This is a genomic window from Streptomyces sp. NPDC047085 (assembly GCF_040643735.1).
Classification (GTDB): domain Bacteria; phylum Actinomycetota; class Actinomycetes; order Streptomycetales; family Streptomycetaceae; genus Streptomyces.
In genome coordinates this window covers 112,129-169,799 of sequence record NZ_JBEYUW010000012.1, presented here as the reverse complement: position 1 = coordinate 169,799, position 57,671 = coordinate 112,129, and the positions used below count along the sequence as shown (strand labels likewise).

The 57,671-nt window shown below is 71.9% G+C and carries 48 protein-coding genes and 1 pseudogene (2 of these 49 only partly in view); 29 read left to right on the top strand and 20 right to left on the bottom strand.

What is annotated here, in order from left to right; translation table 11 throughout:
• The 15 genes from ABZ865_RS32795 to ABZ865_RS32725 form a co-directional block, all read left to right on the top strand.
• Positions 1-905, top strand: the 3' portion of a protein-coding gene (locus ABZ865_RS32795; RefSeq protein WP_361238509.1) for an ABC transporter permease. It extends 115 nt beyond the left edge of the window; only the last 905 of its 1,020 coding nucleotides appear in the window; the start codon falls outside the window, past its left edge; the stop codon is at positions 903-905.
• Between the two features lie 17 nt (positions 906-922).
• Positions 923-1,963, top strand: coding sequence for a substrate-binding domain-containing protein (locus ABZ865_RS32790; protein ID WP_361238506.1), 1,041 nt, complete (start codon positions 923-925; stop codon positions 1,961-1,963).
• Positions 1,964-2,204: 241 nt separating this feature from the next.
• Positions 2,205-3,506: a Gfo/Idh/MocA family oxidoreductase gene (locus ABZ865_RS32785; protein ID WP_361238503.1), complete on the top strand. Its 1,302-nt coding sequence runs from the start codon at positions 2,205-2,207 to the stop codon at positions 3,504-3,506.
• A gap of 12 nt (positions 3,507-3,518) precedes the next feature.
• Complete coding sequence (locus ABZ865_RS32780) at positions 3,519-4,517, top strand: sugar phosphate isomerase/epimerase family protein (RefSeq protein ID WP_361238500.1); 999 nt, start codon at positions 3,519-3,521, stop codon at positions 4,515-4,517.
• A gap of 95 nt (positions 4,518-4,612) precedes the next feature.
• Positions 4,613-7,096 carry a PQQ-dependent sugar dehydrogenase gene (locus ABZ865_RS32775; protein ID WP_361238497.1) on the top strand — a complete coding sequence of 828 codons (2,484 nt, stop codon included), beginning with the start codon at positions 4,613-4,615 and terminating at the stop codon, positions 7,094-7,096.
• A 14-nt stretch (positions 7,097-7,110) separates the two neighbouring features.
• On the top strand, positions 7,111-8,457 hold the full coding sequence (locus ABZ865_RS32770) for a ThuA domain-containing protein (protein ID WP_361238495.1): 1,347 nt from the start codon (positions 7,111-7,113) through the stop codon (positions 8,455-8,457).
• 127 nt (positions 8,458-8,584) lie between these two features.
• Complete coding sequence (locus ABZ865_RS32765; RefSeq protein ID WP_361238492.1) at positions 8,585-9,709, top strand: inositol-3-phosphate synthase; 1,125 nt, start codon at positions 8,585-8,587, stop codon at positions 9,707-9,709.
• Positions 9,706-10,557, top strand: coding sequence for an SCO3242 family prenyltransferase (locus ABZ865_RS32760; RefSeq protein WP_361238489.1), 852 nt, complete (start codon positions 9,706-9,708; stop codon positions 10,555-10,557). Before ABZ865_RS32765 ends, ABZ865_RS32760 begins: the two co-directional genes overlap by 4 nt.
• 50 nt (positions 10,558-10,607) lie before the next feature.
• Positions 10,608-11,543, top strand: coding sequence for a sugar phosphate isomerase/epimerase family protein (locus ABZ865_RS32755; RefSeq protein WP_361238841.1), 936 nt, complete (start codon positions 10,608-10,610; stop codon positions 11,541-11,543).
• Positions 11,540-12,190 carry an EboA domain-containing protein gene (locus ABZ865_RS32750; protein WP_361238486.1) on the top strand — a complete coding sequence of 217 codons (651 nt, stop codon included), beginning with the start codon at positions 11,540-11,542 and terminating at the stop codon, positions 12,188-12,190. Before ABZ865_RS32755 ends, ABZ865_RS32750 begins: the two co-directional genes overlap by 4 nt.
• A complete protein-coding gene (locus tag ABZ865_RS32745) occupies positions 12,190-13,038 on the top strand; it encodes a TatD family hydrolase (protein WP_361238483.1) in 849 nt (282 codons plus the stop codon). The genes ABZ865_RS32750 and ABZ865_RS32745 overlap by 1 nt, the downstream gene beginning before the upstream one ends.
• Positions 13,039-13,041: 3 nt before the next feature.
• A complete protein-coding gene (eboE, locus tag ABZ865_RS32740; protein ID WP_361238480.1) occupies positions 13,042-14,238 on the top strand; it encodes a metabolite traffic protein EboE in 1,197 nt (398 codons plus the stop codon).
• On the top strand, positions 14,235-15,665 hold the full coding sequence (locus tag ABZ865_RS32735; RefSeq protein ID WP_361238477.1) for a nucleotide pyrophosphatase/phosphodiesterase family protein: 1,431 nt from the start codon (positions 14,235-14,237) through the stop codon (positions 15,663-15,665). Before eboE ends, ABZ865_RS32735 begins: the two co-directional genes overlap by 4 nt.
• Positions 15,649-16,797 carry a sugar phosphate isomerase/epimerase family protein gene (locus tag ABZ865_RS32730; RefSeq protein WP_361238474.1) on the top strand — a complete coding sequence of 383 codons (1,149 nt, stop codon included), beginning with the start codon at positions 15,649-15,651 and terminating at the stop codon, positions 16,795-16,797. Before ABZ865_RS32735 ends, ABZ865_RS32730 begins: the two co-directional genes overlap by 17 nt.
• Before the next feature lie 145 nt (positions 16,798-16,942).
• A complete protein-coding gene (locus ABZ865_RS32725) occupies positions 16,943-18,505 on the top strand; it encodes a hypothetical protein (RefSeq protein WP_361238472.1) in 1,563 nt (520 codons plus the stop codon).
• Between the two features lie 398 nt (positions 18,506-18,903).
• Here the strand turns inward: ABZ865_RS32725 and ABZ865_RS32720 are convergent, their stop codons facing one another.
• The 7 genes from ABZ865_RS32720 to ABZ865_RS32690 form a co-directional block, all read right to left on the bottom strand.
• Complete coding sequence (locus ABZ865_RS32720) at positions 18,904-20,901, bottom strand: hypothetical protein (protein ID WP_361238470.1); 1,998 nt, start codon at positions 20,899-20,901, stop codon at positions 18,904-18,906.
• 102 nt (positions 20,902-21,003) lie between these two features.
• Positions 21,004-21,861, bottom strand: coding sequence for an alpha/beta hydrolase (locus ABZ865_RS32715; protein ID WP_361238468.1), 858 nt, complete (start codon positions 21,859-21,861; stop codon positions 21,004-21,006).
• Positions 21,862-21,942: 81 nt separating this feature from the next.
• Positions 21,943-22,794: a DMT family transporter gene (locus ABZ865_RS32710; protein ID WP_361238465.1), complete on the bottom strand. Its 852-nt coding sequence runs from the start codon at positions 22,792-22,794 to the stop codon at positions 21,943-21,945.
• Between the two features lie 140 nt (positions 22,795-22,934).
• Entirely contained in the window at positions 22,935-23,750 is an 816-nt protein-coding gene (locus ABZ865_RS32705) for an ABC transporter permease (protein WP_361238462.1), read from the bottom strand.
• Positions 23,751-23,762: 12 nt separating this feature from the next.
• Positions 23,763-24,656, bottom strand: coding sequence for an ABC transporter permease (locus ABZ865_RS32700; protein WP_361238459.1), 894 nt, complete (start codon positions 24,654-24,656; stop codon positions 23,763-23,765).
• 3 nt (positions 24,657-24,659) lie between these two features.
• Complete coding sequence (locus ABZ865_RS32695) at positions 24,660-25,856, bottom strand: ABC transporter substrate-binding protein (protein ID WP_361238456.1); 1,197 nt, start codon at positions 25,854-25,856, stop codon at positions 24,660-24,662.
• 86 nt (positions 25,857-25,942) lie between these two features.
• Positions 25,943-26,974, bottom strand: a complete 1,032-nt coding sequence (locus ABZ865_RS32690) for an ABC transporter ATP-binding protein (protein ID WP_361238453.1) — start codon at positions 26,972-26,974, stop codon at positions 25,943-25,945.
• A 111-nt stretch (positions 26,975-27,085) separates the two neighbouring features.
• On the opposite strand from ABZ865_RS32690, the gene ABZ865_RS32685 reads away from it, so the two are divergent.
• The 3 genes and pseudogenes from ABZ865_RS32685 to ABZ865_RS32675 all read left to right on the top strand — a co-directional run.
• Positions 27,086-27,826: a GntR family transcriptional regulator gene (locus ABZ865_RS32685; protein WP_361238450.1), complete on the top strand. Its 741-nt coding sequence runs from the start codon at positions 27,086-27,088 to the stop codon at positions 27,824-27,826.
• A gap of 103 nt (positions 27,827-27,929) precedes the next feature.
• Positions 27,930-28,646, top strand: a complete 717-nt coding sequence (locus tag ABZ865_RS32680; RefSeq protein ID WP_361238447.1) for a cache domain-containing protein — start codon at positions 27,930-27,932, stop codon at positions 28,644-28,646.
• 231 nt (positions 28,647-28,877) lie between these two features.
• Positions 28,878-28,991, top strand: a pseudogene (locus ABZ865_RS32675) (beta-glucanase); the annotation flags it as partial.
• Between the two features lie 58 nt (positions 28,992-29,049).
• On the opposite strand, the gene ABZ865_RS32670 reads toward ABZ865_RS32675, so the two are convergent.
• The 3 genes from ABZ865_RS32670 to ABZ865_RS32660 form a co-directional block, all read right to left on the bottom strand.
• Positions 29,050-29,736, bottom strand: coding sequence for a DUF6215 domain-containing protein (locus ABZ865_RS32670; protein ID WP_361238444.1), 687 nt, complete (start codon positions 29,734-29,736; stop codon positions 29,050-29,052).
• Between the two features lie 132 nt (positions 29,737-29,868).
• Positions 29,869-31,347, bottom strand: a complete 1,479-nt coding sequence (locus ABZ865_RS32665) for a glutamate-cysteine ligase family protein (protein ID WP_361238441.1) — start codon at positions 31,345-31,347, stop codon at positions 29,869-29,871.
• Between the two features lie 174 nt (positions 31,348-31,521).
• Positions 31,522-33,543 (bottom strand): SpoIIE family protein phosphatase, encoded by a 2,022-nt coding sequence (locus tag ABZ865_RS32660; protein WP_361238838.1) that lies wholly within the window; start codon positions 33,541-33,543, stop codon positions 31,522-31,524.
• 339 nt (positions 33,544-33,882) lie between these two features.
• Here ABZ865_RS32660 and ABZ865_RS32655 point away from each other — a divergent pair, with 339 nt between their 5' ends.
• Entirely contained in the window at positions 33,883-36,345 is a 2,463-nt protein-coding gene (locus ABZ865_RS32655) for a SpoIIE family protein phosphatase (protein ID WP_361238438.1), read from the top strand.
• A gap of 11 nt (positions 36,346-36,356) precedes the next feature.
• On the opposite strand, the gene ABZ865_RS32650 is transcribed toward ABZ865_RS32655, so the two are convergent.
• Both ABZ865_RS32650 and ABZ865_RS32645 read right to left on the bottom strand, forming a co-directional pair.
• Positions 36,357-37,154, bottom strand: coding sequence for a ribonuclease BN (locus tag ABZ865_RS32650; protein WP_361238435.1), 798 nt, complete (start codon positions 37,152-37,154; stop codon positions 36,357-36,359).
• A gap of 191 nt (positions 37,155-37,345) precedes the next feature.
• Complete coding sequence (locus tag ABZ865_RS32645) at positions 37,346-37,939, bottom strand: NAD(P)H-dependent oxidoreductase (RefSeq protein WP_361238432.1); 594 nt, start codon at positions 37,937-37,939, stop codon at positions 37,346-37,348.
• A gap of 113 nt (positions 37,940-38,052) precedes the next feature.
• Here ABZ865_RS32645 and ABZ865_RS32640 point away from each other — a divergent pair, with 113 nt between their 5' ends.
• Both ABZ865_RS32640 and ABZ865_RS32635 read left to right on the top strand, forming a co-directional pair.
• On the top strand, positions 38,053-38,889 hold the full coding sequence (locus tag ABZ865_RS32640; protein ID WP_361238429.1) for a helix-turn-helix transcriptional regulator: 837 nt from the start codon (positions 38,053-38,055) through the stop codon (positions 38,887-38,889).
• 308 nt (positions 38,890-39,197) lie between these two features.
• The gene (locus ABZ865_RS32635; RefSeq protein WP_361238426.1) at positions 39,198-41,846 is read left to right on the top strand and encodes a SpoIIE family protein phosphatase; all 2,649 of its coding nucleotides are present in this window, start codon (positions 39,198-39,200) and stop codon (positions 41,844-41,846) included.
• Between the two features lie 56 nt (positions 41,847-41,902).
• Here ABZ865_RS32635 and ABZ865_RS32630 read toward each other — a convergent pair whose 3' ends face one another.
• Positions 41,903-42,457, bottom strand: coding sequence for a DoxX family membrane protein (locus ABZ865_RS32630; protein ID WP_361238423.1), 555 nt, complete (start codon positions 42,455-42,457; stop codon positions 41,903-41,905).
• Between the two features lie 144 nt (positions 42,458-42,601).
• Positions 42,602-43,147 (bottom strand): alpha/beta hydrolase, encoded by a 546-nt coding sequence (locus tag ABZ865_RS32625; RefSeq protein ID WP_361238420.1) that lies wholly within the window; start codon positions 43,145-43,147, stop codon positions 42,602-42,604.
• 123 nt (positions 43,148-43,270) lie between these two features.
• Here ABZ865_RS32625 and ABZ865_RS32620 point away from each other — a divergent pair, with 123 nt between their 5' ends.
• The 3 genes from ABZ865_RS32620 (at position 43,271) to ABZ865_RS32610 (ending at position 45,407) form a co-directional block, all read left to right on the top strand.
• Complete coding sequence (locus tag ABZ865_RS32620; RefSeq protein ID WP_361238417.1) at positions 43,271-43,726, top strand: Lrp/AsnC family transcriptional regulator; 456 nt, start codon at positions 43,271-43,273, stop codon at positions 43,724-43,726.
• Positions 43,727-43,857: 131 nt separating this feature from the next.
• Positions 43,858-44,634 (top strand): hypothetical protein, encoded by a 777-nt coding sequence (locus ABZ865_RS32615; RefSeq protein WP_361238414.1) that lies wholly within the window; start codon positions 43,858-43,860, stop codon positions 44,632-44,634.
• A 236-nt stretch (positions 44,635-44,870) separates the two neighbouring features.
• Positions 44,871-45,407: a 2'-5' RNA ligase family protein gene (locus tag ABZ865_RS32610; RefSeq protein ID WP_361238411.1), complete on the top strand. Its 537-nt coding sequence runs from the start codon at positions 44,871-44,873 to the stop codon at positions 45,405-45,407.
• A gap of 16 nt (positions 45,408-45,423) precedes the next feature.
• On the opposite strand, the gene ABZ865_RS32605 is transcribed toward ABZ865_RS32610, so the two are convergent.
• Positions 45,424-47,031, bottom strand: coding sequence for a hypothetical protein (locus ABZ865_RS32605; protein WP_361238408.1), 1,608 nt, complete (start codon positions 47,029-47,031; stop codon positions 45,424-45,426).
• A 171-nt stretch (positions 47,032-47,202) separates the two neighbouring features.
• On the opposite strand from ABZ865_RS32605, the gene ABZ865_RS32600 reads away from it, so the two are divergent.
• The gene (locus ABZ865_RS32600; RefSeq protein ID WP_361238405.1) at positions 47,203-47,565 is read left to right on the top strand and encodes a hypothetical protein; all 363 of its coding nucleotides are present in this window, start codon (positions 47,203-47,205) and stop codon (positions 47,563-47,565) included.
• Between the two features lie 38 nt (positions 47,566-47,603).
• Here ABZ865_RS32600 and ABZ865_RS32595 read toward each other — a convergent pair whose 3' ends face one another.
• Positions 47,604-48,791: a PP2C family protein-serine/threonine phosphatase gene (locus tag ABZ865_RS32595; protein WP_361238402.1), complete on the bottom strand. Its 1,188-nt coding sequence runs from the start codon at positions 48,789-48,791 to the stop codon at positions 47,604-47,606.
• A 366-nt stretch (positions 48,792-49,157) separates the two neighbouring features.
• On the opposite strand from ABZ865_RS32595, the gene ABZ865_RS32590 reads away from it, so the two are divergent.
• The gene (locus ABZ865_RS32590; RefSeq protein WP_361238399.1) at positions 49,158-49,895 is read left to right on the top strand and encodes an NAD(P)H-binding protein; all 738 of its coding nucleotides are present in this window, start codon (positions 49,158-49,160) and stop codon (positions 49,893-49,895) included.
• Between the two features lie 69 nt (positions 49,896-49,964).
• Here the strand turns inward: ABZ865_RS32590 and sigJ are convergent, their stop codons facing one another.
• From sigJ to ABZ865_RS32575, 3 genes are all read right to left on the bottom strand, one after another.
• Positions 49,965-50,879, bottom strand: coding sequence for an RNA polymerase sigma factor SigJ (gene sigJ / locus ABZ865_RS32585; protein ID WP_361238396.1), 915 nt, complete (start codon positions 50,877-50,879; stop codon positions 49,965-49,967).
• Positions 50,880-50,961: 82 nt separating this feature from the next.
• Positions 50,962-52,083, bottom strand: coding sequence for a histidine kinase (locus ABZ865_RS32580; protein WP_361238393.1), 1,122 nt, complete (start codon positions 52,081-52,083; stop codon positions 50,962-50,964).
• Positions 52,080-52,745 carry a response regulator transcription factor gene (locus ABZ865_RS32575; protein WP_361238390.1) on the bottom strand — a complete coding sequence of 222 codons (666 nt, stop codon included), beginning with the start codon at positions 52,743-52,745 and terminating at the stop codon, positions 52,080-52,082. The genes ABZ865_RS32580 and ABZ865_RS32575 overlap by 4 nt, the downstream gene beginning before the upstream one ends.
• A 290-nt stretch (positions 52,746-53,035) precedes the next feature.
• Here ABZ865_RS32575 and ABZ865_RS32570 point away from each other — a divergent pair, with 290 nt between their 5' ends.
• The 3 genes from ABZ865_RS32570 to ABZ865_RS32560 all read left to right on the top strand — a co-directional run bounded on the left by ABZ865_RS32570 (position 53,036) and on the right by ABZ865_RS32560 (position 57,384).
• A complete protein-coding gene (locus tag ABZ865_RS32570) occupies positions 53,036-54,424 on the top strand; it encodes a DUF418 domain-containing protein (protein ID WP_361238387.1) in 1,389 nt (462 codons plus the stop codon).
• A gap of 148 nt (positions 54,425-54,572) precedes the next feature.
• Positions 54,573-56,897, top strand: coding sequence for a molybdopterin cofactor-binding domain-containing protein (locus ABZ865_RS32565; RefSeq protein ID WP_361238835.1), 2,325 nt, complete (start codon positions 54,573-54,575; stop codon positions 56,895-56,897).
• 10 nt (positions 56,898-56,907) lie between these two features.
• Entirely contained in the window at positions 56,908-57,384 is a 477-nt protein-coding gene (locus ABZ865_RS32560) for a (2Fe-2S)-binding protein (protein WP_361238385.1), read from the top strand.
• A gap of 70 nt (positions 57,385-57,454) precedes the next feature.
• On the opposite strand, the gene ABZ865_RS32555 is transcribed toward ABZ865_RS32560, so the two are convergent.
• Positions 57,455-57,671: the 3' end of a pyridine nucleotide-disulfide oxidoreductase gene (locus tag ABZ865_RS32555; RefSeq protein WP_361238832.1), read on the bottom strand. Its footprint extends 1,271 nt past the window's final position; 217 of the gene's 1,488 nt are visible here — the last part of the coding sequence; the start codon falls outside the window, past its right edge; its stop codon occupies positions 57,455-57,457.

Below are 57,671 nucleotides of genomic sequence, written 5' to 3'. Positions count from 1 at the left end.
TCGGCGTGCTCGCCGCGCTCGTCGTCGTCGGCGGCGTCACCAAGCCGGACGAGTTCCTCGACACCCGCAACCTCCAGCTCGTCCTCACCCAGGCCTCGGTGATCGGCGTCGTCACGGTCGGCATGACCTTCGTCATCACCTCCGGCGGCATCGACCTGTCGGTGGGCGCGATCGTCGCCCTCGCCTCGGTGTGGGCGACCACGGTGGCCACCCAGGAATACGGATTCGCGGGCATCCTGTTCACCGCGGTGATCGTCGGCGTGGGCTGCGGACTCGTCAACGGACTGCTCATCGCGTACGGCGGCATGGTGCCGTTCATCGCCACGCTCGCCATGCTGGCCTCGGCGCGCGGCCTCGCCCTCCAGATCACCGACGGCAGGACGCAGATCGTCACCGTCGACGGAATCCTGAACCTCGGCGAGCGCGATTCGTACGTGCTCGGCGTCCCGCCGCTCGTGCTGGTCTTCGCGGTCGTGACGATCATCGGCTGGCTCGTCCTCAACCGCACCACCTTCGGCCGGCGCACCGTCGCCGTCGGCGGCAACGCGGAGGCGGCCCGGCTGGCCGGCATCGACGTACGCCGCCAGCGCCTGTACCTCTACCTGCTGTCCGGGCTGTGCTGCGGGATCGCGGCCTTCCTGCTGATCGTCCTCTCGGGCTCGGGCCAGAACACCAACGGCAATCTGTACGAACTCGACGCCATCGCCGCCGCGATCATCGGCGGCACCCTGCTCAGCGGGGGCCGCGGCACCATCACCGGCTCCGTGCTCGGTGTCCTGATCTTCACCACCATCACCAACATCTTCGCCCTGAACAACCTGCAGAGCGACGTCCAGCAGATCGCCAAGGGCGCGATCATCGTCGCCGCCGTGCTGGTCCAGCGCCGTACCGCGAGCACGACCTGAGGAAAGGGTTCACCGCCATGCCGCACGTCACCAGTCGCAGAGGACTGCTCTTCGGGACCGCCGCCGTCTCGGCGGGTGCCTTCCTCGCGGGTTGCACGAGCAATGACACCCAGGACGAGAAGCCCGCCGCGAACAACGAGCCGGCCGCCGCCGACAAGCCTGGCAAGCACGTCACCATCGGCTTCGCGGGGCCCCAGGCCGACCATGGCTGGCTCAACGCCATCAACGACAACGCGAAGAGCCGGGCGAAGAAGTACTCGGACGTCACCCTGGAGATCACCGAGGGCTCCAACGACACCGCCGCGCAGATCGGCCAGATCGAGACGCTGATCAACAAGAAGGTCGACGTGCTGGTCGTGCTGCCCGCCGACGGCAAGGCGCTCACCCAGGTCGGTCTCAAGGCGATGCGCGCCGGCATCCCGGTCATCAACCTGGACCGGATCTTCAACTCGCCCCAGGCCTACCGGTGCTGGATCGGCGGCGACAACTACGGCATGGGCTTCAACGCCGGCACCTACATCGGCGAGCGGCTCAAGGGCAAGTCCGGCGCCCGCGTCATCGAACTGGCCGGGATCGACAACCTGGAGCTGACCAGGCAGCGCACCCAGGGCTTCGACGACGCGCTCAAGAACTACCCGAACATCAGGAAGGTCGCCCGCCAGGCGGCCGACTTCACGGTCGAGTCCGGGCAGGCCAAGATGGCCCAGCTGCTGCAGGCCCAGCCGAAGTTCGACGCCCTGTGGAACCACGACGACGACCAGGGCGTGGGCGCCCTGCGCGCCATCGAGCAGGCCGGGCGCGACGACTTTCTGATGGTCGGCGGCGCCGGCGCGCTGTCCGCCATGCAGGCCATCAAGCAGGACAAGGGCGTGCTCAAGGCGACCGTGCTCTACCCGCCGACCATGGCGGCCTCCGCCATCGACCTGGCCCGCGCCCTCGGCCAGGGCAAGGGCATCGGCGGTCTCGCCGAGTTCGAGATCCCGACGTCGCTCACGCTCTACTCGGCGGTCGTCGACAAGACCAACGTCGACCAGTACATGCCCACCGGCTTCCGGTGAGCAGGGGGGTGTCTTCTGGATCAGGTTGGCCGAAAAGAACGGTGCCTGACCAGCCGACCCGAGCGGGGTCTGGTGCGTGCAGCTGCAAGGCGGAGGAGGGAGTCGACGCGGAGCGTCGGCGAGTGACGACAACGCGGCAGATGTGCGTGCCAGGCCTCGCGACGCCGATCTGATCCAGAAGAGACCCCCTGGGTACCGCCCGCACCCCCCACCGCGCCACCACGAAGAGGAGGACGAGCGCATGCAACAGCCGCAGCAGTCACCCGAACCGGAGCCGGAGGCACCGGCGGAGCCACCGGCCGAGGCATCGGCCGAGGCACCGGCGGAGACGTCGGCCGAGGCACCTGCCGAGGCCCCGTCGTGGGCAGGGAAACCCCCGCTGCGCGTCGGCATGGTCGGATACGCCTTCATGGGCGCCGCCCACTCCCAGGGCTGGCGCACCGCGGGCCGCGTGTTCGATCTGCCCCGGCAGCCGGTCCTGGCGGTGATCTGCGGCCGTGACGAGCGTGCCGTACGGGCGGCGGCCGACCGGCACGGCTGGGCGGCCACCGAGACCGACTGGCGGGCGCTGATCGCCCGGGACGACGTCGACCTGGTCGACATCTGCACCCCCGGCGACAGCCACGCCGAGATCGCCCTCGCCGCGCTGGCCGCCGGAAAGCACGTCCTGTGCGAGAAGCCCCTCGCGAACACCGTCGCCGAGGCCGAGACCATGACCCGGGCGGCCGAAGAGGCGTACACACGCGGCCAGGTGGCGATGGTCGGCTTCAACTACCGCCGGCTGCCCGCCACCGCGCTCGCCCGGCGGATGGTCGCCGACGGCCGGCTCGGCACCCTGCGCCACGTCCGGGTGACCTACCTCCAGGACTGGCTCGTGGACCCGGACTTCCCGCTGACCTGGCGGCTGCGCAAGGAGTCGGCCGGGTCCGGCTCGCTCGGCGACCTGGGCGCGCACATCGTGGACCTCGCCCAGCACCTGGCGGGGGAGCGGCTGGCCGGGGTGTCCGCCCTGACCGAGACCTTCGTACGGGAACGGCCGCTGCCCACCGGCCCCACCAGCGGGCTGAGCGGCGCGTCCGCGCGGGGCGGCACCGGAACGGTCACCGTGGACGACGCCGCCCTGTTCACCGGCCGCTTCGCCTGCGGCGCCCTCGCCTCCTTCGAGGCCACCCGCTACGCCACCGGCCGCAAGAACGCCCTGCGCATCGAACTCAACGGCGAGCGCGGCTCGCTGGCCTTCGACCTGGAACGCCTGAACGAGCTGTGGTTCCACGACGCCACCGAACCGGGTGCCGAGGCCGGCTTCCGCCGCATCCTCGTCACCGAACCCGACCACCCCTACCTGGACGCCTGGTGGCCCCCGGGCCACGGACTCGGCTACGAGCACACCTTCGTCCACCAGGCCCGCGACCTCGTCCACGCCATTGCCGAGGGGCGCCGCCCCGAACCCTCCTTCGCCGACGGACTCCAGGTGCAGCGCGTCCTGGCCGCCGTCGAGGAGAGCGCCGAGAAGAACGCCGTCTACACCCCCGTCGGGGACTGAGGAGGCCCGCCCATGCCGCGCCCGTTCACCCTGTTCACCGGACAGTGGGCCGACCTGCCCCTGGAGGAGGTCTGCCGCCTCGCCCGCGACTTCGGCTACGACGGCCTCGAACTCGCCTGCTGGGGCGACCACTTCGAGGTCGACAAGGCCCTCACCGACCCGGGATACGTCGCCTCCCGCCACCAGCTCCTCGACAAGTACGGCCTGAAGTGCTGGGCCGTCTCCAACCACCTCGTCGGACAGGCCGTGTGCGACGCCATCATCGACGAGCGCCACCAAGCGATCCTGCCGGGCGAGGTGTGGGGCGACGGCGACCCGGAAGGGGTGCGGCAGCGGGCGGCCGCGCGCATGAAGGACACCGCCCGCGCGGCGGCCGCCTTCGGCGTCGACACCGTCATCGGCTTCACCGGCTCCGCGATCTGGCACCTGGTCGCGATGTTCCCGCCCGCGCCCGAGCCGATGATCGACCGCGGCTACGAGGACTTCGCCGAGCGCTGGAACCCCATCCTCGACGTGTTCGACGCGGAGGGCGTGCGCTTCGCCCACGAGGTCCACCCCAGCGAGATCGCCTACGACTACTGGACCACCCACCGCGCCCTGGAGGCGATCGGCCACCGCCCGGCCTTCGGCCTGAACTTCGATCCCTCCCATTTCGTGTGGCAGGACCTCGACCCGGTCGGCTTCCTGTGGGACTTCCGCGACCGGATCTACCACGTGGACTGCAAGGAGGCCCGCAGGCGCCTCGACGGCCGCAACGGCCGCCTCGGCTCCCACCTGCCCTGGGGCGACCCGCGCCGCGGCTGGGACTTCGTCTCCGCGGGCCACGGCGACGTCCCCTGGGAGGACGTCTTCCGGATGCTCCGCTCCATCGACTACCGGGGCCCGATCTCCGTGGAGTGGGAGGACGCCGGCATGGACCGGCTCCAGGGTGCCCCCGAGGCCCTCACCCGCCTCAAGGCCTACGACTTCGAGCCGCCGTCGGCATCCTTCGACGCGGCCTTCTCCAACTGACCGCACTCACAGGTCAGTTGTCACCGCTCCGGGATGACGGCGCATCCCGGCGTTCGCACCCGCCCGTACAACCAGCCCCATTCTGGAGGCCATTCGTGCACGGGAACGACCGCACCACCCGCTCCGCGACCCACAGACCACGCCTGCGCAGGGCGCTCGCGCTGATCGGCGGCGCACTCCTCGCGGGCGCCTCCCTGACCCTCACCACCCCCCAGGCCGGCGCAGCCGTCACCGACCAGGGTGCCGCGGCGGCCGAGGACTTCCAGCAGGTCACCCTCGCCAAGGGCGCGGCGGAGGTCGGCGAGCCCATGTCGCTCGCCGTCCTCCCGGACCGCTCCGTCCTGCACACCTCCCGCGACGGCACGCTGCGGCTGACCGACGCCGACGGCAACACCAAGATCGCGGGAACGCTCGCCGTCTACAACCACGACGAGGAGGGCCTCCAAGGCATCGGCGTCGACCCGGACTTCAGCGACAACCGGTACATCTACCTCTACTACGCGCCCCCGCTGAACACCCCGGCGGGAGACGCCCCCGAGACCGGCACCGCCGCCGACTTCGCCCCCTTCGACGGCTACAACCGGCTGTCCCGCTTCGTGCTGAAGCAGGACGGCACCCTCGACGCCGCCAGCGAGAAGGAGATCCTCCAGGTCAAGACCTCGCGCGGCATCTGCTGCCACGTCGGCGGGGACATCGACTTCGACGCGGCGGGCAACCTGTACCTGTCGACGGGCGACGACAGCAACCCGTTCCAGTCGGACGGGTACACGCCCATCGACGAGCGCTCCGACCGCAACCCGGCCTTCGACGCCCAGCGCTCGGCCGGCAACACCAACGACCTGCGCGGCAAGATCCTGCGCATCAAGGTGAACACCGACGGCTCCTACTCCATCCCGGACGGCAACCTCTTCGCGCCCGGCACGCCCAAGACCCGGCCCGAGATCTACGCCATGGGCTTCCGCAACCCGTTCCGCTTCAGCGTCGACAAGAAGACCGGCATCGTCTACGTCGGGGACTACGGCCCCGACGCGGGCGCCGCGGACCCGAAGCGCGGGCCCGGCGGTCAGGTGGAGTTCGCCCGGGTCACCGGCCCCGGCAACTTCGGCTGGCCGTACTGCACCGGCAAGAACGACGCCTACGTGGACTACGACTTCGGGACCAAGGCCTCCGGCGCCACCTTCGACTGCAGCGCACCGAAGAACGACTCGCCCAACAACACCGGCCTGACCGACCTGCCCCCGGCACAGCCCGCCTGGATCCCCTACGACGGCGGCTCCGTCCCCGAGTTCGGCACCGGCTCGGAGTCCCCGATGGGCGGACCCGTCTACCACTACGACGCCACGCTCGACTCGCCGGTGAAGTTCCCCGAGTCCTACGACGGCAACTTCTTCGCCGGTGAGTTCGGCCGCCGCTGGATCAAGCGCATCGTCAGCGACGACGCCGGCACCGTCCAGTCGATCAACCCGTTCCCGTGGACCGGCACCCAGATCATGGACATGGCCTTCGGGCCCGACGGCGCCCTGTACGTCCTGGACTACGGCACCAGCTGGTTCGGCGGCGACGACAACTCGGGCCTGTACCGCATCGAGAACGTGACCGGACGCCACTCGCCGGTGGCGCAGGCCACGGCCGACCGGACCTCCGGTCAGGCGCCCATGAAGGTGAGCTTCTCCTCCGCCGGGACGACCGACAAGGACGGCGACGCGCTCACCTACAGCTGGGACTTCGGCGACGGCTCGACGTCGACGGCGGCCAACCCGTCGCACAAGTACCGGACGAACGGCACCTACACGGCCACCCTCACCGTGAAGGACACCACCGACCGCACCGGCACCGCGAGCGTCCAGATCGTCGTCGGCAACACCGCCCCCACGGTCAGCCTCGAACTGCCCCAGGACGGGCAGCTGTTCACCTTCGGTGACGCCGTCCCGTTCAAGGTGAAGGTGACCGACCCCGAGGACGGCAGGGCCACCGACTGCTCCAAGGTCACCGTCAACTTCATCCTCGGCCACGATACCCACGGCCACCCGCTGACCTCCGCCAACGGCTGCTCCGGCACCATCCAGACCACCGCCGACGGCGGCCACGACCAGGACGCCAACATCTTCGGGGTCTTCGACGCGCAGTACACGGACGGCGGAGGCGGCGGGCAGGCCCCGCTCACCACGCACGACCGGCACGTCACCCAGCCCAAGCACCGCCAGGCCGAGCACTTCGGCGACTCCTCCGGCATCACGGTCTACGACAAGGCGACCGCGCACGGCGGCAGGACGGTGGGCGACGTCGACAACGGCGACTGGATCTCCTTCAAGCCGTACGTCCTGAGCAACGCCACCTCGATCACCGCCCGGATCGCCTCCGGCGGCGCGGGCGGCACCCTCGAGGTCCGCGCGGGCTCGCCCACGGGCACCCTGCTCGGCGCGGCCACCGTGCCGGTCACCGGCGGCTGGGAGAACTTCCAGGACGTCAGCGCCGACCTGTCCCGTGCGCCGCGCGGCACCACCACGCTCTACCTGGTCTTCAAGGGAGGCGCCGGCGCCCTGTTCGACGTCGACGACTTCACCTTCACGACGAGCTGACGGGAGGGCACGCCATGCGCTCAACGAGCAGAATCACCACCGGAGTTCTGGGCGCCGCCCTGCTCCTCGGCGGTATGACGGCACCCGCCGTGTCCGCCTCGGCCGACGCCAAGACCGACGCCAAGCGGGTCCTGGTCTTCTCCAAGACCGCCGGTTTCCGGCACGACTCGATCCCCGACGGCATCGCGACGATCAAGCAGCTCGGTGCGGCCAACGGCTTCACGGTCGACGCCACCGAGGACGCCGGTGCCTTCACGGGCGCGAACCTGCGCCGCTACGACGCCGTCGTCTTCATGTCGACGACCGGTGACGTCCTCGACGACACCCAACAGGCGGCGTTCGAGGGGTACATCCGCCACGGCGGAGCCTACGTGGGCGTCCATTCGGCCGCCGACACCGAGTACGACTGGGCGTTCTACGGCGGGCTCGCGGGCGCGTACTTCCAGAACCACCCCGCGATCCAGGCGGCCAGGGTCACCGTGGAGGACCGCGGCAACCCGTCGACCTCGCACCTGGCGGAGACCTGGAACCGCACGGACGAGTGGTACAACTACCGCTCCAACCCGCGCGAACGCGCCCACGTCCTCACCTCCCTGGACGAGACGTCGTACACCGGCGGCACCATGAACGGCGACCACCCCATCGCCTGGTGCCAGAACTACCAGGGCGGCCGCGCCTTCTACACCGGGGGCGGCCACACCAGGGAGTCCTACACCGACCCCGCCTTCCGGCAGCACCTGCTGGGCGGCATCCGCTGGGCCATCGGCGACGCCCAGGCCGACTGCCGCCCCGAGAACGGCTACCGGCCGCTCTTCGACGGCACGGCCGCCTCGCTGGACAACTGGCGGCAGGCGGGCCCGGGCGGCTTCACCCTGTCCGCCGACGGCACACTGACGTCGCAGGGCGGCCTGGGGATGCTCTGGTACACCCCGTCCGACTTCGGCTCGTACTCGCTGAAGCTCGACTGGAAGGTCGCCGGCGACGACAACTCGGGTGTGTTCGTGGGCTTCCCGCCCTCGGACGACCCCTGGTCGGCCGTGAACAACGGCTATGAGGTCCAGATCGACGCCACCGACGTACCCGAGAAGACCACCGGGTCCGTCTACGGTTTCCAGTCCGCCGACCTGAAGAAGCGCGACCGCGCGCTGAACCCGCCGGGGGAGTGGAACACCTACGAGATCCGCGTGGAGGGCGAACGCCTCCGCGTCTGGCTCAACGGCGTGAAGATCAACGACTTCACCAACACCGATCCGGCCCGGAGCCTCACCGACGGACACATCGGCATCCAGAACCACGGAACCGGTGACGACGTGTCCTTCCGCGACATCCGGATCAAGGAACTGCCCGCCAAGGGCGACTGAACGGCGGCGGGCGGGATTCGCCGGACTCCCGCCCGCCGTCCCCCACCCCCCGGCTTCCCCCAATCCGCCTCTTCCCCATTCCTCCCCTTCCCTCCGGGAGTTCGCGCCCGGGACAAGGAGGCTGCCCATGTCCGCGTCCCCCGCCCGCCCCCCGCGCGTCGGGGTCTGGCTGGTCGGAGCCCGGGGCTCCGTCGCCACCACCGTCGTCGCCGGGTGCGCCGCCGTCACCGCGGGCCTGCGCCCGCCGACCGGCCTGGTCACCGAGACGCCCGCCTTCGCCGGCAGCGGCCTGCCCGCCCTGTCCTCCCTCGTCTTCGGCGGCCACGACACCACGGACTGCCCCCTGCCCAAACGCGCCGAACAGCTCGCCGACGGAGGCGTCCTCCCGCCCGGCCTGCCCGCTGCCGTGGCGGCCGAACTCACCACCGCCGACCAGGAGATCAGGACCGGCGGCCCGCTCCCCGGCGACACCCGGGACGAGGAACAGCTGATCGCCGCCTTCGCCGCCGACATCCAGGACTTCGTACGACGGCACGGTCTGGCCCGCGCGGTCGTGGTGAACGTCGCCTCCACCGAACCGGCCCCCACCGGCCCCGTACTCCCGCCCAGCTCGCTCTACGCGGCCGCCGCCCTGCGCGCCGGCTGCCCCTACGTCAACTTCACTCCCTCCACGGGACTGCACCACCCGGCCCTCGCCCCGCTCGCCGCGGCCGGCGGACTGCCGTACGCGGGCCGCGACGGCAAGACCGGCCAGACCCTGCTCCGCTCGGTCCTCGGCCCCATGTTCGCCCAGCGGGCCCTGGACGTCCGCGCCTGGTCCGGCACCAACCTCCTCGGCGGCGGAGACGGCGCCTCACTCGCCGACCCGGCCGCCGCCGCGGCCAAGAACGCCGGCAAGGCACGCGTCCTCACCGACACCCTCGGCACCACCCCCGAGGGCGAGGTCCACATCGACGACGTGCCCGCGCTCGGCGACTGGAAGACCGCCTGGGACCACATCGCCTTCGACGGCTTCCTCGGCACCCGCATGATCCTCCAGACCACCTGGCAGGGCTGCGACTCCGCCCTCGCCGCACCCCTGGTTCTCGACCTGGCCCGCCTCACCGCCCGCGCCCACGAGACCGGCCGCACCGGCCCACTCACCGAACTCGCCTTCTACTTCAAGGATCCGATGGGCGAAGCGCCGTCGGCACTGGGGGACCAGTACACGGAACTGCTCCGGTTCGCGAGGCGGCTGGGGGAGGAGCGGTGAGCCGTCCGCGCGCCTGGGCCGAACTCCTGCGTCTGCCCGCCCTGTTCACCGTCCCCGGGGACGCCCTCGCCGGAGCGGCTGCTGTCTCCGTCCGCCCGGGCCGCCACACCCTGCTCGCCGTCGGCTGTTCGCTGTGCCTGTACGAGGCGGGGATGGCCCTCAACGACTGGGCGGACCGCGCGGAGGACGCCGTCGAGCGCCCGCATCGGCCGATCCCCTCCGGCAGGGTCAGCCCTGCCGCCGCCCTCGCCGCCGCCTGCGCCTTCACGGCCGGCGGACTCGCCCTCGCCGCGCGTGCGGGGCGTTCGGCGCTGGCGGTCGCGGTGCCGCTCGCGGCGACCGTGTGGTCGTACGACCTGGTCCTGAAGCGCACGGCCGCGGGGCCCGCCGCGATGGCCGCCGCCCGTGGTCTCGATCTGCTCCTCGGTGCCGCGGCCGCCGGCGGCCGCGTTCGCCCGGCCCTACGCCCGGCGGCGCTGCTCGGCAGCCACACCCTCGCGGTCACCGCCGTCTCCCGGCAGGAGACCCGCGACGGATCCCCGCTCGCCCCGCTCGCGGCACTGACCGCCACGGCCGCCCTGACCCGGCTGCTGCCGGGCCGCACGGCCGGCTTCCTGCCCACCGCCCTCGCCCTCACCTACGCCACGACCACGACCCGCCCCTATGCCCATGCCGCTCTCAACCCCTCACCCCCACTGACCCAACGCGCCGTCGGCGCCGGCATCGGCGCCACGATCCCCCTGCAGGCAGCACTCGCCGCCCGCTCCGGGGCCACCCGCACCGCGCTCGGCACGGTCGCCCTCACCGCGCTCGCCCGGCGGTTCGCGAGGCGGGTGAGCATCACATGACCGCCCCGCGTCACATGACCGCCCCGCGTCACATGACCGCCGAGCGTCACATGGCCGCCCCCGAGCCCGCCCTCCGCTTCGGCTACGGCACCAACGGTCTCGCCGACCTGCGCCTCGACGACGCCCTCGGCCTGCTCGCCGACCTCGGCTACGACGGCGTCGGTCTGACCTTCGACCACATGCACCTCGACCCGCTCGCCGCCGACCTCGCCGCCCGCACCCGGCGGGTCGCCCGTCGGCTGGACGCGCTCGGGCTCGGCGTCACGGTGGAGACCGGCGCCCGTTACGTGCTCGACCCGCGCCGCAAGCACGGGCCGTCGCTGCTCGACCCGGACCCGGAGGCCCGCGCCCGCCGCGTGGACCTGCTGCTGCGGGCGGTGCGGGTGGGCGTCGACCTCGGCGCTCACGCGGTGCACTGCTTCAGCGGGGCCGTCCCGGCGGGCGCGGACCCGGCCACGGCCTGGCCCCGGCTCGCCGAGGCCCTCGCGCCGGTCCTGGAGGCCGCCACCGACGCAGGTCTCCCCCTCGCGATCGAGCCCGAACCCGGTCATCTCCTGGCCACCCTCGCCGACTTCCACCATCTGCGCCGCCTCCTCGGCGACCCGCCCGCCCTGGGGCTCACCCTCGACATCGGCCACTGCCAGTGCCTCGAACCGCTCCCGCCCGCCGACTGCGTGCGCGCCGCCGCGCCCTGGCTGCGGCACGTCCAGATCGAGGACATGCGGCGTGGCGTCCACGACCATCTGCCGTTCGGGGACGGCGAGATCGACTTCCCGCCCGTCCTCGCGGCCCTCGCCGCGACCGGCTACCGCGGCCTGACCGTCGTCGAACTGCCCCGCCACTCGCACGCCGGCCCCCAGCACGCCGAGACCTCCCTGCCGTTCCTCCGCCGCGCGGCCACCGGAAGCCGGGGGACCGGAACGCCGGCCGCCGGAGCCCCGGCCACCGGCATCCCCGCCGTCGTGTCAGAAGGGAGCACTCCATGACGCACCCCGTGACGCACCCGCCCGTCGCCGAGACCGCTCCGGACGCCCTGCGCGAGCACCTGGACGCCCACCTCGGCGCGGCCGCCCGCGCCTGGTTCCACCAGGCCCTGGACGAGGCCGCCGCCCACCCCGGCGGGCACGGGCCGATCTCCGTGTGGGAGCTGCGCCTGGCCGAGGCCGGCCGCCGCTGCGGCAGCGGGCACGCCGACGCCGCCCGCGTCGTCATCCTGCACGCGGCCCGCGCCGACACGGCCGCCCTCACCCGCGTCTACCAGCAGGGCACGGCCGCCGAACGCCGCGCCGTCCTGCACGCCCTGCCCCACCTCGTCCCCGGCCCCGACGCGATCCCCCTGGTCGAGGACGCCCTGCGCACCAACGACACCCGCCTGATCACCGCCGGCCTCGGCCCCTACGCCGCCCGCCACCTCGACGCCCACGCCTGGCGGCACGCCGTACTGAAGTGCCTGTTCACCGGCGTGCCCGTCGACACGGTCGCCGGCCTCGAAGAGCGGGCGCACGGCGATGCCGAACTCGCCCGCATGCTCGCCGACTTCGCCGCCGAACGCACCGCCGCCGGCCGGCCCGTGCCCAGCGGACTGCACCGCGTCCTGGCCCTGGCCACCACGCAGCCCAGCGAGGAGTCCTGATGCGCCTGTTCGACCCCCACATCCACATGACCTCCCGCACCACCGACGACTACGAGGCCATGCGCGCCGCCGACATCCGTGCCGTCGTGGAGCCGTCGTTCTGGCTCGGCCAGCCCCGCACCTCGCCCGCCTCCTTCCTGGACTACTTCGACTCCCTCCTCGGCTGGGAACCCTTCCGCGCCGCCCAGCACGGCATCGCCCACCACTGCACGCTCGCCCTCAACCCCAAGGAGGCGAACGACCCCCGCTGCCTGCCGGTCCTGGACGAACTGCCCCGCTACCTGATCAAGGACCAGGTCGTCGCCGTGGGCGAGATCGGCTACGACTCCATGACCCCGGCCGAGGACACGGCACTCGCCGCGCAGCTCCAGCTCGCCGCCGACCACGGCCTGCCCGCCCTCGTGCACACCCCGCACCGCGACAAGCTCGCCGGTCTGCGCCGCACCCTGGACGTCGTCCGCGAGTCCGCACTGCCTGTGGAGCGGGTCCTGGTGGACCACCTCAACGAGACGACCGTGAAGGAGGCCAAGGCCAGCGGCTGCTGGCTGGGCTTCTCCGTCTACCCCGACACCAAGATGGACGAGCGCCGGATGGTGGAGATCCTGCGCGCCTACGGTCCCGAGCGGGTGCTGGTGAACTCCGCCGCCGACTGGGGCCGCAGCGACCCGCTGAAGACCCGCCGGGTGGCCGACCTGATGCTGACGGAGGGCTTCACCGAGGACGACGTCGACCGGGTGCTGTGGCGCAACCCGGTCGCCTTCTACGGGCTCAGCGGCCGCCTGGACCTGGAGGTCGCCCCGCCCGGTGCCACGCACGAGGGCAACTCCCTGCTGCGCGGCGGGGAGTGAGCGATGCGCTTCCGCCACCGAGACGGTACGACCGTCCACCTCGCCTACTGCACCAACGTCCACCCCGCCGAGTCCCTCGACGGCGTCCTCGCCCAGCTGGGCGGCCACTGCGAACCGGTGCGCCGCCTGCTCGGCCGCGACCGTCTCGGCATCGGCCTGTGGCTCGCCCGCGACGCCGCCCGCACCCTGGACACCGACCCCGTCGCGCTGCGCGGACTGCGCCGCGAACTGGACCGGCGCGGCCTGGAGGTCGTCACCCTCAACGGCTTCCCGTACGAGGGATTCGGCGCCGACGAGGTCAAGTACCGCGTGTACCGGCCCGACTGGGCCGACCCGGAGCGCCTGGAGTACACCACCGCCCTGGCCCGGATCCTGGCCGCGCTGCTGCCCGACGACGTCACCGAGGGCAGCGTCTCCACCCTGCCGCTCGGCTGGCGCACCGCCTGGAGCGCCGAGCGCGCCCGCGCCGGGCACCAGGCCCTGCTGACCCTCGCCGAGCGCCTCGACGCACTGGCGGAGCTGACCGGCCGCTCGATCCGGGTCGGCCTGGAGCCGGAACCCGGCTGCACGGTGGAGACCACCACCGACGCCCTCGCCCCGCTCACCGACCTCGGCCATCCGCGCATCGGCGTCTGCGTGGACACGTGCCACCTCGCCACGTCCTTCGAGGAGCCCGAGGCCGCCCTGGACGCGCTGGCCGAGGCCCGGATCCCGGTCGTCAAGTCCCAGCTGTCCGCCGCCCTGCACGCCGAACACCCCGGCCGGCCGGAGGTCCGAGCGGCCCTCGCCGCCTTCGCCGAACCCCGCTTCCTGCACCAGACCCGCACACTCACCCCGACCGGCCTGCACGGCACCGACGACCTCCCCGCGGCCCTCTCCGGGGACGCCGTACCCGAGGCCCCGGAACGGGCGACCCTCCCCACCTCCGCACCCTGGCGCGCCCACTTCCACGTCCCGCTGCACGCGACCCCCGCCGCGCCGCTCACCTCCACGCTCCCGGTGCTGCGCCGCGCCCTGGCCCGGCTCGTCGGCGGTCCGAGTCCGCTCACCCGCCACCTGGAGGTCGAGACCTACACCTGGCAGGCGCTGCCGCCCGCGCTGCGGCCGCGGGGCCGCGACCGGCTCAGCGAAGGAATCGCCGCCGAACTCGCCCTCGCCCGCGACCTGTTGACCGACCTCGGCCTGAAGGAGCTGCCATGACCGGTCCCGTCGGACCCACCCCGCTCCTCGTCCTCGACGTGGTCGGCCTCACCCCACGGCTCCTGGACCACATGCCCCACCTCACGTCCCTGGCCGCATCCGGTTCCCTGGCCCACCTGGGCACGGTCCTGCCCGCCGTCACCTGCGCCGCCCAGTCCACCTTCCTGACCGGCACGCTGCCCGCCGAGCACGGCATCGTCGGCAACGGCTGGTACTTCCGCGAACTCGGAGACGTCCTGCTGTGGCGCCAGCACAACGGCCTGGTCGCCGGCGACAAGCTGTGGGACGCGGCCCGCCGCGCCCATCCCGGCTACACGGTCGCCAACATCTGCTGGTGGTACGCCATGGGCGCCGACACGGACATCACCGTCACCCCGCGCCCCGTCTACTACGCCGACGGCCGCAAGGAACCCGACTGCTACACCCGGCCGCCCGCCCTGCACGACGAACTCACCGAGAAGTTCGGCACGTTCCCGCTCTTCCGCTTCTGGGGTCCGGGCGCCGACCTGGTCTCCAGCCGGTGGATCATCGACGCCACCCGCCACATCCTCCACACCCGCCGACCCGACCTGACGCTCTGCTATCTCCCGCACCTCGACTACGACCTGCAGCGGTACGGCCCCGACGACCCGCGCTCCCTGAAGGCGGCCGCCGACCTCGACGCGGCGCTGGCCCCGCTGCTGGACGACGCCCGGGCCCAGGGCCGTACGGTCGTCGCCCTGTCCGAGTACGGCATCACCCGGGTGAGCCGACCCGTCGACATCAACCGCGCCTTGCGCCGCGCCGGCCTGCTGGAGGTGCACACGCAGGACGGCATGGAGTACCTCGACCCGATGGCGTCGCGTGCCTTCGCCGTCGCCGACCACCAGATCGCCCACGTCTACGTCCGCCGTCCCGAGGACCTCGCCGCCACCCGCGCCGCCCTCGACGGACTGCCCGGCATCGAGCAACTCCTGGACGACGCGGGCAAGAAGGCGCATCACCTGGACCACCCGCGCTCCGGCGAACTCGTCGCGGTCGCGGAGGCCGACGCCTGGTTCACGTACTACTACTGGCTGGACGACGCCCGCGCCCCCGACTTCGCGCGCCTGGTCGAGATCCACCGCAAGCCCGGCTACGACCCGGTCGAGCTGTTCATGGATCCGCTCGACCCCTATGTGAAGGTCAAGGCCGCCACCGCGCTGGCCCGCAAGAAGCTCGGGCTGCGCTACCGCATGGCGGTCGTCCCCCTCGACCCCACCCCGATCCGCGGCAGCCACGGCCGCCTGCCCACGAGCGACGACGACGGTCCGCTCCTGCTGTGCTCCACCCCCCGCGCCGTCGGCGACCGCATCGCGGCCACCGACGTGAAGTCACTCCTGCTCGACCTCGCCGGTCTCGGCACCGACACCCGTACGAAGGAAGGCACCCGTGAATCACACGCATGACACCGACGACCAGCTGCGCCGCAGCCTCGGCATCGGCCGCCGCCGCTTCCTGAGCACCTGCACGGCCGTCGCGGCCGGCGCGATCGCCGCGCCCGTCCTCGGCGCCGGCCCCGTCCACGCCGCCGCGCAGCCGGCGGCGGCCGACGGCACCGGCACGGGCCAGGCGCTCGTGCCCGCGGACAAGCGCGGCATCATCCTCTACACGGTCCGCGACGCCACCGGCCGCGACCCGCTGTCCACCACCCTGCCCTCCGGCTTCCGCGCCGTCTTCGAGCAGCTCGCCCGCTTCGGCTACCGCCAGGTCGAGTTCGCCGGCTACGGCCAGCACCCGAACGCACCCGGCGGCGCCAGCCTGGAGTCCGTCGAGGGCGCCAGGCTGCTGCGCCGCTGGCTGGACGACAACGGGCTGCGCGCCCAGGGCAACCACGGCTTCATTCCCGGCTCCTGGCCGCTGACCAGCACCGACCTGGACACCTTCAAGAAGCACCTGGAGATCGCGAACATCCTCGGCATGGCCCACATGGGCACCGGCGGCGACCCCACCAGCAGCTCGTACAAGGCCGACTGGGACGTGGCCGCCGACAAGTGGCACGCGCTCGGCGAGATCGCCCGCGGCGCCGGCCTCAAGCTCTACACCCACAACCACGACGCGGCCTACGGATTCCTCCTGGACGGCGGCCCCCTGGACGCCCAGGGTCGCCCGACCCGCAGCTCCGGCATCCGCAAGCTGGAGTACTTCCTGTCCGTCACCGACCCGAAGCTGATCTGGCTGGAGATGGACATCTTCTGGGCCCACGTCGCCCAGTACAAGTTCCGCACCTACACCGCCCACGACGGCTCCACGCAGACCAACGTCTTCGACCCCGCCGGCCTGGTGACCCGGCACAACCTGCGCTACCCGCTGTTCCACGCCAAGGACGGCGTCGTCAACAACACCAACGGAATGGGCTACGACATGGTCCCGTTCGGCACCGGCGTCATCGACTACCGCACGTTCTTCTCCCGCGTGGGCCACCGCAACTACCACAACCCGATGGTCGAGCAGGACAACGCCCCGAGCGCCACCAACCCCGCCCAGTCCCTCGAACACGCGGCGATCGGCTACCGCAACCTGGCCGACCTGCGCCGCTAGCGCGGACACCGAGAGCGGGCCTCCCCGAGCCGTGCGGGGAGGCCCCGTCCGTCACCGGCGCGAACCCCCTCTGTCGGGGCCGCGCCCCCGGCCTTACACTGCCGATCCGCAGTATTTCGGGGGTAGTTGACGGGGGGAGCCCATCATGTCCGGAAATCCGTACGGTCCCGCTCAGGGCTTCCCGGTACCGCCGATGCCCTCGGCCCCGCCGCCCGCGCCGCCGGACGGCCTGCGGGCGGCCGCCGTCGCCGTGCTCAACCTGAGCGGACTCGGCCTCGGATACGCGCTGCTGCGCAGATGGGTCCTGACGGCCGCCTGCTGGGCGGCGACCGTCGTCCTGCTCCTCGTCGCCCTGCCCGCCGACGCCGACGGCGTCCCGGGGGCCGCGCTGGCCGTCTACGCCCTGTTCGTGCTGCTGGCCGCCGTCCACGGCGCGATCACCGGACTGCGCACCCGGCTCTCCTGGCCGGGCAGAGCGCCCCTCGCCCTCCTGCTGGGTGTGGTGCTGCTGGCCGTACCCGCGGGAGGCGTGGTGTGGTACGACGACGCGCACGAGGAGGCCGTGCAGCAGGCGCTCCTCGATCGCCTCGACAAGGCCGACCAACTGGTGGCGAAGGCCGGCCGGCACCGGTTCGCGAGCGCCCAGGACGACTACCGCACGGCCCTGGAGACCTACCGGGAACTCGCCGTCGACCACACCGGCTCCCGCGCCGCCGACCAGGTGCCCGACCGCATGCGGACCTACTACAGCACCGTCGGCGCGGCCTACGGCCACAAGGAGTACTGCGACGCCATCGAGCCGCTGAAGTTCCTGCGCACGGTGCCCCGCACCATGCCGAAGAAGCACCTCGGTTCGCTGACGCGTTGGCCCGACGACCGGCTCGCGACCTCGCTGTACGAGTGCGGCTCGGCCGGTCTGTCGGGTGGTGAGGCGGACTGGGTCACGCGCTTCGGCGACCTGCTGAACACCTTCCCGCAGTCCGAGTCCGCGGCCAAGGTCGCCCCCGCCGTGGACGCGGCGGTGAAGAAGGCCGAGAAGGGCGTCAACGGCGGGCAGCCGTGCACCGCTGTCCAGCAGTTGCGTGATCTCGACACCCGGATAACCGACCTGTCGGGGTCGGCCGCGAGCGCCGGGGACGACCTCGTGAAGTCCGCCGACCGGGCCGGCCGGAGCGGCGACGCGGGGGAGTACGCCTGCGGCGTCGACCAGTACAAGGACGGCGACTTCGACGCGGCCCAGAAGACCATGGAGCAGTACGTCTCCGACAACAGGAACGGGAAGAACCGGGATCGCGCCAAGAAGATCGCCATCGGCGCCGAGGTGGCCCAGACCCTCCCGGCCGCCGGCAAGAAGCTGCCCACCACCGCCTCCGGCGGCAGCATCTCCGTCACGGTCAAGAACGACAGCCCCGACGACGTGACCGTGCTCTACACCGGCCCGGTCACCGGCAGCTTCACCCTCAAGGGCTGCGGCAGCTGCAAGGCGTACTCGTTCGCCGAAACCCTCAGGATCGGCTTCAAACCCTGCAGCAGCGGCAGGAACTACCCCCAGCGGACGCTCAGTCTCCCCGTCGGCACCACCTACTTCGTGCACAAGCCGCACCGCGGCAGCTCCGCCACGCCCGCCTCGGACACCGCCAAACTGCGGTCCGGCTACATCTACACGGAGTGCGCCTACACGACACGGACACTCGGCTCCAGCTACTGAGCGGCCCACCGCTCGCCGTGCGGTTCGAGCGGCCGGCGTGGGCCGAGGTCGCCGCTCAACTCGGCCTGCCGGCCTCCGAGGTGGAGCCGGTCCTCCAAGCCCTGCTGGACAAACAGTGCATAAGCCGCACGTCTGGGTATTACGTACCCACGCCGTCGGACGGCCAGGCGGAGCTGGAGCGCGCGCGGGCGGCCGTTGCCCAGCTGGCCGAGGAGTACCGCAGCAGCGCGCTGCTGCGCGATTCCGCGCAGCTGGTCGAGGTGCTGACGGGCGCGGAGGCGATCCGGCAGCAGGCGCTGCGTCTCCAGCGCGAAGCCCGGGACGAGACGGCTGGCTGGACGACGATGCCGGGGGCCTTGCCTACGACGACGACGGCAGACCCCCGGCACCTGCCCTGGTTACCGGCTGAGGCCGTTCAGGGCGATCCGGAACACACCGCTGCCGCCGGTGCCCGCGAACAGCCACTGGCCGTCGGGCGAGACCAGGATCGAGCGCACGTCGTGGTCGGGCAGGTCGGTGGTGACGTCGGTGAAGTGGGCGCCGCCGTCCACGCTGCGGACCACTCCCTGACCAGGGGCGCCCATCACGTCGTTGGATGCGGCGAACACCGTTCCGTCCGGGGCGAAGACCACGTCGTCGTAGGTCGCCGCCGGGTATCCGTCGGCGTCACTGAACGAGGCACCGCCGTCATGGCTGACCTTGAGCATGTTCTCGCCCGCGACCACGATGTGATCGGGGTCCCGGGGGTCGACGGCGACCCGCTCGACAGCCCCGCTGAGCACCTGGTCCGCGGTCGCGCCGGAGTCCTTGCTCAGGTAGAGCCCGGAGATGTCGCCGATCCACAGCGAACCGTCGGCGCGGGGATCGACGGCGACGGAGCGGACGCCCCGCAACCCCGGAATGAAGTTCTTCTGCAGGGTCCGGCCGCCGTCCGTACTGGTGTACAGACCGCTGGACAGGCCGTAGGCCCCGACGTAGAGGTGCGACGGGTCGCGGGGGTCGACGGCGATGGAGCGGGTCGCCCCGTCCACGAAGGCCGAGTTCAACGGCTGCCAGGTGGCACCGCCGTCGCTGGACCGCTCGAGTGCGATGCAGGCGTCCGGGCACAGGGCCATGCGCGCTCTGATCAGTCCCTTGCCGGGCACGACGGCCAGTGCGCCGATCGAGTTGCCCAGCGTGTCGGGCGACCGCCCGTTCCAGCCCCAGTTCTGGTAGCCGACGGGAAGTGCCTCGGAGAGCACGGTCCGCGAACTGTAGCTGTCCGCGGAGGTACCCGCTATGAGCGCGTGACCCGACACCGCGAGGGCGTCGACCTCGGCGGCGGGCACGCCGATGCGCTGGAAGCGGACCGAGTCGTGCGTGCTGAAGGTTCCCGCGGGTCCCGTGACCACCTGCTCGTTCGGACGGTCCGGGAAACTGCCGAGGTCCGCGTACAGGTCGACCGCCGGCACGGCCTTCGGCCGGGGAGCCCAGGTGCGGCCGCGGTCGGAGCTGACCCACAGGTTCTTGCGCGCGGTGGTGGCGTCCATGGCCGGCTGGAGCGTCTCCACCTGGATCTCACCGTTCGCGGACAGCGCGCTGAAGACCACCCAGTCCGTGCCCCAGGGGCCCGAGAGCGTGCGCCAGCTGCTGCCGTTGTCCGTGGAGACGACCGCGCTGCCGTCAGGGCTCTGATCGGCCACCACGACCCCGTCGCGGGCGGACAGATGCTGCACGTACACGCTTCCCGGAAGCGAGAGCTCCCTGGCCTCCTGAGGCTGCGTCAGCGCGTCCGCGATCACGTAGAGCGAAGAGGTCGTGCCGACGAACAGACGGTCGCCGCTGAGCGCGAGCCGTTGCACATTGCCCGGCGAGCCGGGGAGCAGCGTCCAGTTCGTGCCGTGGTCCTGGCTCTCCCACACGCCCTCCGTTCCGGCGGCGAAGAGCTGGCGCCCCGTGGGGGAGACCACCACGTCGGTGATGTCCGTCGGGCTGTTCAGGACCGTCTGGAAGGTCTTGGCGCCGTCCTCGCTGCGCAGCACCGAACCCAGACCGGTGCCCGGGGCGGTGGCCGCCACCCACACCATGTCGGCGTTGCGGGGATCCGCCGCCAGACGGCGGCCACTGGCATTGCGCGGTCCCAGCCAGCCCGGCGCGCCCCACGTGGCGCCGCGGTCGTCACTGCGGTAGACGCTGTTCCCCGCGTTCGGCAGCACGTACAGCCGGGAAGGCGCGGCCGGCGTGAACGCGAGATGGCCACCGCTGTTGTCGGGGCCCATGGACTGCCAGTCCGCTGTCACCGAGGTCTCCGCGGTGGCCGCCATGCTCGGGTTCGCGGCGGTGGACACGGCGGCGGCCGCGAGGACCGTGCTGAAACTCGTGGCGAGCAATGCTCGTACGAGGGGTTTCGAGTTCATGGAAGCAGCGTTGACCAGCGCTTTGCCGGATGTCACTGCCTGGCGCTGGCCGAAACGCGACACGTCGCATTTTCGTCAACCGGGTCCCGCCCACGCCGGACGTCATCCCTTCGCGTGTCGCACCAGCCATTCCAGCGCGTCCGCCGCGCCGTTCAGGACGGAGATGTGCCCGTCGCCCGGGCTGAGCCGGAACTCCGCGCCGGGACAGCGGCTCGCCAGCCAGGCGCCGTGGCCGCTGGGCACCACCCGGTCCTGGCCACCGTGGAGGAGGAGCAGCGGGGCGGCGATCGCGCCCGGATCGCAGCCCCACGGGCCGACATAGGCGAGGTCGTCGTCGATCAGCCCGCCCGGGTCCGCGGCGACGGCCGGCCCGACGACCTCCTCGAACCATGACCAGGGACCGGCCAGGGCCGCGTGGTCGGCCGGCGTGAACATCTCGGGGTCGTAGCCGGCCTGTGCCTCGTACCGCTCCTTGGCCGCACGGCCCGCCACGGCCGCGGCCAGCGACTCCCGGCAGGGGGCGGCCATGCCCGCGAACCAGTCGAGCCCCTCGGCGCCGAACGGCGCCGGCCCCGACACGGCGAGGGCCCCGAGCACGCGTTCCGGCAGCAGCGCGGCACAGGCCAGGGCGTGCGCCGCGCCACCCGAGTGACCCATCACCGAGAAGCGGTCGATGCCGAGGGCGTCGGCGACGGCGGCGCCGTCGACCGCTGCCGACGCCAGGTCCCGGCCGGCGACCGGGGTCGACCCGCCGTACCCGGGACGGTCGTACGACACCCAGCGGATCCCGAGCCGGTCGGCGGCCGGGAACAGGGGCCGGGGCGGCAAGCCCAGATTGGGCGTGCCGTGATGCCAGAGCACGACCGGCCGGCCGGGGTCACCGGGACCGGAGTCGTACACGTGCAGCCGCCGGCCGTCCGGCAACTCCAGGTCGTTCTCGGTCACATGGGTGGTCGGCATGCGGGGAATCCTTCCGTGGGCACCGAGGGGCTGCCGCGGACCGGGGCAACCCGGGGTACCGACCGGCGACAGCCACGGAACTCATCGCCGTTCGACGATGTTCTGCACGGCCCGGCTCAGGATCAGCACGCCCACGACGATCAGTACCGCCCCGCACGCCTCGGGCAGCAGCCACCAGCCCGTGCGGACCTGTTCCCCGAACAGGGTGATGCCGAGCGTCAGGCTCACCACCGCGTCGCCGATGGTCAGCGCGGGCTGTGCCGCGGCCAGCGGGCCGGCCTGGAGCGCGTTCTCCAGCAGGAGCACGGCGCCGATGCCGGCCAGCGCGAAGCCGTACGTCTGCCAGGACCGCAGGAACGCAAGGAAGCCGTGGTCGGCGAAGGTTCCGGTGGCCGACTTCAGCATCGCGGCGGTGAGGGCGTTGGCGATCGCGGAGCCGGTCGCGAGCAGGGCGGCGCGGCGGGCGGGGGAGTGCCCCTGCCCGGCGAGGAGGACGGCCGCGGCGATCGCCCCGAGACACAGGACGAGCGCCGGGATCCAGCGCGCCAGGGAGGCCTGGTCCCTGGCCCCGTAGGGGGCGGCCGCGACGAGCAGGACGGCCAGGCCCGCCACCACGGCCGCGACACCCCACCAGCCGTAGCCGGGCATACGCCGGTGCATGATCGGGCCCGCGACCAGCAGGGCGAAGGGCAGTTCGAGGATGAAGAGCGGCTGGACCAGCGCGAGCGGCCCGTTGACCAGGGCCAGGCTCTGGAACAGCGCGGCGCCGGTCACCCCGGCCATGCCCAGCACCCAGGCGGGCCGGCGCACCAGCTCCGCCAGCAGCCGGATGCCGCCGCGACTGCTGGCGGAGGCCGCCTTGCGCTGGAACGCCGTCCCCACGGCGTTGCTCGCCGCACCCGCGACGGCGAACGCCGCCGCCAGTTCGATCACGACCCTCTCCCGCCTCCGGGCACCCCTTCCGCAGGAGCATCGGGCACCCTCGGCCTACGCGGGCCCCCGCCATCCCGCCGCCGGGCGGCACCTCACCCGAATGCCTCCGCGCATCCGGCTCGCCCCACACCCTGCTCGACTCACACCCTGCTCGACGTCGCCGTGTCGCCGGACAGCCGCTGGGCGGCGTAGATCGGGATCACCGACAGCAGGACCAGCACGGCGGCGACCACGTTCACCACGGGAGCCTGCTGGGGGCGGGTCATGTTGCCGAAGATCCAGATGGGAAGGGTCTCGATGCCGGGGCCCGCGGTGAAGGTCGTCACGACGATCTCGTCGAAGGACAGAGCGAAGGCGAGCAGCGCCCCGGCCAGCAGCGCGGAGCGGACCAGCGGGAAGGTGACGTCGGCGAAGGCGCGCAACGGGGTCGCGCCGAGGTCCATCGCGGCCTCCTCGTACGTCGCGGACGTACGGCGCAGCCGGGCCACCACGTTGTTGAACACCACGACGATGCAGAAGGTGGCGTGGCCGACGATCACGGTGAACAGTCCGAGCCCCACGCCCAGCGGCGCCAGCACCGTGCTGAACGCGGAGTTGAGGGCGATGCCCGTGACGATGCCGGGCAGCGCGATCGGCAGCACCACGATGAAGGAGACCGTGTCCCGGCCGAAGAACCGGTACCGGGCGACGGCGAACGCGATGAGCGTGCCGAGCACCAGCGCGATCGCGGTCGCGCCCAGGCCCGCCTTCACGGACACCCACAGGGCGTCGCGCGCACCGGAGTTGTCGGCGGCCACCGACCACCAGTGCAGGGTCAGCCCGGGCGGCGGCCAGCTCGCGCTGCGGTCCGGGTTCAGGGAGTTGACGAGGACGAGCAGCAGCGGCACATAGATCACCGCGAAGCCGAGCAGGGCGCCGGCGCGCAGGGCGACGCGCGCGGTGCGGCTGAGATGCATGGCGCTCTCCTCCTACAGGCTGCTCAGGGCGCCCGTGCGACGGATCGCCAGCAGGTACAGGACGATCACGACCACGGGGACGGTGCCGAGAGCGGCCGCCATGGGCAGGTTGAGTTCGATGTTGGAGTACACGAGGTTGCCGATGAGCTGGGTCTTGCCGCCGACGATCTGCACGGTGATGTAGTCGCCGAGGCTGAGCGAGAAGGTGAAGACGGAGCCGGCGGCGACGGACGGCAGCACCAGGGGCAGCACCACCGACCGGAACGTCCGGCCCGCCCGCGCACCGAGGTCCGCGGACGCGTCGAGCAGGTTGTCCGGCAGCTGTTCGAGGGCCGTGTGGATCGGCAGGATCATGTACGGCAGCCACAGGTACGTCAGCGTGAGCACGGTGGCGGGCAGGCCGAAGCCGGGTCCGCTCAGGCCGAACGGCGCGAGCATCCAGTCGGCGAGGCCGCCCTCGGAGAGGATGAGCCGCCAGGCGTACACCTTGACCAGGTAGCTTGCCCACAGCGGTGTCAGGATCGCCACCACGAGCAGCGGACGCCACCGCGGCCGGGCCACCCGCGCGGTGTAGAAGGCCACCGGGAAGGCGATCACGGCGCACAGTACGGTCACCGCGAGCGCCACGCCGATGCTGCGCAGCACCACCTGCCGGAACACCGGCGTCGTCAGCAGCTCGTGGAAGTTGTCCGTCGACCAGACTTTCACCACCTGGGAGGTGAAGGAGTTCGTCGTCCAGAACGCGGAGACGAACAGCACCGTCAGCGAGCCGAGATAGAGGACCGTCAGCCACAGCAGCGGAGCCGTGAGCAGCAGGGTCAGCCGCAGTCGGGGCCTGCGGTGCAGGGCCCCGGCGAGCCGCCGGACGGTTCCCCGTCCGGCGGCGGCCGTCACATCGGTCGTCACGGCTCAGCCCTTGATCTCGGTCCAGGCCTGCACCCACTTCGCGTACGGCACGCACTTGACGTCGGTGCGGCCGTCGAGGCACTGCTCGATGGGCGTGTTCCAGAAGGCGATCTTCTTCCAGTAGCCCTCGTCGGCGGCGTGGTACGTGTCGCAGAAGTTCTTGTCACTGGTCTCGGCGCAGGCCTTGGAGTTGGCCGGGGCCTCCCCGAAGTACTCGGCGACCTGGGCGTTGACCTTGGGCGAGACGATCCAGTCGAGCCACTTGTAGGCGCAGTTGGGATGCTTCGCCTTGGCGGAGACCATCCAGGTGTCCGACCAGCCGGTCGAACCCTCCTTCGGGACGAACGCCTTGACCTTGGCGCCCTCGGAGGCGGCGAGGCTGGCGATGACCTGCCAGGTGGTGCCGACGACCGAGTCGCCGCTCTTGAAGGCCGACACCTCCTTGAGGTAGTCGCTCCAGTACTCGCCGATGTTCGCGTTCTGCTTCTTCAGCAGCGCCACGGCCGCGTCGAACTGCTTCTGGTCGAGCGCGTACGGGTCCTTGATCTTCAGCTCGGGCCTGGTGGCCTTGAGGTAGAGGGCGGCGTCGGCGATGTAGATGGGGGAGTCGTACGCGGTGACATGCCCGTTGTGCTGCGCGGCGTCGTCGAAGACGGCCGACCAGGAGGTGGGCGCGGGGCTCACCTTCTGGGTGTTGTACATCAGCAGGTTGGCGCCCCGGCCGTGCGGGATGCCGTACATCTTGCCCTTCACCGAGTTCCAGGCGCCGTTCTTCAACCCGCCGAAGACGTCCTTGTAGTTGGGGACGAGGTCGGTGTTGACGGGGGCCGCGTCACCCGAGGCGATCAGCCGCAGAGAGGCGTCGCCGGAGGCGGAGACGGCGTCGTACTCGCCGGTCTTCATCAGCTTGACCATCTCGTCCGAGCTGGCGGCGACCTTGGAGTGGACCTGGCAGCCGGTCTGCTTCTCGAAGTCGCTGACCCAGTCGACCTTGGGGTCGTTGGAGCCGTCCTCGACGTAACCGGCCCAGGCGATCAGGTTGACCTGGCCCTCGGTCGTGCCGAGCTTGGTCGGGGCCTTGAGGTCGGGCGGGTTGAGGCCGCCGGCGGAGGTGCCGCCGGAGTCGGAGGAGCCGCAGGCGGCGGCGAGCAGCAGCGCGGCACAACCGGCCGTGGCCCGCAGGGTTCGGGTGAGACGCACGACGTTCTCCAAAGGTGAGGGAGCCTTGCGCGGAGCGGGAGTTGCGGGAATCGCGGGGGACGGGGACGTAGAGGGCGGGGGAGAGGTCAGGACGGGAGCTGGACGGCGTGCCGGCGGTGCCACTGGAGGCGGACCCGGGTGCCGCGGTAGGCGGCGACGTCCTCGGAGGAGGTCTCCAGGTTCTGCTGCAGCGCGGTGAGGCGCCCGCCGCCGTCGAGGTCGACGTGGAAGCGGGTGGCGTCGCCGAGGTAGATCGCCTCGGCCACGGTGCCGGTGGCGGTGGCGTGTTCGGGCTCGTCCGCCTCGGCGGACTCCTTGAGGACCCGGATCTTCTCCGGGCGGATGTTGTACGTGCCCGCTGTGCCGATGAGCCGCCGGGCCGTCTCTCCTTCGAGCAGGTTGGACGTGCCGACGAAGTGCGCGACGAAGGAGGTCGCGGGGCGTTCGTAGATCTCGGCGGGGGTGCCGACCTGGGCGATGCGGCCCTGGTCGAAGACGGCGATGCGGTCGCTCATCGTCAGGGCCTCCTCCTGGTCGTGGGTGACGAACACGAACGTGATGCCCACGTCCCGCTGGATCGCCTTCAGTTCGACCTGCATCTGCTCGCGCAGCTTCAGGTCGAGGGCGCCGAGGGGCTCGTCGAGGAGCAGCACACGGGGACGGCCGACGAGGGCGCGGGCGAGCGCGACACGCTGGCGCTGTCCGCCGGACAGCTGGGCGGGCCGGCGCCGGCCGTATCCCTCCAGCCGGACCTCGGCGAGTGCCTTGCGGGCGCGGACGAGACGCTCGGCCTTCGGCACCTTGCGGACCTTGAGGCCGTAGGCCACGTTCTGTTCGACCGTCATGTGCGGGAACAGGGCGTAGTCCTGGAACACCGTGTGCACGTCCCGCTCGAACGGGGCGAGACCGGTGACCTCCTGTCCGGCGAGTTCGATCCGGCCCGCGGTGGGCGTCTCGAACCCGGCTATGAGCCGCAGGACCGTGGTCTTACCGGAACCGGACGGGCCGAGCATCGAGAAGAACTCCCCGTCCCGGACCTCCAGATCGACCCCGGCCACGGCGGTCGTGTCCCCGAAGGACTTCCGCACGTCCTGGAGCCGGATCGCAATTCCCTCCATGCGGGAACCTTTCTGGCGCGCTCCAACGTTGTGCGCAAACATATGAAGTCATAGTTCAAAGCTCAAGGTCCCGTTAGGGTAAAGCTTGAGTCAACGGACGAGGTGGTGACCGTGATACAGCACGAGAGGGAAGACGGCCCGCGCAGAGTCGTCTTCAGCCCGGTGGACAACCGGGCGCGCGTGGACGCGGTCGTCCGCCGCATCGGCGACGCCATCGAACTCGGCCTCCTCGCCGACGGTGAGCAACTGCCCGGCGAGAGCGAGCTGGCCGGGCAGCTCGGTGTCTCGACGGTCACCCTGCGCGAGGCGCTCATGGCCCTGCGCCAGCAGGGAATGGTCACCACCCGCCGGGGGCGCGGCGGCGGCAGCTTCGTCTCGCTGCCCGCCTTCCCCGCCGACGACCGGCTCAGGGAGAGGCTGCGCGGCTGGAGCACCGAGGAACTGCGCGACCTCGGCGACCACTGGGCCGCTCTGTCCGGCGCCGCCGCCCGCCTCGCCGCCCAGCGCACCGAACCGGCCGACCTCCACCAACTGAACCGCACGGCGGAGGAGTTGACCCACGCCGTAGAGGTGTCCACGCGCAGCCGCCTGTACGGCCGCTTCCACGTCGAACTCGCCGCCGCCGCCCAGTCCGCCCGGCTCACCCGTGAACAGGTCGCGCTGCAGAGCGAGGTGGGCGCACTGCTCTGCCTCGTCCTCGGACGCGACGAATATCGTGAAGAAGTCGCGGACCGTCACCGCGCCGTGATCTCAGCCGTGCAAGATGGGGCCCACGCAACGGCCGGCACGCTGGCCGAGCGGTGCGTCAGGGAGTCGACGGCGCGGCTCGTCGCCGTACGTCTCACCCTCTGACCGCGCCGCGTCCGGTTCCCGTCCGCTGGAGGACACCATAGGCTGGAGCCCCGGGCAGGTCGCCGCGGCGACCGCGACGCTCGACACCGACGCCGAGACCTGGGTGGCCACGCAGGTCGGCGGCGCGCTGGAGGCCGTCTTCGACGCCGTCGCCGCCACCCGCGCCGACACGACGGCCCTGCTCGCGAAGGTCACCGCCGAAGGCCGACGCCCGGCGAGCGCCGACCTGGCCGCGCTCCGCCCCGGACTGCACCTGCGGCTGACCCGCCAGGAACTCGTCTCCGGCGTCGGCTTCGTGGCGTCCCCCGGACTGCTCGCCGACGTGCCGGCCTGGCTGGAGTGGTGGCAGTCGACCGCCGACGGCGACGTACGGCCCCTGCTGCTCGACCTCGACCCCGGGCAGTCCGCGTACTCGGACTACACACACTGGGACTGGTTCGCCTTGCCCCGCGACACCGGGCGCCGCGCCGTGGCCGGACCGTACGTCGACTACCTCTGCTCCGACGAGTACAGCCTTACGCTGTCCGCACCGGTCGAGATCGAGGGGCGGTTCGCCGGGGTGGCCGCCGCCGACGTGTACCTGCGGCACTTCGAAGCGGCCGTCCTGCCCCTGCTGCGGCGGCTTGCCCGCCCCGCGTACCTGGTCAACGCCCGGGGCCGGGTGGCCGCGTCCGCCGACCCCGCGCACCTGGCCGGCTCGCTCACCAAGGGCCCGGACTTCGGCGAGCTGCTCACCGGGGGGACGCCCGGCGAGCACGACGGACTGCGCCTCGTGCCCTGCCACGGCATCCCGCTCGTCCTCGTGCTGGCCGCGGACTGACGGGCGGGGCGCGCGGAGCGCCGCACCCGGACGGGTCATTCCGGCGGCCGGGTACGGGCGGACACGCATGGCCGGGCGTGAGCCGGTGAGACATCCGGCATGCCCGAACCGACACCGGACGGCCCGCTGCCGCCGTCACCGGACAACGGGTTCCCGCCGTCACCGGACAACCCGCTCCCGTCGACTCGGGACAACCGGTTCCCCGCTCCGCGCACTCCGTCCGCCGACGACGTGGTGTTCACCGCCGATTTCACGTCCGAGCGGCAGTGGGTCGCGGGTCGCTCCTGGGCGTATCCCGACGGCGGGCCGGTGAACCCGGACGACGACAAGCTGGACTTCCTGGTGCGGCGGCAGTTACGTCCGTGATGACGCCCGGGCGTTACCACCCGGCCGAGGGGTTGGCTCAGCCGGCCTTCCAGCCCGGGACCGTGGGCAGGACGCGCTCGGCGATGCGGTACAGGGCCGCCTCGTCGGGCGTGACGTCGTCCTGGCGCCAGATGGCGATCTCGAACGAGCGGCCGCCGTCCTTCCTGTCCGCGGCGACCAGCAGATGGTGGGCGACGCCACCGGTGCCGACGTTTCCGGCCTTGCCGCTGCCGAGGTTGAGGTTGAAGGCGAGGGTGTGGTCCGAGTAGAGGACCGCGGGGTGACCGAGGACCTTCTTCGACTGCGCGGACGGGCCGAGGAGTCCGGCCATGTCGGAGACCGGCAGATCGTCCTCCGTCGCCTCGAGTTTCACGGAGTACGTCTTCGTGTCGACCTGCGCCTGGGGTGTCGGGGTCTTGCTGCCGTCGGCGCCGACGATCTCGCTCTCGGAGCCGTAGGCGGTCTCGGCCTGCTCCTGCGGTACCCCGAGAAGCGCCGGCAGGTCCGCGCGGTTCAGTGCCGTACACAGCCGCTGTGCCGACACGCGCTTGGACACCCGCTTGTCGTGGCTGGGCGAGCACGTGGCCGGCCCCGTGTCCACCGAGCTTCCCTGAACCTCGTCCAGAGCCCACAGTCCGCCCAGAGTGCCCACCACCGCCACCACCGCGGCGACTGCCTGGACGCCCGGTCTGTGGCGCCTCTCGGACGCCGAATCGACGACCATGTCCCCCCACCCAGTTGATTCTTCAGTTGACTCTTCAGTCGGTTCTTCGATCTGGTGTTCCCCCGAACACTGCGGGAGGAGCCTAACCGTTGATCGTTCCGTCCGGCATCCGCAATCCGCGGGCGGGCGCGGTCAGTCGACCGGCCAGGTGTGGACCGGGGCGTTGAGATGCATGTAGTCGATGTACAGCTGCGTCATCCGCCGCAGCGCCTCGTGCCGTCCCGCGTGCGTGGAGCCGGCGATGTGGTGGAACATCTCCTTCTGCCACACCGCGCCGTTGCGGGCGGTGACACAGCGCTGCTCGATGACGCCGAGCAGCGGCTCCCGCCAGGCGTCGTCCATGCCCGAGTGCTCCAGCCCGCGATGCGCCAGCGGCAGCAGCCTGCGCAACACCAGTTCCGGCGCCGGGACCTCGCCCATCCCCGGCCAGTACAGGAGCGCCTCGATGCCGTGCCGTGCCGCCGTGTGCAGGTTCTCCTCGGCCGCGGCGAACGACATCCGCGACCACACCGGCCGGTCCTCCTCGACCAGGGCGCGCGTGAGGCCGTAGTAGAAGGCGCCGTTGGCCAGGGTGTCGGCGACGGTCGGGCCCGCCGGCAGCACCCGGTTCTCGATGCGGACGTGCGGCCGGTCCTGGGAGATCGCGTACACCGGTCGGTTCCAGCGGTAGATCGTGCCGTTGTGCAGGGTCAGTTCGGCCAGGTCGGGGATGTCCCCGCGATCCAGCGTCTCCGCGGGATCCTGCTCCTCGCACAGCGGCAGCAGGGCCGGGAAGTAGCGCAGGTTCTCCTCGAACAGGTCGAAGACGCTGTTGATCCACCGCTCCCCGAACCACACCCGGGGCCGCACACCCTGGACCTTGATCTCCTCCGGGCGGGTGTCGGTCGCCTGCTCGAACAGCGGGATTCGGGTCTCGTGCCACAGCTCCTTGCCGAACAGGAACGGTGAGTTGGCGGCCAGTGCCACCTGGATCCCGGCGATCGCCTGCGCCGCGTTCCAGTAGCGGGCGAACTCGTCCGGGGAAACTTGGAGATGGAACTGCGTGCTGGTGCAGGCGGCCTCTGGGGTGATGGTGTCCGCGTACGTCCGCAGCCGGTCGACCCCGTCCACCTCGATCCGCAGATCCTCGCCACGGGCCGCGAAGATCATGTCGTTGAGCAGCCGGTAGCGCGGGTTCTCGGAGAGCGAGTCCTCGCCGATGTCCTCCTGCCGCAGCGTGGGCAGGATGCCGACCATCACCAGATGCGCGCCGACCGACCTGGCGCGCTCCTCCGCGTGGTTCAGCGCGGCACGGATCTCGGCCTCCCAGGCGTCCGGACCGCCCGCCGTCAGCCGGCGCGGCGGCACGTTGATCTCCAGGTTGAACCGGCCCAGCTCGGTCGACCAGGCGGGGTCCGCGATCGCCTCCAGCACATCCGTGTTGCGCATGGCCGGTTCCGCCTCGGCGTCGACCAGGTTCAGCTCGATCTCCAGCCCCACCTGGGGCCGTTCGGCCTCGAACCGCGCCTCGCGCAGCATCAGCGCGAACGCGTCCAGGCACTCGTGCATCTTGATCCGGTACCGGCGGCGGTCCTCGCGGGTGAAGACGAGCGCCGGGACGTCGCGCCCCATCGGCCCTCCTGGATCCCCCTCCTCGGAACACCTCTCCACCCAGCGTCGCACCACCGGACGAACCCCACCAAGCGGGAGCGCGCACCCAAGGGCCCCTGCCCGTGCGGCTCCAGACGCGTGTGGCCGCCCACCGGACCCGTCCGACTCACCGGCCCCGTGCCACCGCGGCCGCGGCTACAGGGCCCGCGCGACCAGCAGCGCGACGTCGTCGTGGTCTTCGGGGTGGCGCAGCCCGTGCAGCAGCAGGTCGCAGGTCTGCTCCAGCGGCCGGCCGGGCTGGTCCAGGAAGCCGAGGAGGGTGTTGAGGCGGTCGTCGATGGCGTGGTGCCGGGTCTCCACCAGGCCGTCGGTGTAGAGAACCAGCAGATCGCCGGGGTTCAGCTCCGCCGTGCCGGTCTCGAACGGGACGCCTCCCACGCCGAGCGGCGCCGCCGGGGGCAGGTCGAGCAGCACGGCCTCCCGGCCGGGCCGGGCGAGGGCCGGCGGCATGTGTCCCGCGTTGGCGATCGTGCACTGCCCGGTGGCGGGGTCGTACACCGCGTACAGGCAGGTGACGATGTAGTGCTCCAGATCGCAGGTGATCTTGTCCAGGTGCTGCAGCACCGCTTCCGGAGGCAGGTCCAGGTCCGCGTAGGCGCAGGTCGCCGTGCGCAGCCGGCCCATGGTGGCGGCGGCGTCGATGCCGTTGCCCATGACGTCGCCCACCACCAGGGCGGTCTTGTCGCCGGTCAGCGGGATGACGTCGTACCAGTCGCCGCCGACCTCGCTGGTGGTCTGGGCCGGCTGGTAGCGGGAGGCCAGTTCCAGACCCGTGTGCCGCGGTGAGTGCTCGGGCAGCAGGCTGCGCTGCAGGGTCAGCGCGGTGTTCCGCACGCTCTGGAACCAGCGGGCGTTGTCGATGGCCACCGCGGCGCGCCCGGCGAGTTCACTGGCCAGGACGACGTCGTCGTCGTCGAACGGCAGCGGGTTGCGGGTCCGCTTGAGGTCCAGGGCGCCGAGCACCTCGCCGTGGGCGATCAGCGGCACGGCGAGGTACGAGTGCACGCCCGCCCGCGCCAGGAGGTCGCCCGCCTCGGCGTTCCGGGCGATGCGCGGCAGATCATTGTCGCTGACGTGGCGCACCAGGACCGGGCGCGCGGTGTGGACGCACAGGGTGACCAGCCGGTCGCCGTCGTAGGCGGCGAGGTCGCCGGGCGGGTCGGCGGCGCGCAGCGCCACCGTGGGGTGGGACGCCCTGAGGGCGAGGGCGCGGAACAGTTCGGGGCCGTTGTCGGGCTTGCGCATACGGCGGCAGGACAGCGCTGCGTCGAGCACGTCCACCGCGACCACGTCCGCGAGCACGGGCGTGGCGATCTCGGCCAGCTCGTGGGCGGTCTGCTCCACCTCCAGCGTGGTGCCGATCCGGGTGGACGCGTCGGCGATGAGGGCGAGGCGCCGCCGGGCCCGGTCCGCCTCGCCCGCCGCCCGGTGCCGTTCGGTGACGTCGACGACCGAGGCGGCGGCGCCCAGGATGCGCCCGTTGGGGTCCTCCAGCCGGTAGAAGGACAGCGACCAGGCGTGCTCGTTGTCGGGGTCGGCCGGGGGATTGCCCACGTGGTACTGGTCGAGCAGCGGCGTGCCGGTGGCGAGCACCTGCCGCAGGGCCGCCTCCACGGTGGTGACGTCCAGGAAGAGCAGGGTCTCCCGCAGTCTGCGGCCGATGTGCTGCTCGGCGGGGACGCCGTCGATGCGCTCCAGCGCCGGGTTGACCAGGAGGTAGCACAGATCGGAGTCCAGGAGCGCGAGGCCGATGGGGGACTGGTTGATCAGCCGCTCGCACAGGGCGAGGTCGGTCTCGACGCGCTGCAGCAGCGTGTGGTCGGCGGCGATGCCCAGGGCGTACACGTCGCCGAGGTCGTCCAGCAGCCGCATGGTGCGGAACTCGGTCAGCCGGCTGGAGCCGTCCTTGTGCCGGACGGGGAAGGCGCCGGCCCAGCCCCGACCGGTCTCCAGCACATCCGTGAACAGACTCACCACGGACTTCAGATGCTCGGGGTGGACCAGCAGCCGGGCCGCGTGCGTACCGAGGGCCTCCTCGGAGGTGTAGCCGAACAGTTCCTCGGCCTGCGGGCTCCAGAAGACGATGCGCCCCTCGGTGTCCAGGGCCACCGCGGCCACGCTGAGCATGTCCAGCAGGCCGGTCGGCCGCGTCCGCATGGCGCCGTGCTCGTCATCGGCCTGGTAGGCGTTGTGGTCGTCATCGGCCCGGTAGGAGTCGACTGCCATCCCGGAACCACCTCCACGGACCGGTCGGCCGCCTGTTCCGGCGCTGCCGGTACGGCTGCGTGTCAACGCTCACGCCTGTTGTCCCTTCCATGCTGCCCCCACCACGGCCTCCCGCCCACTTCAGGGCCCCGGCGAACGCGAGAGGGCCCCGGCGAACGCGACGGGGCCCCGCGAACGCGATCCGGCCGGAACGCTCCCGTCCCGCGCGCGGCCCGGCCCGTGCGAATCCGGCGGACAAGCAGGACGATGGTGCTGTAGAGGAAGGAACAGATGGATTCTGCGCACAACGGATTCGACGAGTCCGCACCCGCCGGGCCCCGGGATCACTTCGACGCGTCCAGCGACGCGGCAGCGCTGATCACGGCACAGGGCCTGGTGGCCGGCTGGACCCGGGCCGCAGAGAAACTCTTCGGCTACGCCGCCACGGACATCGTCGGCCGTTCCGTCACGCGCCTGCTCGCCGAGCCCGAGGACCCGATGCGTGTGGCCGGCATCGCCGAGCACTGCCGCGCCGGAGTCGGGTGGAGCGGCCTCGTCCCCGTACGCCACCGTGACGGGCACCGGATCGACGTCGATCTGCGCGTGTCGGGGCTCTTCCACGTCGCCGGCGAGGAGTGCTTCCTGGTGTCGGCGCACGAGCAGAGCAGGCAGTGGACGGTCGGCGAGTCCGTCGTGGAGGGCTTTCTGAGCCGCGCTCCGGTCGGCATGGCCGTGATGGACCTGGACCTGCGCTATGTGTGGCTGAACGACACGCTGGAGCACTTCGGCGGCGTCCCCCGTGAGCAGCGGCTGGGCCACCGGCTGAGCGAATTGCTGCCCGGACTGCAGACCGACGCCCTCGAAGGGCGGATGCGCAAGGTGCTGGCCACGGGGGAGCCGGTGACGGACTACGAGTACGTCGGCTGGAGTTGGGCCGATCCGCACCGCCAACACGCCTTCTCCACCTCGTTCTTCCCCATGACGGACGCCTGCGGCGCTGTCATCGGGGTCTGTTACATGGTGGCCGACGTCACCGAGCGGTGGAACGCCCGCCAGCTCCTGTCCCTGGTCAACGAGGCCGGTACCAGCATCGGCACGACGCTCGACGTGACGCGCACGGCCCAGGAACTCGCCGACTTCGCCGTCCCCCGCTTCGCCGACTTCGTCATGGTCGACCTCCTGGAACCCGTGCTCGGCACCGGGGGCGACGGAGCCTGGTCGGGCGACGCCGGCCCGGCCGCCGCCAGGCCGAGGATGCGCCGCACCGCGATGCGCTCGGTGCGCGAGGGCTGCCCCGAGGCGGTGGCCCAGATCGGCGACCTGGTCGACTTCGTCCCCCCGCCCCACGACGGCAACCTGCTCGTGCACGGGGACCCCGTCCTCATCCCGGTCCTCGACCCGTCCGACGTCATATGGGTCGCCGCACGGCCAGCGCGGGCGGAGCGCATCCGCGACTACGGCCTGCACTCCCTCATCGCGGTGCCGATGCGGGCCCGCAGCACGGTCCTCGGCCTCACCACGTTCGTCCGCTCGCTCAACCCGGTCTCGTTCGGGCCCGATGACGTCCTGCTGGCCCGGGAGCTGGTGGCGCGCGCGGCGGTCTGTCTCGACAACGCCCGCCGCTACACCCGGGAGCACACCGCGGCGGTCACCCTCCAGCACAGTCTGCTTCCCCACGCCCTGTCGGGCGGCACGGCCCTGGACGTGGCCTCCTCCTACCAGCCCGCGGACCCGACCGGCGGCGTCGGCGGTGACTGGTTCGACGTGATCCCCCTCTCCGGCGCCCGGGTGGGCCTCGTCGTCGGCGACGTGGTGGGCCATGGGATCGCCGCGGCCGCCAGCATGGGCCGGCTGCGCACGGCGGTGCAGACCCTCGCCGACATGGAGCTGCCCCCCGACGAACTGCTCGCCCACCTCGACGACCTCGTGCTGCGGCTGAGCGACGAGGAGGCCGAACGGGACGCGGACTCCCGCGGCATCGCCTTCACCGGCGCGACCTGCCTGTACGCCGTCTACGACCCGGTCACCAGGCGGTGCACCCTGGCCCGGGCCGGCCATCCGCCGCCCGTCGTGGTCGAACCGGACGGCGAGGCCCACTTCCCGGACATCCCCGCCGGGCCGCCGCTCGGACTGGGCGGCATGGGGTTCGAGTCCACCGAGATCGAACTGGCCGAGAACAGCCTGTTCGGGCTCTACACCGACGGCCTGATCGAAGGCCCCGACCGCGACATGGAGGAGGGCATGACCCGGCTCGGCCAGGCCCTGGCCGACAGCGGGGCGGCCGACCTCGCCGCGCTGTGCGCGTCCGCCGTACGGCGGCTCGTGCCCGCGCCGCAGCCCGACGACATCGCCCTCCTGCTGGCCCGCACGCACGCCCTCGGGCCCGACCACGTCGTCTCCTGGGAGGTGCCCGCCGAGCCGGCCGCGGTGGGCCAGGCGCGGGCGGCGGCGACCCGCCAGGTCGAGGAGTGGGGGCTGGGCGAGCTGGCCATGACGACGGAACTCATCGTCAGCGAACTGGTCACCAACGCCATCCGCTACGCCGCCAGGCCCATCCGGCTGCGTCTCCTCCGCGAGGCCAGGCTGACCTGCGAGGTCGCCGACGGCAGCAGCACCGCCCCACGGCTGAGGCATGCCCGCAGCACCGACGAGGGCGGGCGCGGACTCTTCCTGGTCGCCCAGCTCGCCCATCGCTGGGGCGCCCGGTACACCGCCCACGGCAAGATCATCTGGGCCGAGCAGGAACTGCCCTGACCGCGACCCCGTCAGGCCTCCTCGTCGTGGGACGGCGTCCAGTGGTGCTCACAGAACCAGCGGCCCAGCAGCGCGCCCCCGTACACGACGAACCCGACGCCGATCAGCCACGACTCCACCACCAGTACGGTCCCGACCGCGCCGTAGCTCAGCGCGTTGGTGACGATCAGCGGGGTGAAGACGAGGATGGAGAAGGCGCGCAGCCCGGCCAGACCCAGCGTGGTGGCGACGGCGCCGGGCAGCAGGTCGCGCCAGCGGACCTGGCCGCCCAGCAGGAAGCGCTGACCCCACCAGAAGAACAGCAGTGCGCTGAACGTGGACAGCGCGATCCGCGCGAACCCGTGCACCGCCGACTTCGTCTGCACCTCCTGGTACAGGTACGCCATCAGCACCGCCAGCCAGGTCGCCTGCCGCCAGACCCGGTGCCAGGGCCCGGCGGCCAGGCCCCAGATCCGCTCGTAGCCGTTCTGCACGCTGCCCCCGAACGACACCCCGAACAGCGCGAGCATGAGCACACTCCACGCGCTGGTCGTGCCGATGACCTCGCGCGGGGGACTGAAGACGTCGGTCAGGACGTGCGCGGAAGGCCCGGACAGCCCCATGCCGTCCGCCAGCCACGACGCGAAGCCTCCCCGCACCAGCGGATCGGCCGCGGCGACCACGATCAGCAGCGGAGCGAGGGTGACGAGGGCCAGCGTGGCGAACCCCATCGCCCGGTGCAGCAGCTCCAGCTGACGGCCCCGCCGCAGCAGGGCGCCCACAGCGATCCATTCCCACGCGCGGTGGAGGCCGCGCCGCCTATGCTCCACGGTCCCTCCCCTGCTCGCCTGCTCGCCGCACGGGACTCGACGGGTCCTTCCTTACGATGATCGGCCCAAGCGACGTCACGCGCCCGGCCGGAGAGGCCGAAGGCGGGTAGACGGGGCGGGGGAGACGGGTGGGGTGGGGCCGTGCAGGGGGGAGAGAGGTTTCGGCGCCCGGCCGGACGGCCGGGCCGGGTTCAGGCGGGGTAGGGGGCCGCCTCCCGTGCCGAGCGCAGTGCGCCCGCCCACCAGGCCAGCTGGTCGAGCAGGGTCTTGGCGTAGCCGGGCGCCTGCGCGTCGAGCGGACGGCCGTCCTCCCAGGCGGTGAAGTAGTTCGGGAAGGCGAGGCCGTCGCGGATTGTCACCGCGTGCAGCTCGGTCAGCACGTTCTCCAGGTGCAGCACCGCGTGCCGGCCGCCCGCCGCGCCGCCGTAGCTGACGAAGGCCACGGGCTTGGCCGTCCACTGGGTGAAGTGCCAGTCGATGGCCGCCTTCAGGGACGCGGGATAGCTGTGGTTGTACTCCGGCGTGACCACGACGAACGCGTCGGCGCCCGCCAGGGCGGAGGTCAGCCCCGCCATGCCGGCCGGACGCGGATAGTCGTCGCCGGCGAACTTCGGTGACGCGGCGGGCAGGGACAGCGGGACCTCGAAGTGGGCCAGGTCGACGACCTCGACGTCGAAGCCGCCGTGGGCGCGGGCCTGTTCGGCGACCCACGAGGACACGACCGGGCCGATCCGGCCTTCCCGGACGCTGCCCACGATGATCACGAGCTTGTGTGTGTTCTCCATGCCGACCACGATCGTCGGGCCCGCCGCCCGCAACCAGACCGCGCTCAGGCTGGCCCCCGCAGGGCCACCCTGAGACCTCCGCGGCCGCCGGGTCACCCCCCTATGCTCGGGGCATGGGAACGCCGTTGGGGGATTTCGTCCGGGCCACACGCGACAGCATCCAGCCGGATTCGCTGGGCCTCCCGGAGCGCGGCAGGCGCCGGTCGCCGGGACTGCGCCGCGCGGATCTCGCCGCGCGGGCCGGCATCAGCGTCGAGTACCTGACCCGCATCGAACAGGGCCGGGACCGCAACCCCTCCGTGGCGGTGGTGAACGCGCTCGCCGACGCGCTGGCCCTCGGTCCCGAGGAACGCGCCCACCTGCGCTACCTCGCCAAGATCACCGGCGGCGAGTGCGTCGCGCACACCCGTCCCGCCCCACCGCCCCGGCGGGTACGGCCGTCCGTCCTGGACACCGTTCGCCTCCTCGAACCGGGCATCGCCGTGGTGACCAACCGGCTCGGCGACATCCTCGCCCACACCAGCGCGTACGAGGCGGTCACGAGCGGAACGGGCCTGCTCGACACCGACACCCCGAACCTCACCCGCTACGTCTTCACCGACCCGCGCGCCCGGGACCTCTTCCCCGACTGGGACGACATCGCGGACGAGCAGGCCTTCGACCTGTGGCTCGGGCCCAGCCTGGAGAACTCCGAGTGGCTGACCGCCGAACTCGCCTCGGCCTGCGGCCCCGACTTCACCAGGCGCCTGAACCGCCACGTGGTCCCGCGCCGCGGCCCCCTCCGCCTCCACCACCCCACCGGCTGCGAACTGCGTCTCGTGCGCGAGATCCTCGAACTCCCCATGGACGCCCAGCAGTTGATCGTCCTGCTCCCGGCGGACGAGGAGACGGCCGCCGCGGTGGCCGGGCTCCACCGCCGCACGCAGGGCCGGCTCCGGGCGATCTCCTGACCCCGTCCGGCGCGCCGCGTGCCCGTCCGTACCGGGCAGGTGCCCGTGTGGACGGGGAGCACCGGCGCTCACCCCTTGCGGAGACCCGCAGTGCGAGAAGCTCACCCTTCTCGGACCCGCAGGGTTAGAAAAGGGGCGGTAGCGGTTAGAAAAGGGGCATGAGCGCACGTTCCCGCCGTATACGGGCGAGAGCGGCGCCGCAGCCCGGTGGTACCGGGGTATCAGGTCCCTCCCCTGGTCGCGGGCCCTGGCCTTCACCCGGACGCCGCCTCTCACCCTCCCTCAGCGTCCGCACGCTCGCCGCACAGATGTTCGTGCTGCAGGCCCTCATCATGCTGGTACTCGTCGCGGTGGCGGCCACCTCCCTGATCCTGCAGGGCAGCGCCCACGCCGAGCAGAACGCCAGAAACCGCTCCCTGGCCGCGGCGCAGGGGTTCGCGCAGGCGCCGGGTACGGCACTCGCCCTGCAATCGCCCGACCCCACGTCCCTGCTCCAGCCCGGCGCCGAGAGGGCGCGGCGGGCGTCCGGGGTCGACTTCATCACCGTGCTCAGCACGCAGGGGGTGCGGCTCACCGATCCCGTCGTCGGGCTGATCGGCACGCGGACGACCGGCATCGACCGGGCCGCCGCTGGGGAGACGCTCCTCGAGACGTTCCACGGCCGGCCGCATGACGCCGTGCGCGCGGTGGTTCCCGTGACGGACCCGCACGGCCGCGTCGTCGGCATGGTCAGCGCCGGCATCCAGTACAACACGCTGGGACATATGTTCGACCTGCAACTTCCGAAGCTCCTTGGCGCGGCGGCAGTGGCTCTCGCGCTCGCCACCGCCGGGACCGCATTGGTCAGCCGGCGGCTGCTGCGCCAGACCCACGGACTGGGACCGCTCGAGATGACCCGGATGTACGAGCTCCACGACGCCGTGCTGCACGCGGTGCGCGAAGGAGTCCTGATCGTGGACGGCGATGGCCGCCTCCTGCTCGCCAACGACGAGTCACGCCGCCTGCTGGACCTGCCCGAGGGCGCGGACCGGCCCCCGGTCACGGAACTGGGGCTGGGACCCCATCTGACCCGGCTGCTGGTCTCCGAGGAAGCCGTGTCCGACGAGGTCCTCCCGGCCGGCGACCGGCTGCTGGCCGTCAACACACGGCCCATCGCCCCCCACGGCGCCGCCCATGGCGCCCCCCAAGGCCTGGTCGCCACCCTCCGTGACACCACGGAACTGAGAGCGCTGACCGGCCAGGCCGAGGTGGCGCGGGGCCGGCTGAGCTTCCTGTACGAGGCCGGCGTACGCATCGGCACCACGCTCGACGTCCGGCGCACCGCGGAGGAGCTCTCCGAGGTGGCGGTCCCCCGCCTGGCCGACTTCGTCACCGTCGAACTCCTCGAGTCGGTGCTGCGGGGCGAGGAGCCCACGGGCGCCGTGCACCGGATGCGGCGTACCGCGCTGCGCGAATCGCGCTCCGGGCACCCCCTGCAGCCGGTGGGGGACCTGATCCGGTTCGTGGTCGCCGACACACCGATGGTGGCGGCGCTGCACCGCGGCAGGGCCGTCCGGGTCCCGGACCTGAACGCCGCCCAGGACTGGCGGGCCCACGACCCGGAGGGGGCCCGGCAGGCGCTGGAGTACGGCATCCACTCCCTCATCACGGTGCCCCTGCGGGCACGCGGCGTGGTCCTCGGCATGGTCAACTTCTGGCGGGGCACGGGCTCGGCCCGCTTCGAGGAGGAGGACGTCGCGGTCGCCGAGGAACTGGTGGCCCGCGCGGCCGTCGCCATCGACAACGCCCGCCGGTACTCCCGCGAGCACGCCCTCGCCGTGACCCTGCAGCGCAGCCTGCTGCCGATCGGCCTGCCCGACCAGGACGCGCTGGACATCGCCTCGCGCTATCTCCCGGCGCACTCCGGCGTGGGCGGCGACTGGTTCGACGTCATCCCGCTGCCCGGCTTCCGCGTGGCCCTGGTCGTCGGCGACACCGTGGGGCACGGCCTGCACGCCGCGGTGACCATGGGCCGGCTGCGGACCGCCATACTGAACTTCTCCGCGCTGGACCTTCCCCCGGACGAACTGCTCGGCCGGCTCGACGAGATGGTGACCCGCCTCGACACCCAGACCGCCGACGTCCCCGACGACCGCGCACCCCTCACCGGCGCCACCTGCCTCTACGCCGTCTACGACCCCGCGAGCGGCCACTGCACCGTCTCCCGCGCCGGGCACCTCGCCCCCGCCGTGGTGGACCCCGACGGCAGCATGACCTTCCCCGACCTCCCCCTGTCACCGCCCCTGGGCGTGGGCGGGCATCCTTTCGAGGCCGACGAACTGGACCTCGCGGAGGGCACCCGGCTGGTGCTGTTCACCGACGGCCTGATCGAGAGCCGGGGACGGGACATCGACGAGGGCCTGGAACTGCTCCGCGCGGCCGTCGACCGCGCGGGCCCGACACCGGAGGACACCTGCCGCGCCCTCGTCGAGTCCCTGCTGCCCGAGCAGCCCAGCGACGACGTGGCGCTGCTGGTCGCCCGGACCCGGCTGCTCGACCCGTCCCGGATCGCCGTCTGGGACGTACCGTTCGAGGTGACGGCCGTGTCTCAGGTCCGAGCCGAGGTGAACCGCCGGCTGGAGGAGTGGGGGCTGCAGGACTCGGCGTTCACCACCGAGCTGATCCTCAGCGAGCTGCTCACCAACGCCATCCGGTACGGCGTTCCGCCCGTGCGGGTCAGGCTGCTGCTGGGTCGCACCCTGGTCATCGAGGTGGCGGACGGCAGCAACACCTCACCCCGGCTGCGCCGCGCGGCCACCACCGACGAAGGAGGCCGCGGACTCTTCCTGGTCTCCCAGTTCGCCGAGCGGTGGGGCACCCGCTACGTGGCACGCGGCAAGGTGATCTGGGCCGAACAGACCCTGGGCCACACCCCGGAACCGGACCCGACCGCCCTGTTCGAAGCGATGGCCTGGTGAGTGCGGGCACCCTGGCGGAGGAGGACGGCGGAGCCCAGCGCATGCCGGGCCCGCGCTCACAGGCTCAGCGTGATTGCCGCACCGATGCCCCCGAGGCCGAGGGCGACAGCGCCTTCGAGCCAGCCGCCGGTGCCCCAGGGGAAGAACCGGTCGAGGGCCAGCCGTCCAGGTCCGAGCAGGGCGACCGCGAGAGCGGCGATGGCGATGACGATGTTGTACTCAATGCCGCCGTCCACGTCCCAGAGGCCGTGCGCACCGGTGACGGACGCCATCGCGTTGATCATCACGCCGATCAGGGCGGCCGCCGCGAGGGGCGTGAGCAGGCCGACGGCCAGACCGAGTCCGCCCAGGAACTCCGAGAGGCCGCCGATCACGGCGTAGACCTTTCCAGGACGGAAGCCCAGCCCCTCGAGCGCGTGACCGGTGGCCGTCAGACCCGACCCGCCGAACAGCCCGAAGAGCTTCTGAGCGCCGTGCCCGGCCATGATCAGCCCGAACGCCAGCCTCACCAGCAGCAGCGCACAGTCGGCGGCGGACACCTGGCCACCGAGGGCCTGCCGCGCTGTCGGTGGCGGAGAGCCCTGCGGCTGATCCGTGCTGTGGTTCGCCATCTGGGTGCTCCGGTGCGGTGGAATACCGCCCCTCCCGATACTTCCGCAACAGGAGCGCACTCGCACCTCGGAGGCCGACGGGCTTTCCACGGTCGAAGCGGACTTGGTTGCGAAGACCCGCTCCGCCGTACCGGGGGTTGATCGCTACCCGTTCAGTGAGTCCAAAAGTTCCCGGCCGTGCGGCCAGGAGCCCAGATCGCTGGCGGAGTTGATGTGTCCGCGGGCGCCCGCCAGGTGCCACCGGGCCTCCCAGCGCGCCGCGAAACCGGCGGCCGCCTCGGGGGTGCAGTACGGGTCGTCGGTGCTGCCCACCACCAGGGCCGGGCACGGCAGCGGACGCGCGGACACCTCGACGAACGTCGCGGCGGACCGGCTGGGGAACGCCGGCCCATGTGGGTCGGGCGGCGCGACCAGGAATGCGCCGCCGACCGGGGTCGACGGGTTCCGGTCCAGCCAGGCGGCCGCCGCCCAGCAGCCCAGACTGTGAGCGACCAGCACCACACGGCTGTCCCGCCGGGAGGCGACGTCGTACGCCTCCTGCACGGCGTCGACCCAGTCGTCCAGATCCGGAGCGAACCACGAGGCAGGCGAGATCCGCACCGCCCCGTCGCCCCACTCCCGCTCCCACAAGGTCTGCCAGTGCTGCCCGTCCGAGCCGTCGATACCCGGGATCACGACGTACGCGACCACTGCCCACCACCGTTTCACTCGTCGCCCCCTACGATCATGGAGGCCCCTCGGGCAGATTCTGCGGGAGGCAGCAGCACGACCGCGGCCGTGCAAGTGATCTCAAAGAAGATGGTGCGGACAACGATGGAATCACTCGACCCGATAGACCGCGACATCCTCGCCCTGCTCCAGACGGAAGGCCGGTTGACCGGGGCCGAGGTGGGCCGCCGCGTCGGCCTCTCGCAGCCCGCGGCCGGCGCCCGCATCCAGCGCCTGGAGAAGAGCGGCGTCATCACCGGCTACCGGGCCGTCGTCGACCCGACGGCACTCGGCCTCAACATCCACGCGGTCATCCGCCTTCGCACCACGCACGCCCAGCTGCCCCGCGCCCTCGACTTCGCTTCCCGCACCCCCGAGATCGTCTCCACCCTGAGAGTCACCGGGGAGGACTGCCTCATCTTCGACGTCCACTGCCCCCAGGCGGGCCGACTCGAAGAAGTGGTGGACGCCCTGGCCCGTTACGGCCCCGTCACCACCTCACTCGTCCTCCGTGCCTACCCCCCGAAGCCACTGACCGACGCCGGCCAGGACCGTCCGTAGCTCCCACAGCTGCCGGCACAGGAGCTGTCACAAATCACACTGGTCCCTGACACCGCGTCAGGGTCCGCTCAGGGTCGAGGCGGGGATCTCACCGATGGTGGTCGACGGTGGATGATCGACAAGCTGGTGACATGTCGATCACCACAGCGCATCACCGCCGTCTCCGTCTCGCCGGCCGCGCCGCGGCCACCGTCGCCGGTGCCGCCGCCCTGGCCGGGCTCGTAGGCGCCTTCACCCCGAGCTACGCGAACGCCGAACCGGCTGCCGGCACCCACAGTGCCTCCGTCGCCGAGCCCCCGGCCGACTTCAGCGACTGCCCTGCCCTTCCCGCCGGGGTCGACCCGGTCCGCTGGAGGTGCGAAGTGCACAGCGCCGCAGCGCGATTGACGATGGGCAAGGTCACCGTGACCCTCGCCCCCATCACCATGACGCACGCCGAGGGCCCGCTCCCGGACGGGACCAATGGGCAGGTGTGGGGTGCGATGCACAGCGCGCCGACTGCCGTTCCGGGCGGGTTGACCGGCACTCCGGCCGGTGACCGTGCGCGGCAGCTGGGACTGGCGCTCCAGCCCGAGTACGGCGACCGGTTCGACGCCTACACCGGGCAGTTCAGCCTGCGCTTCCGCCTGCTGAACCCGCTGCTGCCACATGCCTGCGCCATCGGGGCCGACGCACCGGTCGACTTCCAGATGAAGCGGTCCGGCCCCTCGGAGTGGCTCTCGAAGAACCCGCCACTGATCAAGTTCTCGGCCTACGACGACACCTTCGCCGCTCCTGCCGCTGAGAACTGCGGGCCGCTGACCGGACTGCTCAACCGACGGCTCGGGCTTCCGGCGACGAGTGGAAACCTGTTGTCCTACGACGCGATGTACACCTTCAGAACCTACGACCAGCTGCCGACGGACTGACCTCGGGCCCTCGGGTGCCGTGCTCCAGCCGGATTGGCCTGGTCCGAGTTGCTTGGTCCGAGTGCCTGAGTCTGAGCGCTTCGGTCGGGGTGCTCACGAAGCCCTGCTCTGGCACAACGGCACCCCCGCTGGAACAGGACCGCATCCTCACACCCTGAACCCAGAACTCCCGCGCTTCACCACGCGACCGCGATATCCCGTCGCCCCCAGTCAGGCCGCGCTGATACACAGATGCCATGGCGGACGAGGACTCTCAGGGATTCCAGGCAGGGCAGTCGGGGCTGATCGTGCGCGTCCCGGAGGCGGAGACCGCTGTGCGGGCGTGGCGTGAACGGCTCGATCCGTCCGCCCAGGCCGGTGTCCCCGCCCATGTCACCGTGCTCTTCCCCTTCTTGGATGCCGGCCGGATCGATGCGCGGGTCTGCGCCGAGATCGGTGAGGTGCTCGGTCGGCATCGGTCCTTCGACGTCCGGTTCGAGCACTGCGGCCGGTTCCCCGGAGTGCTCTACCTCGCCCCGGAACCGGAGGGCGGGTTCCGCCGGCTGACCGAGGCGATCGCGGCACGCTGGCCCGAATGCCCTCCGTTCGGCGGGCAGTTCGACGAGGTCGTGCCCCATCTGACGATCGTTCAACACCAGGACGACGCCGTCATGGACAAGGTCGAGTCGGACCTGCGGGAGAGGCTGCCGATCAAGTCGCGGGTCTCGTGCGTCGACTTGCTGGTCCATGACGGAAGGCGGTGGTGTCACAGAGCCACTTTCCCGCTTGTGTAGCGGCTCTTCGTGCTTGTCACGGGGATGGGTTGGCCACGCCGCTCTCGTTGACGGTGAAGCGGCCGTTCGGCGAGCCGTTGAAGGTGCCGTTCTTGATCCACTCGACCAGGGCGGCCTGGACCGTGGCGTGAGGGCCGGCCCAGGGGCGGCCGGGGCGTCCGCCGTACGGGGTTCCCGACTGCGGGGTGCAGCGCGGGCCGGAGCAGCCCTGGAACAGCATCGCGTGGCTGGCGCACTGCACCTGCACCAGGACCTTGTTCGCTGTGCCGAGACTGTTGTAGAGCGCCCTGGAGTCGGCCGGTGTCGCGAGCGGTGTCTGGTCCTCGAGGCCGTCGATGACCAGCGAAGGCGTGGTCTGCTGCCGCGCGACGGCGGCGTTCCAGCCGTAGCTGGAGAAGGTCGGCGCGCGGCTGACACCACTCGGATGGTGCGGGTCGGTGCCTCCCCACGTGCTGCCGAGCCGGTCCTCCTCCATGAGCTGTGTCCACAGCTGCTGCTGACTGCCCGGGACGACATGGCCGGTGCAGGCGGCGTCCCGGTCGGGAGCCATCGCCCAGGTTCCGTCGCTGTCCGACCGGGTGCTGAGGTTCGTCGGGAAGGACGTGAAGCCCGTCGCCGGTCGCCCTTCCTCGGTCGGCGTGCCGAAGATCGACGACGCGAACACGGCGCGGTTGACCTTCGCGATCACGGCGGCGCTGCCGGGCAGCACCGGATTGGCCGCGTACAGGGTCCGGGCCACGTGCTGCCCGCCGAGCGAGAAGCCGACCAGCGTGACCTTGCCGTCCTTCGGCCTGGCCCGCGCGATCGCGTCGTCGATGACCTGGCGGATGTCGCGCACCCACAAGTCGACGCGGGCGAAGCGGGAGTTGCTGGAGTGCGCGCGCCGCTGCCCGCCGAGCGGATTGTTCAGCAGCTGCGTCCCCTGCTGGTCGAGGCGGAAGAAGGGCAGATGGCTGCGGTCGCACCCCTCGGGATTGGGGCAGGAGCCGTCCGGGAGGTAGGGCCTGAGGCTCGCGTTGCCGGGATCGTCGAGCCCGGTGGCGAACCGCGTCGAGCGGCCGTAGCCCAGCAGGTTCGGGGCGAAGGAGTCGATTCCCGCCCGGGCGAGGGCCCGCTGCGTGCTGAGCGTCCCGCCCTCGGGGTCGGCAAGCCGCAGATCGAACACCGGCGTGTTGGGCAGGTTGCGCCCGTGGACCAGCACCGCGGCCCTGTTGGGAACGTTCCGGCACTTGCCGTGCGCGTACACCGGCCGGACCCGGTGCACCTGGATCTTCGCCTGGCGGCCGTCGAACTGAGGGTCCGGCATGAGCCCGGGCGGCACCGTGAAGGGCAGGTAGTAGTCCTGCACGCGGCTGCCCGTAGGCGTCGTGTCGCAGCGTGAGGCGGCGGATCCGACACCGCCGACGGCCATCGCACCGGTGGACCCGAAGGCACCCGTCAACAGCCCGAACGACAGCCCGGACGCCAGCAGTAGCCGCCGACGCCACCGGGCCACCGGCCTGCCGCGCCGCGCCCGGGGAGAAGCTCCGCCCCGCCCCACGCCTCGCCCGAGCCGCGACCACGCCGCTCGCCGGATCACACCCCCACCCGGCGCGGGCTCCTGCCGCTCGGGACTGTGCTCCATGGCCTCTCCTGACTGGACTGCTGCATCTCGGTTCGGCACGGATGCCCTCGGCCTGCGCCCGCAGGTCGTCCAGGGTGCAACCGTCGGCAATATCATTCGGCGCGAACTGACGCCCTGCCAGGCAGAACCGCTGAACGGATCACCCCGACGGCTGCCGGGTATGTTGATGCCGTGTGTCACTACGCCGAGAAGCTCTACAAGCTGCATTACGCGTGCGCGGCCTGCCGGGTCGCGTTCAAGCGGCATCCTGCGGCCGACGGGCACCGATGCCCCCTATGCGGGCAGCCGATGGTCTGCGCCGGACACGACTTCGCGGCACCACGGCGCCACGACACCAAGGCCTGGTCCGTCGTGGCGGTGGTACTGGCCGCCGGACTGCGCTACGAGGGCCGCGAACCCTGCGGCTGCGGCAAGGAACCCACGTTCCGCCCCCGCACCCGGGCCCAGGTGCGGGCACGCCGGCGCGCGGCGGCCCGGACCGGCACTCCCCTTGCCGACCTGCTGGGGCGCGCGGATCCGCAGACGCCCGCCTGAACTCCCCTTCACACCTCCGCCCCTACGGCCGCCGGCACTCAGCTCATGCACGGTGGAGGCGGCTCCTCCGGCTCCGCCGGCTCGTCGGCGAGCAGCCACACGCTGAGCGCCGCGGTGTCGTCCTGCAGCCCTTTGTGGCTGTAGGCGAGCAGGTCGTGGTGGAGCCGGTCCAGGAGTTCCCGGGGCGGGAGGGGGCCCCAGGACCGGAGACGGTCGAGGAGGGGGTAGAAGGCGCCGGACGCGTCCCGCGTCTCCGTGACGCCGTCCGTGTAGAGCAGGAGTTGGTCGCCAGGGCGCAGAGGGTACGTGTCGACGTGGTACAGCTCCCCGACCAGCATGCCCAGGTTCAACGGCGGACCCGACCGCCCCTGGTCCAGTTCACGCACCTGGCCGGGGCGGATGAGGACCGGGGGCGGATGGCCGCAGTTGACGACGCGTACGACGAGGTCGGTGGCCGGGATCTCGGCGAAGACGGCGGTGATGAACCGTTCGGTCGTCTCGGTTCCCCCGAGCTGGTCGGCCCTGCGGCTGATGCTCGTCTCCACGCGGTCGACCAGGGTGGGAAGATCGGGTTCGTCATGCGCCGCCTCACGGAACGCGCCGAGCAGCGAGGCGGCGGTCTCGACCGCGAGCAGTCCCTTGCCGCGGACGTCGCCGATGAGCAGTCGTACGCCGTACGTGGTGGGGACGGCCTCGTACAGGTCACCGCCGATGCGTGCCTCCGCCGCGGCGGAGAGGTAGAGGCTGTCCAGGCACAGGGTGCCGATCCGGTGGGGTACCGGTCTGAGCAGGACGCGTTGCGCGATGTCGGCGACGAAGCGCACATCGGCGAGCGTGCGCTCACGGCGGATGCGGTGGGCCGCCAGGATCGTGCCGAGGGCGCCCACGAGGGCGGTGCAGATGTAGGAGGCCACGTAGTGCCGGTCCCACAGATAGCCGACCGACCGGCCGGCACAGCACGGGGTACCGGCCAGCACACCCTCGAGGACGACGGCGGCGACCGTGGCGCCGGCGACGATCACGGGCCTGTTGGCGAAGGCGGCCAGCAGCGGCACGGCGATCAGCGCGAAGCTCACCGGCCAGTCCACGGGCGTCACGGGTTCCAGCAGCAGAACCCCCGCGACGAACAGCACCGGGAGCCAGCGCATCCACAGCGGAGGCGTCGGCAACTGGGTCCGCGGGCCGAATTCCGCGTCCGCCTCCGGGCCGGTGGGCCGGCGCGTCACCGGTCGTCCCTGAGCGCGCATGCCATCGGATCGGGCGACGCGGCCCGGCGGGTGCCGCGCGCGAGCGGACGCCATGCCTGACGGTTCGGCCTGTGCGGGCTTGGCACTCGGGACTCCTGTTGTACGACCTCGGCGAGGCATCCAGACTGGTGTGCGGCGCCGCGGCACACCGGTGATTGCTCCACTCAACGGCATGTTCCGAGACCGCGCGGTCCTCCGCCCGGGCCCCGGCTCAGGGGAGGTGTCGCCCGAGGCTGTCACAGATCTCGATGCTGCCCTGTCTTGTTGACGTGCGCGTTGGCGCACGGGGTCCGGCGGGGCATCGCCGGTGTCCCTCGGTAAGCGAATCAGCGAACGGAGACAGTGATGAAGATCGTGGTCGTCGGCGGTACGGGTCTGATCGGCTCGCAGGTGGTCGCGCTTCTGCGCGACCGCGGTCACGAAGCCGTGGTGGCCAGTCCCTCGAAGGGCGTCGACACGCTCACCGGCGAGGGCCTGGCACAGGCGTTCAAGGGCGCGGACGTGGTCGTGGACGTGTCGAACTCCCCGTCCTTCGACGCCGAGCCGGCGCTGGACTTCTTCACCCGCTCGGCGCAGAACATGTTCCGGGCCGAGGAGGAGGCGGGGGTCCGCCATCACGTCGCGCTCTCCATCGTCGGCGTCGACCAGGTGCCCGACTACGGCTACTACCAGGCCAAGGTCGCCCAGGAGGAAGCCGTGCGCGGCAGCGGCGTGCCCTACAGCATCGTGCGCGCCACCCAGTTCTTCGAGTTCATCGCTCCGGTGATGGACATGAGCACCGAAGGCACCGAGGTGCGCCTGCCGTCCCTGCGGCTGCGCCCGATCGCCTCCGCCGATGTCGCCGCCGCCGTCGCCGAAGCGGCTCAGAGCGAACCGTCGAACGGTGTGCGCAACATCGCGGGTCCCGAGGTGCACGGACTCGACCGGCTCGGCGAGATCACCCTCGCGGCGAAGCCGGACGGCCGTACGGTCGTCACGGACGAGACCGCCGGCCTGTTCGCGGGCATGCCCGACGTTCTCACCGGCGACGACACGGTGGACGTCGCCTCCACCCGCTACGAGGACTGGCTCAAGCAGCACTGATCGACACCGGTCGGCCGGACCGACCGACGAGAGGGGCTCCGCGTGCGCGCACGCGGAGCCCCTCCTCCGCTACGGCCGTCGGGTGAGCCGGTCCGCGGACCGCTCGTACGCCCGCAGCTTGTCGGGCGTGATGACCCAGTAGAGCCCGTCGATGCCGTCCGGGCCCACCGTGACGCTCACCAGGGCGACGGTCACCCCGTCCTGGACGAGCAGCAGGCTGGGCAGGCCGTTCGCCTCGGCCACGCGGTAGTCGGCCCCGGGGAAGAACGAGTGGGAGAAGGCGCTGATCCTGGCCACGCGCTCGGCGCCGACGACCGCCAGCCGTGCCACGCCGCGCATGCCGTTGCCGTCCGCGTAGGCGACGGCATCGGCCGACAGCACGTTCTCGAGCGCGGCCACGTCACCGTGCCGGGCAGCGGCGACGAACGCGTCGAACAGCCGCCGGTGCTCCGCCGTGTCCACGGGATCACGGCGCTCGGCGGACAGCCGCTTGCGGGCCCGGCTGACGATCTGCCGCGTGTTGGCCAGGCTCACCTGCAGCATGCCCGCGATCTCGTCGTACGGGTAGTCGAAGGCCTCCCGCAGCACATAGGCCGCGCGCTCCACGGGGTTCAGCTTCTGCAGGACCAGCAGCACGGCCAGCTCCAGCGCCTCGCCCCGTTCCGCCCCGATCTGCGGATCCACACTGGTGTCCACGGGCTCCGGCAGCCACGGCCCCACATACGCCTCACGGCGGACCCGCGCCGACTGGGCCACGTTGATCGCCAGACGTGTGGTGATCTTCGCCAGGAACGCCCTGGGATCCAGCACCGCGCCCCGGTCGGCGCCCTGCCAGCGCACCCACACGTCCTGTACGACGTCCTCGGCCTCCGAGGCGCTGCCCAGGATGCGGTAGGCGATGCCGAACAGCTGTGGCCGCAGCCGCTGGAACGCGTCCGCCGCATCGTTCAGGGAGTCGTCGGTGAGCGGCTGTCGCTCGTCCATGGTGCTGGTGCCTCCACACGTCGACCAATGCGTGTGTACGACACATAACCATGGTCCGCAACACGTCCGCTCAGGCGGGGGGTCATGGGGTGTCGGTGGCCGGCAGGTCCAGGCGGAGTTCGTAGCCGCCGTCGGGGGTGGGGCCGGACGTGATGGTTCCGCCCAGGAGTTCGGCGCGCTGGCGCAGCCCGACGAGGCCGTGGTGCGCGCCGGGCAGGGGGAGCGCGGGGCGGGTGGGGGCCGTGTTGGTGACGGCGGTGCGGATGGTGCCGTCGGTGTGATGGATGCTGACGGTGGCGGTGGCGCCCGGCGCGTGTTTGCGGACGTTGGTCAGGGCCTCCTGGACGGTGCGGTAGACGGCGCGCTGGACCGTGGCCGGAAGGTCCTCGGGCAGATCTGTCTTCAGCTCCGCCTCGATGCCGCTGGTGTCCACCAGCCGCCGCAGGTCGGCGAGCGACGGCTGAGGGGTGAGTTCCGTGGGGCGGCTGCCGGCGGCGCGCAGCACGCTGACCATGTGCCGCAGTTCGTCCAGGGTCTGCACGCTGAGCCGCCGGATCGTGGCCGCGGCCTCCTTCGTCTCGGCGTCCGGGCCACCCACCTGGAGCGCTCCGGCCTGTACGGCGATGAGGCTGACCTGGTGGGAGACGACGTCGTGCATCTCCCGGGCCAGTTGGGCGCGCTCCTGCGCGAGGACGCTCTGGGCGGCCAGCAGCCGTTCCTGCTCGCGTGCCCGGGAGATCTCCGCGAGCCGCAGGGACAGGTCGCGCCGGGCCTGCACGAGCTGGCCCAGGAAGACGGGCGCCGCCGCCGTGGCCAGCGTGTAGGTGAGGTGCAGCAGGCTGTCGGTCCGGTCGAGTTCGGCCGCCCGGAGCGACGACCACGGCCAGGGGAGGAAGTCGGCCGCCGTGTAGACCAGGGCGCAGCCGGCCAGCAGCACGCGGTGGCGGCTGAGCGAGGAGAGCGTGTACAGCGCGGCCGTGGTGGCGAACACCGCGTCGGAGATCAGGGCGGTCGGCAGCGTGAGCGCGAACGTCACCAGGGGCCGCCTGCGGCGCAGCAGCAGCGCGACGGCGGCGACCAGCGCCCAGGCCATGGCCGCGCGCGTCTCGACGTCGATGTGCACCCAGGCGTCCAAGAGCGAGACCAGCACAAGGCCCGCGTCCAGCAACACGTCCCGCCGGGCCCGCCCCGCCCGGCCGCTCACCCGGCGTCCTCGTCCCGCGAGGGCACCAGCAGGCCCGCGCGCTCGGCGATCAACGCCGCCTGGACGCGGCTGGTGACCTGCAGCTTGTTCAACACGGCGCTGACATGGCCTTTGACCGTGCCGGTGCTCAGGTGCAGCCGTTCCCCGATGTCGGTGTTGGCCAGGCCCTCGGCCATGAGCACCAGGACGGCACGCTCGCGCTCGGTCAGCCGGGCGGCGAGTCGGACGGCGGGCTCATGGGCGTCCTTGTCGAGATAGCCGTCCACCACCGTGCGGGTGACCTTGGACGACAGCACGGTCCCGCCCTCGGCCAGGGCGCGCACGAGGTAGGGCAGCTGCTCGGGGTCGGTGTCCTTGAGCAGGAAACCGGCGGCGCCCGAGCGCAGGGCGGTCGACACGTATTCGTCGGCGTCGAACGTGGTCAGCATGGCCACCACCGGAGGGTCCGGCATGCGGCGGATGTCGGCCAGGATGGTGAGTCCGTCCACGTCCGGCATCCGGATGTCCAGCAGCACGACGTGCGGGTGTGACGCGCGGACCGCCTGCATGGCCTGGCCGCCGGCGACCGCCGCGACGACCTCGATGTCGTCCGCGTTGTCGAGGATGTGCGTGAAGCCTCCTCGGACCAGGGCTTCGTCGTCGACCACCAGGACCCGGATCACGTGCGCTCCACTCTTCGCATGCCGCCGCTGGATCCGTACCACCGGCGGAGCCGTCCGTCGGCGGGCCGGCGACGAATCCCGCCGATTGGCGGCGTGACCCCGGACGGTCGGCCGCGGCCGACGGCGCGCCCTGGCCCAGCCGGCCCCCTCGCTCGGGCCAGTGGCCCCTGGCTCGGCCAGTCGTCCCCGTGGCTCCCGCCAGTCGGTCATGGTGACTTCGGCCGGTCGACGGGGTGCCTTCGGAAACACGCCGGGCGAGACGGGGCGGGTGTTCGGCGCAGTCTGGAGACATGACGCAGCACGCTTCGTCGGCCGTGCCGGTACGGGCACCGGAAGCGGAGTCGGAACGGGAATCGGAACCGGATCCGGAGCCGGAACGGGATTCGGCGCCGCGTGACCTTGGGGCGGACCGCCCTTCCGTCCACACCCCTGCCCGTACCCTTGCTCCCGCCCCCGACCCGGCGCCCGCCCCCGTCCTTGATCGTGCTCCCGCCGACGCGCCGTCGACGAGGCGGCTGATCGGCATCGACCTGGCCCGCGGCCTCGCGGTCTTCGGCATGTACGCGGCCCATGTCGGCCCCGATCCGACCGTGGGCGGGCCGGTGGGGTTTCTGGCGGAGACGGCGCGGGGCCGCTCCTCCGCCCTGTTCGCGCTGCTCGCAGGATTCTCGCTGGTCGTCATCACGGGCCGCCCCCACCCCCGGACCGGGCGGGCGGGCCGTCAGGCGCAGGCCCGGATCGTGCTGCGCGCCGCCGTCCTCGTGGTGCTCGGCTACGCCCTGACCGCACTGGATACGGGCGTCGCCGTGATCCTCAGCTTCTACGGCGTGCTCTTCCTGGCAGTCCTCCCGCTGTACCGGCTGCGGGCGGGGACGCTCGCCCTCGTCGCTGCCGCGGGCGCCCTCGTCCTGCCCCTGGCCCTGTATGTGGCACGGGCGTCGATCGAGTACGGAAGCTGGGCGGACTCGGTCACGGCCTGGGACCCGCTGGCCCGGATGAGCGGCACGGACGGTGTCGTCGAACTGCTGTTCACCGGTGAGTATCCGGTGCTCACCTGGTTCCCGTTCCTGGTCGCGGGCATGGCGGTGGCCCGGACCGATCTCGACCGGCCCGGCATCCGGTTCCGGCTTGCCGCCGTGGGCGCTGCGCTCGCCCTGCTCGGCTACGGCGGATCCTGGCTGGCGCTGCGCCTGGTCCCGCACGCCCTTTCCGCCGTCGCGGCCGCCACGGACGGCGGTTCGGCCTCGTCGGCCTGGTGGTCCGACGCCGTCGGCGACCCCACGAACCGCACCCCGCCCGCCTGGTTGCTGGTGGCCGCACCGCACAGCCAGACGACCTTCTCCGTCCTCGGCAACACGGGCGTCGCCCTGGTGGTGGTCGCCGCTTGCCTGACGGCCGCCGCCCGGATGCCGCGGCTCGTACGCCTGGTCACACCGGTGGCGGCGGTCGGCATGATGCCCCTGACCGTGTACGTCCTGCACATCGTCGCCCTCTGGTTCTTCGCCGACGTCTGGTACGCCCCGGCGATCGAGGGCGACAGCGAGAGCGCGCTGCCGGTGCTCCTCGGATTCGTCGCGGCCGCCATGCTCCTGGCGACCGCCGGGACCCGCCGGTTCCGACGGGGCCCCCTCGAGTGTCTGCTGCACCTCGCCACCCGGCCCGCGCGGCACATCAGGTAGGCCCCCTCGGCCAAGGTCCAGGGGTGTGCCGCACGAGAGCCATGGGGAAGAGGTGAAGGCCTGGGTCAACCGCTTATCCGCAGCTCCGTCACCGTGGACAATCCCCGCAGTGTGGTGTTCCGCCTAGCCGGGAGGACAGTTGACGGACATACGCCAGAGCTCTACGGAGCCGGCACGCGGGGCGGACGGGATCGGGCGGCGGAGGTTCCTCGGCTATGTCATCGGGGCTACGACGCTGACGGTGGCGGCGCAGCTCGGCGAGGCGGTCCTCGCGCCGGACGAGGCGGCGGCCGCGGTGCCCTCCGTACCGGGGCCTGCCGAGATCTACGACCTCAACGACATGCTCACGCATGCCACGTTGCCGACGGCGAACCTGATCACGATCCGCATCGACCCGGACGGCACGGCGTCCTTCGCGCTGCCTCGGGCGGAGGTCGGGCAGGGCATCACGACGTCCAGCGCGATGCTGATCGCGGAGGAGCTGGACCTGCCGCTGGACAGGATTCGGGTCACGCTCGCGGACGCGCGGCCGGAGCTGCTGTTCAACCAGCTCACCGGTGGGTCCAACACCACGATCTCCACGTTCACCCCGATCCGCGTAGCGGCGGCCGTGGCCCGGGGCCGGCTGCTGAAGGCGGCGGCGCTCGAACTGGGGGAGGCCGTCGGCACGTTGACCGCCAAGGCCGGGGTCGTCACGTCCACGGTGACCGGCCGCAGTCTCACCTATGGCGAACTGGCAGAGAAGGCCTCCGCAGTGACGACGAGTCCGGTCTCGGTCACGCTCAAGGAGGCCGCCGACTTCAAGGTCATCGGTACGGCGCAGGGGCGTATCGACGCCCTCGACGCGGTGACCGGCCGGAAGAAGTTCGCCATGGACGTGCACGTGCCCGGTGCCCTCCCGACGATGGTGTGCCGGCCGCCGACGATCAACGGCATAGTGCGGGCGGCGGAGAACCTCGCCGAGGTGCGGGCGATGCCCGGCATCACCGACGTCGTGATCGTCTCCACCGGGGTCGCCGTCCGCGGCCGTACCTTCGGTCAGTGCATCGACGCGGTCCGCGCTCTGAAGGTCTCCTGGGGGCCGGGAACGGCCGAGGGCAAGAGCGACGACGACATCCGCGACGAGCTGCGCCGGGCCGAAACACCGCTACTGCCACTGGACTTGCTCACGAAGTCGGTGGACGCCCGGTTCACCTTCCACTTCGCCAGCAACAGTGCGCTGGAGACCAACTGCGCCATCGCCGACGTACGATCCGACGCGGCCGAGATCTGGGCGAGCCTGAAGTCCCCGATCGTCGCCCAGGAGCAGATAGCGGCGAAGCTGGGCCTGCCGGTCCCGGCGGTGAAGGTCCATGTCACCGAGGGCGGTGGCTCCTTCGGCCGGAAGCTCTTCCACGACGCCGCCGCCGAGGCCGCCGAGGTTTCCAAGGCGATGGGCAAACCGGTCAAGCTGATGTGGCATCGCACCGACGACTTCCGGCAGGGCCGTACCCACCCGATGTCCACCTCCCGGGTCAGGGCCACCTACGCGCTCGGGAACGTCCTCGCCTACGACCAGCGGCACACCTCCGTCGCCACCGACTTCGGCCACGGCGTCGGCGAGATCATCACCTCCGAGGCCGCGCGACTGCCCGTCGGCGACCTCACCTTCTCCGAGACGATCTTCACGCTGACCCAGCAGACGCCCTACGACTTCGGTGTTGTCACCCAGCTGCTCGGCGAGACCGACAAGGGCTTCAACACCGGCTCCATGCGCAACATCTACTCGCCCAACGTGCGCTGCGCCCAGGAACTGGTAGTGGACGAGCTGGCGAAGCGGATGGGCAAGGACCCGTACCGGTTCCGCCGCGAGTTCCTCAAGGAGGAGCGGGCACGCGCGGTGCTCGACAAGGTGGCCGAGGTGGGCCGCTGGGGCCGGAGCATGCCCGCCGGCACGGCCCAGGGCATCGCCCTGCACCCCGAGTACCACGCCTACGTCGCCGTCCTCGCCGAGATCGACTGCCGCCCGGAGACCACCGGCCGCAAGGTCCCCGACGCCTGCACCGGCCCCCGCGTCACCAAGGTCGTCTGCGCGGTCGACGTCGGCCTGGCCGTCAACCCGCGCGGCCTGGAGGCGCAGATGATGGGCGGCATCATGGACGGCATCGCCATCACCCTCACTTCCGGCCTCCACCTCGACAACGGGCACTTCCTGGAAGGCAGTTGGGACAACTACTTCTACACCCGGCAGTGGAACACCCCGCCCGAGCTGGAGATCGTCGTCATGCCGCCGACCACCGGGCAGCCCGGCGGCGCGGGCGAACTGGCGGTCGCCGGGGCCATGGCCGCCGTGGCCTGCGCCTACGGCCGCGCCACCGGCACCATGCCGACCACCTTCCCGGTCAACCACGCCGGTCCACTCGGCTTCGAGCCGCTGCCCACCACCCCGCCGATCCCCGCGTCCCCCACCGACGGCCTCGACCGCGCCTACTAGGAGAGCCCCCGTGCCCGAACACACCTTCATCCTCAACGGCAAGCGGGTGAGCGTCGACATCGAGGACGACGTGCGGCTGCTGTGGGTCCTGCGGGACGTCCTCGGCGTCACCGGACCCAAGTACGGCTGCGGCCTCGGCGTCTGTCAGGCCTGCACCAGCCACATCAACGGCAAGGCGTTCAACCCGTGTTCGGTGCCGGTGAAGGACATAGGCGCCGACGACGAGATCACCACCATCGAAGGCCTGCCGGCCACCGTCGGCCGTGACCTGCACCCGATGCAGGAGGCCTGGCTGGAGCACGACGTCGCCCAGTGCGGCTACTGCCAGCCCGGTCAGATCATGACCGCCGTCGCCAAGGTCCGCCAGGCACGCGAAGAGGGCCGCGAGATCACCGAGGCCGACCTCGACGAGATCCGCAACGTCTGCCGGTGCGGTACCTACCACCGCATCCGCGAGGCGATCCGGTCCGGCGCGGCGAAGTACTGAGCAGGCGGCGGGACCGCCGGCCGGACGGTCCGTGTCGCTCACATGCCTGGACGCCGCTTCAGGCGCCGCGTCACACGCTGCCGTCGGGTTGCGCGGTGACCGGCGCCGGGGTGCGCGTGATACGCGAAAGAAGGACTCGCTCCGTCGCCGTCAGCGGCGGTCCCGAAAGGGGCGGCAGCGGGGGGCCGACGAGTGCGGCCAGGACCGTGCCGGGCCGCATCAGGCGGGCGGGGCCCGTGCGGAGGCCGGTGACGTCCCACAGGGCGGCTGCCGCCGTGTACGAGCCG

Coding starts and splice junctions, on each gene's coding strand:
- ABZ865_RS32790 (WP_361238506.1), top strand. CDS start 923: ATGCCGCACGTCACCAGTCGCAGAGGACTGCTCTTCGGGACCGCCGCC.
- ABZ865_RS32785 (WP_361238503.1), top strand. CDS start 2,205: ATGCAACAGCCGCAGCAGTCACCCGAACCGGAGCCGGAGGCACCGGCG.
- ABZ865_RS32780 (WP_361238500.1), top strand. CDS start 3,519: ATGCCGCGCCCGTTCACCCTGTTCACCGGACAGTGGGCCGACCTGCCC.
- ABZ865_RS32770 (WP_361238495.1), top strand. CDS start 7,111: ATGCGCTCAACGAGCAGAATCACCACCGGAGTTCTGGGCGCCGCCCTG.
- ABZ865_RS32765 (WP_361238492.1), top strand. CDS start 8,585: ATGTCCGCGTCCCCCGCCCGCCCCCCGCGCGTCGGGGTCTGGCTGGTC.
- ABZ865_RS32755 (WP_361238841.1), top strand. CDS start 10,608: ATGGCCGCCCCCGAGCCCGCCCTCCGCTTCGGCTACGGCACCAACGGT.
- ABZ865_RS32750 (WP_361238486.1), top strand. CDS start 11,540: ATGACGCACCCCGTGACGCACCCGCCCGTCGCCGAGACCGCTCCGGAC.
- ABZ865_RS32745 (WP_361238483.1), top strand. CDS start 12,190: ATGCGCCTGTTCGACCCCCACATCCACATGACCTCCCGCACCACCGAC.
- eboE (WP_361238480.1), top strand. CDS start 13,042: ATGCGCTTCCGCCACCGAGACGGTACGACCGTCCACCTCGCCTACTGC.
- ABZ865_RS32735 (WP_361238477.1), top strand. CDS start 14,235: ATGACCGGTCCCGTCGGACCCACCCCGCTCCTCGTCCTCGACGTGGTC.
- ABZ865_RS32725 (WP_361238472.1), top strand. CDS start 16,943: ATGTCCGGAAATCCGTACGGTCCCGCTCAGGGCTTCCCGGTACCGCCG.
- ABZ865_RS32720 (WP_361238470.1), bottom strand. CDS start 20,901: ATGAACTCGAAACCCCTCGTACGAGCATTGCTCGCCACGAGTTTCAGC.
- ABZ865_RS32715 (WP_361238468.1), bottom strand. CDS start 21,861: ATGCCGACCACCCATGTGACCGAGAACGACCTGGAGTTGCCGGACGGC.
- ABZ865_RS32705 (WP_361238462.1), bottom strand. CDS start 23,750: ATGCATCTCAGCCGCACCGCGCGCGTCGCCCTGCGCGCCGGCGCCCTG.
- ABZ865_RS32690 (WP_361238453.1), bottom strand. CDS start 26,974: ATGGAGGGAATTGCGATCCGGCTCCAGGACGTGCGGAAGTCCTTCGGG.
- ABZ865_RS32670 (WP_361238444.1), bottom strand. CDS start 29,736: ATGGTCGTCGATTCGGCGTCCGAGAGGCGCCACAGACCGGGCGTCCAG.
- ABZ865_RS32665 (WP_361238441.1), bottom strand. CDS start 31,347: ATGGGGCGCGACGTCCCGGCGCTCGTCTTCACCCGCGAGGACCGCCGC.
- ABZ865_RS32660 (WP_361238838.1), bottom strand. CDS start 33,543: ATGCGGACGCGGCCGACCGGCCTGCTGGACATGCTCAGCGTGGCCGCG.
- ABZ865_RS32655 (WP_361238438.1), top strand. CDS start 33,883: ATGGATTCTGCGCACAACGGATTCGACGAGTCCGCACCCGCCGGGCCC.
- ABZ865_RS32645 (WP_361238432.1), bottom strand. CDS start 37,939: ATGGAGAACACACACAAGCTCGTGATCATCGTGGGCAGCGTCCGGGAA.
- ABZ865_RS32640 (WP_361238429.1), top strand. CDS start 38,053: ATGGGAACGCCGTTGGGGGATTTCGTCCGGGCCACACGCGACAGCATC.
- ABZ865_RS32635 (WP_361238426.1), top strand. CDS start 39,198: ATGTTCGTGCTGCAGGCCCTCATCATGCTGGTACTCGTCGCGGTGGCG.
- ABZ865_RS32630 (WP_361238423.1), bottom strand. CDS start 42,457: ATGGCGAACCACAGCACGGATCAGCCGCAGGGCTCTCCGCCACCGACA.
- ABZ865_RS32620 (WP_361238417.1), top strand. CDS start 43,271: ATGGAATCACTCGACCCGATAGACCGCGACATCCTCGCCCTGCTCCAG.
- ABZ865_RS32615 (WP_361238414.1), top strand. CDS start 43,858: ATGTCGATCACCACAGCGCATCACCGCCGTCTCCGTCTCGCCGGCCGC.
- ABZ865_RS32610 (WP_361238411.1), top strand. CDS start 44,871: ATGGCGGACGAGGACTCTCAGGGATTCCAGGCAGGGCAGTCGGGGCTG.
- ABZ865_RS32605 (WP_361238408.1), bottom strand. CDS start 47,031: ATGGAGCACAGTCCCGAGCGGCAGGAGCCCGCGCCGGGTGGGGGTGTG.
- ABZ865_RS32590 (WP_361238399.1), top strand. CDS start 49,158: ATGAAGATCGTGGTCGTCGGCGGTACGGGTCTGATCGGCTCGCAGGTG.
- sigJ (WP_361238396.1), bottom strand. CDS start 50,879: ATGGACGAGCGACAGCCGCTCACCGACGACTCCCTGAACGATGCGGCG.
- ABZ865_RS32570 (WP_361238387.1), top strand. CDS start 53,036: ATGACGCAGCACGCTTCGTCGGCCGTGCCGGTACGGGCACCGGAAGCG.